The organism is Flavobacteriales bacterium (assembly GCA_016715895.1).
Lineage (GTDB): Bacteria > Bacteroidota > Bacteroidia > Flavobacteriales_F > PHOS-HE28 > PHOS-HE28.
In genome coordinates, this window is the sequence record JADJXH010000004.1 from 1,950,562 (window position 1) to 2,008,232 (window position 57,671).

Here is a 57,671-nt window from a genome sequence, read left to right on the forward strand (position 1 = left end):
CCTGGCCCCGTGGGCGGGGCAGACCAACGTGCGGGTGCGATTCCGGGCCGTGACGGGCACGGGCGAGCTCAGTGATATCGCCTTGGATGACGTGGTCATGGGCAACCTCATCCCCGTGTTCGGGTGCAACGAGCCCACCGCGGCGAACTACAGCGCCGGGGTCAACATCAACAACGGAACGTGCGACTACAGCTGCCCGTCAGGTCAGCAACGGGTGCGCATCGACCTGGTGGCGGACAACTACCCGGGCGAGATCTCCTGGACCCTGAAGAACGGCGCCACCAACGTGGTCCTTGCCAGCGGGACCTTCACCGGCACCACGGTGTGTGTGCCAGCGGGCACCTGTCTGGTGTTCCGCATCAACGACACGGCCGGGGACGGCATCTATCACCCCTCCTATGGCTATGGTGGATACGCCGTGTTCCTGGACGGTGCGCTTGTCGTGGAAGGAGGGCAGTACGCCCAGTATGAGGAGACCGTGTTCAATTGCCCACCCGGGTTCAGTTGCACAGAGGCGATCCCGATCGGTCTCGGGCAGCACACGGCGCCCAGTGTGGAGTACTGGTACGACTTCACCCCGGCCCAGCCGGGATCCTACACCATCACCACCTGCGGCCTCAACACCTGTGATACCAAGCTCTGGCTCTACGACATGGCCTGCAACCTGGTGAATCCCCAGCCGGGGATCGAAGGGGCCACCTTCGGGGACGACAACGACGGTGGCTGCGGTCTGCAGGCGGTGGTGAACGCCAACATGCCCGCCGGTGTCACGCATCACCTGCGGGTGGGCACCAACGGTGGCAGCTGTTCGAGCGTCACCTTCGAGATCATCTACAACGGTCCGGTGGAAGGCTGCACGGATCCCGGTTCCTGCAACTACGAACCGCTGGCCACCGTCCCCTGCGTGGATTGTTGCATCGCGCCCGGTGACCCGTCCTGCCCCGATGGCCCGGACCTGATCATGAGCCAGAGCGCGCTGCAGAGCAGCCTGAACCTGGCCACGGTGAACATCACCGATGCCTGTGCCCCCGTGGAGGGATGCACCAAGGGCCTCGGCCAGCGCTATGTGCTGCGCTTCACCACCCGCATCGAGAACATCGGCACCACGGACTACTACATCGGCAGCCCGAGCGCCCAGCCGCAGATGTTCGACTTCAACAACTGCCACGGCCATGCCCACTACGCCGGCTACGCGGATTACATCCTCTTCGATACCCTGGGCAACAAGATCCCCGTGGGCTTCAAGAACGGCTTCTGCGTCATCGACGTGGGGTGCTATCCGGGTAACACGGGCCAGTTCGGATGCAGCAACATGGGCATCAGCAAGGGCTGCTACGACATCTATGGCAGTGGCACCACCTGCAACTGGATCGACATCACGGACGTGCCGGCGGGCAAGTACACCCTGGTGTTGCGTACGAACTGGCAGCAGGCCCCCGATGCGCTGGGCCGCCATGAACAGAACTACGCGAACAACTACGCACAGGTGTGCATCCAGATCACGCGCAACGGGCAGAACGTGCCTTCCTTCAGCGTGGTGGGCAACTGCCCGACGTATACGGATTGCCTCGGTCAACCCTATGGGGATGCGGTGCTTGACTGCACAGGACAATGCGCGGGCACCACGAGGACCGGGGACCTGAACAGCGACGGCTTCCAGACCCAGCCCGATGCACAGGCCTATGTGCAGGGCATACATGGCAACGATGTGTCCACCACCGCGTGCACGGACCTGAACGGCGATGGTGAGGTGACGGTCACGGATGCCGCGCTGATGGTGAACTGTTACAGCACCCAGGACGCCCACGACCAGTTGCCCCACCAGATCCATTATCATCCGTGGTGCGACTTCCCGCGGGGCTGGCTGAGCACGCTGGACACGGTAAGTCTCGCGATCGGCGCGTTCGACCAGGTCAACGGGACGGTGGACATCCACATCAAGAACCCGGATTGCCGCGTGCTGGGCTATGAGTTCGAGGTCTCGGGGCTGACCATCCAGAGCGTGCAGAACCTCGCGCCTTCGCTCCAGGGCGATATCAGCGTATCCTCCTCGCTGGGTGGCACCAAGGTGATCGGCCTGAGCTACCTGGACAGCACCCTGGCCAAGAACACCAGCTACGTGCCGCTCGTCCGGATCAACTACCTGTCCCTCACCGGATCGCAGATCTGCATCGCCCACGTCACCGATATCGTGAACGACCAGGCCAACAATGTGATCACCCGCGTGGAGAACGGATGTGTGGCGGTGAACAACGTGCTGACCCTGGCCCCGAAGGTCTTCCTGGAGGGCTCCTACGACACGGGCACGGGTCTGATGCGCGACGACCTGCGGACCTCGGCGCTGATCCCGGCCTCCGAGCCGTACACGGCGCTGGGGTACGTGCAGGCAGGGGGCGGTGGTGGCGAACAGCTTGTGGGCGGCGTGCTCGACGTCACGGGTCCCGACGCCATCGTGGACTGGGTGCTCGTGGAGCTGCGAAGCGCGGTGACCCCGTCCACCATCGTGGCCACGCGATGTGCGTTGCTGCAACGCGACGGTGACATCGTGGGTGTGGACGGCGTGAGCAACGTTGTCCTGAACGCGCCGCCGGGGAATTACCATGTGGCCGTGCGCCACCGCAACCACCTGGGTGCGATGACGGCCTCCGCGTCATCCTTGTCAGGTATCCCGGTGACGGTTGACCTTCGTTCACCGGGCACGGCCACATGGGGCACGCAGGCGCGCAAGACCGCCGGTGCCGTGCAGCTGCTCTGGGCCGGTAATGTGGTGCGCGACGGCAGCCTGAAGTATGCCGGCTCCAGCAACGATCGCGACCCCATCCTGAACGTGGTGGGCGGAAACACCCCCACATCGGTGGCGTTCGGCTACTACCGCGAGGATGTGAACATGAGCGGGGTGGTGAAATACGCCGGCAGCGCGAACGATCGCGATCCGATCCTGGTGAACATCGGCGGCACGGTGCCCACCGCGGTGCGGTCGGAACAATTGCCCTGAGCGGCGAACCACGGCCCTCCTGGATCCGTTCATGGAGGGAACCCAACGTTCGGTCGATGGAGGTCCGGCGTCGGACCGGTACTGCCCTAGCTTCGTCCGCCATGAACAACGCCCTCTTGCGCGGCTTTGCCGCCACCGTCCTCATCCCGATCGCAGGCGCCGCCTTGCCCCAGTGCCCCGTGGGCCAGGTGGAGGTCGTGATCGAGGTGAGCACCGACGCCTACGCCTATGAAACGTACTGGGAGTTGCTGCCCGGTGGCTCCCCGTGCGGTAACGGGACCATCTTCAGCGGGGGCAACCCGTTGGTGGGCTGTGGCGGGGCAGGAGCTCAGCAGCAGCAGCCCGGCGGCTATGGGAACAACCTCACCATCGCTGAAGGCCCGTTCTGCCTGACCCAGGGTGCCAGCTACGATATTATCTGGGCGGACGATTGGGGTGACGCCGGGTTGAACTTCGCCGTCCTGGTGCAGGGCGTGAACGTCGCCAACTTCGTCGGCACGGGCGCAGGGCAGACCTTCAGCTTCGTGGCCGATCTCCCGGTCGCGCGTGACATGAGCGTCAATGGGCTGACCACCGCGCTCTTTGCGTTCCGCGATGAACCGGTCCGCATCATCGGTACCGTGGCCAGTCTTGGCTCCGACCCGGTGACCACCTTCGACCTGAACTACCGGATCAACGGTGGCGCGCCTGTGGTCCAGAACGTGGGACCTGTGAACCTGCAGGCCGGTGATGTGCTCGAGTTCGAGCACGCCACGCCCTGGGTGCCCGCCTCCACAGGCACCTTCACGCTGGAGGTCTGGGCCAGCAACATCAATGGCGGCACCGACATGGCTCCTGCCAATGACCTGGCGACCTCATCCACGTTGGTGAACGAACCGATCCCCAACATCCTCGACCAGTACCTGATCGGTTCTCCCGTGGTGGAGACGATCGCCGATTCCGACCAGGACCTGCTGGTGCCGCGCGACCTCGATTTCCATCCCGACCTGTCGCGCAACGAGCTCTGGGTGATCAACAAGGACACCGAGCAGAGCGGTGGCAGCACGGTGAAGTTCACCAACGTGGGGCAGCCCGGAATGACCTGGCTGATGCAGGAGGACCCCAACAACTGGCACTTCATGAGCCTGCCCACCGGGATCGCCTTCGCCGATAACGACAACTTCGCCACCAGTCCGGGCATTTTCGACGCCAACCAGAACGGGGGGGATCCCTTCACGGGCCCAAGTCTCTGGAGCAGCGACCCGGCCATCTACGCGCAAGGCATCTTCGGTCCGCTCGGGAGCCACCTGGACATGCTGCATGTGAACCCCAACAGCCAGGGCATCGCGCATGAGCAATGGAACCGCTTCTGGGTGGTGGACGGCTACAATGGCGACATCGTTATGAATGATTTCCGGGAGGACCATGGTCCCGGGAACAGCTACCACGGCGATGCCATCATCCGCCGGTACGCTGACTTCACCATCACCCGTGATCCGAACGATCATGTGGTGAGCCACTGCGTGCTGGACAAGACCAGTGGATGGCTTTATGTGGTGGACAACGGCGGCCAGCGGGTCCTCCGGATGGACATCCGTTCCGGCTCGGTCACCGGTCCGGCCACCTTTGGCCCTTGGGAGAGCTACGTGGAATACACCACCGTGAGCGGATACACCTGGGAGGTGATCGTGAGCACCGGGCTGGTACAACCCGCAGGCATCGATGTGGTGGGCGACCGCATGGTGCTGAGCGACCACGCGACCGGTGAGCTCATCATCTACGACATCTCCGGTTCGCCTGCGGTCGAACTGGGCCGGGTGGCCACTGCGGCTCCGGGCCTGATGGGTGTGAAGATCGGTCCCGATGGCCGGATCTGGGTCGTGAACGCCACCACCCATGCCCTCCTGCGCGTGTCACCCGCGGCCACGGTCGGATCCTTGGATCGTTCGATCCCGGAGCTGAGCCTTGCACCCGTGCCGGCGGACGACCTGATGCAGGTCACCGGCCTGGGCGAAGCCGGTCGACGCGTACCTGTGGAGGTGCTCGATGCCTCGGGCCGTGTGGTCCTTGCCGACCTGCTCGATGGTGGAACGGACGTGATCGACCTCACTTCGCTGCTCAGTGGGACCTACGTCATCCGGGGCAACGGCCGGGTGGCGCGTTTCAGTCGGAAATGACCCGGGACCGTTGGGATCCCGATCGGCGGTGATCTGGTGGTGGACCCGGGGTGGTCGATCCGGTATCTTGCAGACCCTCAAGTTGCGCCTTTTCTGATGAAGAAACTCCTACTTAACACGGTCCTCGTGGCCGCCTTGCTGTCACCCGTCGCGGATGCCTTCGCCCAGGTCCCCCTTCGCGAACCCGCGACCATCGCTCGGGGCGAACTGCTTCGGAAAGGATACGCCGCCGACGATATCGAAGGACTGACGATCACGGATGCGTATACGGACCGGCGCACCGGCGTGCTTCATGCCTACCTGCGTCAGACGGTCCAGGGGATCGAGGTCTACGGCACGGAGGTGGCCTTGCACATCAAGCCGGACGGGACCATCGTTTCGATGCACGAGCGGCTCGTCAAGGGCGCAGCGGCGCGCGCGGCGAAAGGCGGTGTGTCCTTGACGCCGGAGCAGGCGCTGGAACGTGTGATGCTGATGGAAGGGCTTCGTCCTGTCACGCTCGTCCGCAAACGTGTCGATGACCGCCGCAGGCAGGTCGTGTTCGCTGGTGAGGGGCTTGCCAGCGAGGATCCCGAGGTGCGGCTGTTCATGCTGGAGCACCTGGGTCAACTGGTCCCGGTGTGGAACGTCACCCTCTACATGCCCGACGGATCGCACTGGTGGAACATCCGCTTGGACGCCGCGACCGGCAAGGAACTGGAGCGCAACGACTGGGTGAGCCAGTGCCGGTTCGACGAACCTGCTGCCGCTCATGCGGAACACGACCATGGCGTGGCACCTCCAGCACCGGCGCCGGCCGCCGCCAACGACCTCAACGTCTTCCCCATGCCGCTGGAGAGCCCCAGCCATGGCGCCCGAGCGATCCGCAACGCCTCCTGGACCGCCGCTCCGAACGCATCCCCCTTCGGATGGAACGATACCGATGGCACCCCGGGGGCAGAGTTCACCATCACGCGGGGGAACAATGTGTACGCCTCCGAGGACCGCGACAACAACAACGTGCCGGGTTTCAGCCCCGATGGTGGACCCACGCTCGATTTCGACTTTCCGCTCGATCTGGCGCTCGAACCGGTCGATTACGAATCGGCCGCCATCGCCAACCTGTACTACTGGAACAACATCATCCACGATGTGATGTATCAGTACGGCTTCGATGAGACGAGCGGCAACTTCCAGGTGAACAACTACGGGAACGGCGGTGCCGGCAACGATGCGGTGAACGCGGACGCGCAGGATGGTAGCGGCACGAACAACGCCAACTTCGGGACCCCGCCTGACGGCAGCGCGCCGCGGATGCAGATGTTCCGCTGGACCAGCACCTCCCCCGCGCGGGACAGCGACCTGGACAATGGGGTCATCGTGCACGAGTACGGCCATGGGATCAGCAACCGCCTTGTGGGCGGACCCTCCAACACCAGCTGCCTGTCCAATGCCGAGCAGATGGGCGAGGGCTGGAGCGATTATTATGCCTTGATGTTCACCATGGAACCGGGTGATCAAGGGCCCGACCCACGGGGCATCGGCACCTACGTCCTCGGGCAACCGGTGACCGGCGCGGGTATCCGACCGGCACCGTACTCCACCAACTTCGGGGTGAACGGATACACCTACGCTTCGACGAACTCGGGGCTGAGCCAGCCGCACGGCATCGGGTTCGTATGGTGCACGATGCTGTGGGAGATGACCTGGGACCTCATCGCGCAGTACGGGTTCAGCCCCGACCTGTACAACGGTACGGCGGGCAACAACATCGCCATGAACCTCGTGACGGAGGGGCTGCGCTACACGGCGTGCAACCCTGGATTCGTGGATGGCCGCGATGCCATCCTTCAGGCGGATCAGGTCCTCTATGGTGGGGCGAACCAACAGCTCATCTGGGCCGCCTTCGCCCGTCGGGGCCTCGGGTTCAGCGCCAGCCAGGGAAGTTCCTCCAGCCGCTCCGACCAGGTGGAGGCCTTTGACGTACCGCTCGATGTGAACGTCGGCGTGTCCGGCATCATCGAGCCCCTCCAGGGCATGTACCCGGACTGTGCGAACGACCCCCGACCCGTGAAGGTGACCGTCCGCAACAACGGTCTGTTGCCGCAGTCCAACATCCCGGTGAGCTACCGGCTGGACAATGGGGCTGTGGTCAGCACGGTTCTGGCCGGCCCCCTCAATTCGGGCCAGGTGGTCGAACTGAGCTTCCCCGGGACCGTCGCCATCGCGGGTCTGGGCAACCACCTCCTCAAGGCATGGACCTCGATGCCCGGCGATCTGGCCGCGGCCAACGACACCTCCACGGCGACCTATCAGCTGTATGCGGGGGGGGCCTTGGCGGCGCCCTTCCTGGAGGACTTTGAGAGCGGCTCCCTCTGCGGCACTTCGAGCAATTGTGGCGCCACCATCTGTGCCCTGCCCAATGGATGGGTGAACGTCACCAGTGGTGCGTTCGATGGTACCGATTGGCGGACGGACGAGAACGGCACGCCCAGCACGGGAACCGGTCCGGTTGCGGACCTGCAGCCCGGGACCACCACTGGGAACTACATCTACCTGGAGGCGTCCTCCTGCCTCAACAGTGAGGCCCACCTGCTGAGCCCCTGCATCGACCTTTCCGGGGTGTTGCTGCCTCGGCTCCGGTACGGCTATCACATGTTCGGGCCGGCGATGGGCTCCCTGCGGGTCGATGTGTTCGATGGGGAACAATGGCATCTGGACATCACTCCGGCGGTCCAGGGTGACCAAGGCAACGCCTGGCAGACCCGGATCGTGAACCTCGATGCCTTCGCCGGTGGCACCATCGTGCTCCGGTTCCGTGGGCGCACGGGCACGGATTTCACCTCAGACATGGCGCTGGATGCGATCGAGGTGTATGACGGCGCGATCCCGCCGGTGGTGGACCACAGCGCCACGCCGTCCAGCTATTGCGTTGGAGGCAAGGTGACGCTCAGCGACCTGTCCATCAATGATCCCACGGGGTGGAATTGGTCCTTGAGCCCATCCACCGGGTTCACCTTCACCGATGGCACCAGCGCGACCAGCCAGAACCCGGTGTTGCGCTTCGATGCACCCGGGACCTACGATGTGACCCTGCAGGCCTCCAACCCCTATGGGTCTGGTAGTTTGACGCGCACGGGTGCCATCATCATCGGTACCAGCACCGCGGCCCGGTTCGACCTTCGGTTGGACCGGTGGGGCGCGGAGACCACCTGGAACATCAAGCGATTGAACGGCACCACGGTGGCCTCGGGCGGGCCCTTCACCAATGTGGCCGGTAATGGTGTCTACCCAAGACCGCCTGAATTCCTCTGCCTCGATGCCGACAGCTGCTATGTGCTTGAGGTGAACGACAGTTACGGTGATGGCATGTGCTGCGATTGGGGCCAGGGCAATTACCTGCTGACCACCGGTGCTGGTGACACGTTGGTCTTCGGCAATGGTCAGTTCACCTTCCAGCGCAGGGACACGTTCTGTCTGGCCGTCACGCCGCGCTTGTCGGCGCGGGTGCTGCTCGAAGGCGCTTGGGATGGGGCCACGGGGCTCATGCGGGATCAGTTGCGGTCCAACCCCGCGTTCCCGCTCACAGAGCCCTACACCGCGCTCGGGTTCGCTCAGCTTCTGGGCGGTGGGGAGACCATCGACCCTTCCGTGCTCTCGGTGACCGGGAATGATGCCATCGTGGACTGGGTGCGGATCGAGCTTCGTGATCCGGCCACACCCTCCGTGCTCCGTGCCGCCCTGCACGTCCTGGTGCAACGGGATGGGGATGTGGTGGACATCAATGGGTCCACGAGCATCGCGCTGCCGGTGGCCGCGGGGAACTACCACGTCGCCATCCGCCATCGGAACCATCTGGGTGCCATGACGGGTGATCCGGTGGTGCTCGGCAGCACGCCCATCATGGTCGATCTGTCCGCTGCGGCCCAATCGACCTTTGGCACCGATGCACGGAAGGTCTCGGGAACGGTCAGGCTCCTTTGGGCGGGCAACGTCATCCGTGACGGCCAGCTCAAGTATGCGGGTGGGTCCAACGACAGGGATCCGATACTCGTCCGCATTGGAGGAACCGTCCCCACGACGACCGTTCCGGGATACTGGCCGGAGGACGTGACCATGGACGCCGTGGTCAAGTACGCTGGCGCCGCGAACGATCGCGACCCCATCCTGGTGAACATCGGGGGTACGGTACCCACGCTGATCCGGGTCGAGCAACTACCTTGACGAGCGTCATGCTCTTCGCAACGGATGTGAGCACACCTTGCAGCATGAGGCGGAGCCGAACAGGGATGGTAGCTGCGTTCGTGATCGCGACCGCCGCTCCGGATGGTCGGGTGAACGCCCAGTCATGGGAGGTGTTCGACATGAACACGGCCGGATTTCCGAGCAACACGGTCAGGGCGCTCTCACCGGACAGCAGCGGCAACATGTGGGTGGGCACCGATTGGGGCTTGTGCAGGTACGACGGGGCTGATTGGACGATCTACCAGACCGGCAATTCCGGCCTGCCGGAGAACGATATCCGCTCCCTGGCCGTGGCACCGAACGGTGATCTCTGGATCGGCACGGCGCTCTATGGGTTCGTGGTGTTCGATGGAGTGGATTGGGAGGTGTTCTCCACGCAGAACAGCCCGTTGCCCGACGATCAGGTCAACTGCATCACTTTCGACCATCGGGGCTGGGCATGGCTCGGCACCGTGGGAGGACTGGTGTGCTATACCGGCATGGAATGGCGCGTGTATAATGACCAGCCATCGAGCTACAATGGGTTGGTGCTGAACGGAAATCACATCCGCGACATCGATGTCGCCCCCGACGGTCTTGTCGCTTTCGGGACCATCAACGGTGGGTTCCACTACCTCACGGATACGGCGGTCCAGGTGCACGCCACGTACATCGACATGTTCCCCGATAACACGCAGTATGGCGTGCTGATCGATACGTTGGCGAACGAACGCTGGCTGGCGTGCCCGGCAGGCGGATTGCTACGGCAGGGTGGGGCCTGGAACGGCGGGCCGTGGTTCCAGTACACCACGTTCAACTCGCAGATCCCCTCCAATGCGCTCACGTGCATCGTGCAGGACGAGTTCTCCCGCCTGTGGATCGGCAGCCAGTTGAACGGCCTGATCCTGCGTGAGCCCAATGGGCAGTACAGCGTGTTCAACACGGGAACGAGCGGCATACCGGACAACTCCGTGGAGCGCTTGTGCTTCGCGCCGGACGGCAGCCTCTGGGTGGCGACGTTCTTCGGCGGAGCTGCCCGCTTTTCGTTCGATGTGGGGCTGGGGGACGAGGTGCCCGATGATCGCGGACTTCGCCTCTTTCCCAACCCCACGCATGGACCGGTACGGGTCGTCTCCGATGATCTTCCGGCCGGATCGGAATGGTGGATCACCGACGCCATGGGGCGCGCGCACAGGAGCGGACGAACGGGCGTGGACCCGTTGGTCCTCGATCTTGAAGGGGTCGCTCCAGGTCCTTACCTCCTGCTTGTGAACTGCGCTGAGGGCCTCCGTTCCGCGCGGTTCCACGTGTATTGACCAAGCCTGCGCTGTGATGTATCTTGCGGCTCCCCGCACAGGGACCCTCCTAGAATCCGAACGACATGATGAAGCGCTACGCCTGGGTGCTCGCCGCACCCCTGTTCTTCAGTGACCTGAATCCGGCCGAAGCCCAGTGCACGGTCACCAACGCCACGGGCTGCACCTGCGCCAATGGGACCGGGAACTGCGAATTGCTTCCGGATATCCAGATCAGTTGGTTCGCGCTGCAGAACTATGCTAATGGACCATCGGAATACAGCCAGACCTCCTCGGGCAACGCAGGCCGCCTCCGGATCAGCGGATCGACGCCGAACCAGGGCCGCGGGCCGTTGGAGGCACGAGGCGTGAACGCCCAAGGGTATCGCACCTTCATCTGCGGTACGGATACCAACACGGTATACCTGCCCACGGATAACAACGGATACACCTGCTCGAACGGCTACGCGGCCAAGCAGCGGCTGTATCAGCGGGTCTATTCCAAGAACGGCAACGCCATGACCTATACGGACCAGTTGGCGGGCACCATGACCTATCACCCCACCCACAACCACTATCATGTGGATGACTGGACCACCATGACCCTGAGGTTGGAGCAGCCCGGCGAGCCGGATCCGCGGAACTGGCCGGTGGTGGCCAGCGGGGGGAAGCTGGGCTTCTGCCTCATGGACCTCAGCACCTGCTCGAACAGCACCGGGCATTGCCGCACCTCGCACCTGTACAATCAGGGCACCAGCCTCACCACCTCCCAGTTCCCGAACAGCGGTCTGGGTGTCGGTTACGGCTGCGGTGAGAACTTCCAGGGGATCTCGGTCGGCAAGAACGACATCTACAGTGAGGGATTGGACGGGATGTGGATCAACCTGCTGCCGGGATTGTGCAACGGCAATTATTGGATCGTGGCCGAAGTGGATCCGCAGAACAGCTGGCGCGAGGAGAACGAGGAGAACAACTGGACGGCGATCCCGTTCAACCTAGCCCAGCAGTCCGCGGCGAACAGCGGTGGCGGTGCGTTCATGAACGCCTCGGGTCGTCTGGTGCTCGCCCCGGGAGGGAGCGTCACGCTCTCCGCCACCCCGGGATACAGCTACCTGTGGAGCACGGGGGCCACGACGCGGAGCATCACGGTGACCACACCGGGGACCTATTCCTGCACCGTGACCGCCCCTTGCGGTGCGCTGGCCACGCCGAGCATGACGGTGACCCAGTTGGCCGCTCCAGCCGCCCCGACCGGTACGGGTGCCACGGTCCCTGCCGGGAATACCGCCCAGCTGGCGGCCACCGGCGGTGATCTTCGGTGGTACGACGCGCCCACCGGCGGCACCCTGATGGGCACGGGTGCGAACTTCACCACCCCCGTTCTGAACCAGACCACGTCGTATTGGGTGGGTGACCGGAACGTGTCCGCCGGCGTGGATCTGAACGTCGGCAAGCCGAACAACTCCGGTAGCGGTGCATACAGCAACTCCAAGCAGTACCTGCTCTTCGATGCGTACGAGCCTTTCGTGCTGGAATCGTTCAAGGTGTACTCCAATTCAGTGGGCAAGCGTCACTTCGTGCTCTTCGACCGCGTGGGCAATCTCATCGAGGAGAAGTATGTGGAGATCCCCAACGGCATGAGCACGGTGACCGTGAACTGGTCGGTCCCCGCCGGCACGCAGCATCGGATCACGGCCTACGATGACAACGTGGATGTGTATCGTGACCTGTGGAGGAACGATGGCGGGGTCTCCTACCCCTACCCGATCGGTAGCCTGGGGGCCATCACGGGCAGCACCGGTGGCAGCCAGTACTACTACTACCTCTATGATTGGAAGGTCCGCACCGCTGACGTGGTCGCTGAAGGTCCGCGCACCGAAGTGGTGGCCAACGTGACGAATGCCGTGCAACTTGACGTGCGTGTTTTCCTGGAGGGGCCCTATGACGGTGGGACGGGCCTGATGCGGGACGATCTGCGCTCGAGCGGGCTGATCCCGGGTACGGAACCCTTCACCGCCTTGGGCTTCACCCATGTGGGAGGGGGGGCGGAGTCGATCGCTCCGGGCCTGCTGGCCACCACGGGTGCCAACGCGGTGGTGGATTGGGTGCTTCTGGAACTACGGTCCTCGACGGATCCTGCCCAGGTGCTGGCCACCCGGAGCGCCTTGGTGCGCCGCAACGGGCAGGTGATCGGGGTGGACGGCGGTGTGCCGCAGTTCGGTGTCCCAGCAGGCAACTATCACGTTTCGGTGCGTCATAGGAATCACTTGGGAGCGATGACCGCCGTGCCGGTGACCTTGGGTGGAAGCCCGACCTTCGTGGACCTGACCGCCGCGGCCACGGGTACGTGGGGCGCCGACGCCCGCAAGAGCGTGAGCGGGGTGATGGTGCTTTGGACGGGTAACGCCCGCCGCGATAACGTGCTGAAGTACACGGGCACCAGCAATGACCGGGACGAGATCCTCCAGGCCATCGGGGGGACCCTCCCAACGGGGGTGCTTCCTGGCTATCACACCATGGATGTGACCCTGGACGGTCTGGTGAAGTATGCCGGCACCGCCAACGACCGCGATCCGATCCTGGTGAACATCGGAGGCTCGGTGCCCACCGCAACCCGAGCGGAACAACTGCCTTGACCGATCGGGGATCCGTATTACCTTCCGCCCCGGTTGTTGACCCTACCCTGTGACCAAAACCAAACCCTGATGATGTTCTCTCAAACCAGAACCAGGAGCCGTTCCTTGTGGGGGGCGCTCCTCGCCTTGTCCTTGGGGACCGGCGCCACAGCGCAGCCGCTCGTGGACATCGGCCTCTTCCCGAACGCCAGTCCCAACACGTTGGAGGTAAGGGTCCGTCCGGATGCCTCCTTCAACCAGGTGGTGTCCTCGATCACGTTCACCATCCGGTGGAACGATGCGTCCGGCGCAAGCCTTGACGTGAATGCGCTCGCCCAGTTCTGCCCGGGGGGCTTCTTCATCACCCCCTCGGGTGATGGGCAGATCGTGGACGGCGGGTTCCGCTATTACACGTTCAACGCGTTCGGGTTCGCGCAGTTGAGCGCAGCCTGCTCTGGTCAGACGTGGTCGGCCAACACCGAGCGGGTGATCATGACGATACCGGTGATCAACAACACCGGGTGTGCCACGTTCAACATCGTGAACGACGGCTACACTCAGGCCAACAACAAGGACTACTTCATGTCCTTGAACGGTCTGGACGCCACCGATGCCATTTACAGTTCCGACTTCAACATCGGCAACTGCACGGCCGATTGTCTGGGGGTCATCGGCGGGTCAGCCCTTCCTGGGACGGCTTGCGATGACGGCCTCGCAACCACCGGCAACGACACGTGGGATGCCAACTGCGTCTGCGTAGGGCAACTGATCGACTGCGAAGGCACCCCGGGCGGCAGCGCCCTGCCGGGCACGGCCTGCGATGACGGTCTTGCCACCACCGGCAACGACACCTGGGATGCGAACTGCAGCTGCGTGGGTCAGCTGATCGACTGCGAAGGCACTCCGGGCGGCAGCGCCCTGCCGGGCACGGCCTGCGATGACGGTCTTGCCACCACCGGCAACGACACCTGGGATGCGAACTGCACCTGCGTGGGTCAGCTGATCGACTGCGAAGGCACCCCGGGCGGCAGCGCTCTTCCGGGCACGGCCTGCGATGACGGTCTTGCCACCACCGGCAACGATACCTACGATGCCAACTGCAACTGTGTCGGTCAGCTGATCGACTGCGAAGGCACCCCGGGCGGCAGCGCCCTGCCGGGCACGGCCTGCGATGACGGTCTTGCCACCACCGGCAACGACACCTGGGATGCGAACTGCACCTGCGTGGGTCAGCTGATCGACTGCGAGGGCACCCCGGGCGGCAGCGCCCTGCCGGGCACGGCCTGCGATGACGGCCTGGCCACCACCGGCAACGATACCTACGATGCCAACTGCAACTGTGTTGGCCAACTCATCGACTGCGAAGGCACCCCGGGCGGCAGCGCCCTGCCGGGCACGGCCTGCGATGATGGCCTTGCCACCACCGGCAACGACACCTGGGATGCGAACTGTACCTGCGTGGGCCTTCTGATCGACTGCGAAGGCACTCCGGGCGGTAGCGCCCTCCCCGGCACCGCCTGCGACGATGGCAACCCCAACAGCAGCAACGACACCTGGGATGCGAACTGCAACTGCAGCGGCACCCTGCCCAATGACTGCGAGGGCACTCCGGGCGGTCCTGCCCAACCGGGTACGCCCTGCGATGACGGCCTCGCCACCACCGGCAACGACCTGTGGGATGCCAACTGCGTATGCGTGGGTCAGCTGATCGACTGCGAAGGCACCCCGGGTGGCAGCGCCCTGCCGGGCACGGCCTGCGATGACGGCCTCGCCACCACCGGCAACGACACTTGGGATGCGAACTGCACCTGCGTGGGTCAGCTGATCGACTGCGAAGGCACCCCGGGCGGCAGCGCCCTCCCCGGCACAGCTTGCGACGATGGCAACCCCAACAGCAGCAACGACACCTGGGATGCGAACTGCAACTGCAGCGGCACCCTGCCCAATGACTGCGAAGGCACTCCGGGCGGTCCTGCCCAGCCGGGTACGCCCTGTGATGACGGCCTGGCCACCACGGGCAACGACCTGTGGGATGCGAACTGCGTGTGCGTGGGTCAGCTGATCGACTGCGAAGGCACCCCTGGCGGCAGCGCCCTGCCGGGCACCGCGTGCGATGATGGCCTCGCCACCACCGGCAACGACACCTGGGATACGAACTGCACCTGCGTGGGTCAGCTGATCGACTGCGAAGGCACTCCGGGCGGCAGCGCCCTCCCCGGCACCGCTTGCGACGATGGCAACCCCAACAGCAGCAACGACACCTGGGATGCGAACTGCAACTGCAGCGGCACTCTGGCCAATGACTGCGAGGGCACCCCGGGCGGTCCTGCCCAGCCGGGTACGCCTTGCGATGACGGCCTCGCCACCACCGGCAACGACACGTGGGATGCCAATTGCGTGTGCGTGGGCCAGCTGATCGACTGCGAAGGCACCCCGGGCGGCAGCGCCCTGCCGGGCACCGCCTGCGATGACGGCCTCGCCACCACCGGCAACGACACCTGGGATGCGAACTGCACCTGCGTGGGTCAGCTGATCGACTGCGAAGGCACCCCGGGCGGCAGCGCCCTGCCGGGTACCGCTTGCGACGATGGCAACCCCAACAGCAGCAATGACACCTGGGATGCGAACTGCAACTGCAGCGGCACTCTGGCCAATGACTGCGAAGGCACCCCGGGAGGCCCTGCCCAGCCGGGTACGCCCTGCGATGATGGCCAGGTCCAGACCGGCAACGACACCTGGGATGCCAATTGCAACTGCATCGGCCAGCTGATCGACTGCGAAGGCACCCCGGGCGGTAGCGCCCTGCCTGGCACGGCCTGCGACGACGGTGATGCCTGCACCACGGGTGATGTGTATGACGCGAACTGCAACTGCGCGGGTCTCTTCGCAGATGCGGACAACGACGGTACCTGCGACGCCAACGACGTGTGCCCGGGCAGCCCTGAGCCTGGTCAGAGCTGCGACGACGGTGATGCATGCACGACGAACGATGTGGTGGATGCGAACTGCAATTGCGCCGGCACCTTTGCCGATGATGACAATGATGGAACCTGCGATGCGGATGATGTGTGCCCGGGCAGCCCGGAGCCTGGTCAGTCCTGCGACGATGGCAATCCCTTCACCATCAACGATGTGGTGGATGCCAACTGCAACTGCGCGGGCACCCCGATCGGTAACTGCACCGAGATCCTCACGCTGGACATCACCCTGGACAACAACGGGGCGGAGACCACTTGGGAGGTGCGTGACCAGACCGGAACCACGGTGATCCTGTCCGGTGGTCCCTACCAGAACGGTCAGGCAGGCAGCATCGTCACCGAGACCCTCTGCCTCAACCAGCTCTGCTACCGTTTGGTGGTGAACGACGCCGGTGGCGATGGCATCAACGGTGGTGGTTATGTGCTGCGCGACGCCAACGGCCGCCGCATCGTGGACGCCAACGGTTCCTTCACGAGCACCAGCAGCGTGATCAACGAGTTCTGCCTGCCGCTGAGCGTGGCGCGCCTGATCAATGCCAGCTGCGACCGTACGAACCTGCTCTACAAGACGAGCACGCAGATCTACGCCAGCTTCTACCCGGGCGCCAGCGGCTACCAGTTCTGGATCTTCGATCCGCACGGCTCCTACAGCCGCCGCGTGTTCAGCTCCATCCAGAATCTGGTGCCGGCCAATCTGGTGACCAATCCGGTGCCTGCGGACCTCGACCTGAACGTGCGTGTGCGCGCTCTCGTGGGTGGCAACTACACTGAGTTCGGTCCGGCCTGCCGCTTCCGTCTCAACACCCCGGGTGGTGGCGGTCGTGAGGCCATCCTCTTCGACGAGGCCAGCAATGTGACCATGAGCCTGTACCCGAACCCGAACCGGGGTGAGGTGGTGAACGTGGCCTTCGACGGCATCGCCGCCGCCGAGCGGATGGACATCGACGTGATGGACATCTTCGGCAAGCGCGTGATGGCCGAGCAGATCGCTGCTCCGGGTGGTGCCTTCGTGCACACGATGGACATGGGACAGCTGGCTCCGGGTGTGTACATGGTGAACGTCCGCGTGGGCGATCGCTTCTACACCCAGCGCCTGGTCCGCCAGTAAGCTGAACGAACTTCATGGCGAAGGGCCGCTCCTCACGGGGCGGCCCTTCGTGCGTTCGGAGGTTCGTGCGGAGCGCGATGCGGTGCGCCCCGCTTACGTGATGAACGAAGTTCGATCGGCATTCGACCTACCGATGGCGCCGCTGCCGTGCAAGGCATCGGCCGTCCCCGGCCTGGGGTGCACAGGATCCGCGGGGACCGTGCTCAACAGGGCGAGCTGCACAGGTCGCTCCAAGGGCCGAACGGGCGGGCATGGAGCGCGGATCGCATGCGTGTGCCCGTATGCGGCCGCCTCAGCCCGGGCCCGGGCTCGCTGGAGGGGAAATAAAAAGCCCCGCGCACGGCGCGGGGCTTTTTCCTCGCGGGGAGGGTTCAGTAATAGATCAGTCTGCGCACCTTGGCCACATGCTTGGCCAGGCGGATCACCTGCTTGGTGTAACCGAATTCGTTGTCGTACCACGCGTAGAGCACGGCCGTGCGCCCGTCGGGACCGACGATCGTGGCATTGCTGTCGAACACACTGCAGCAGGTGTCTCCGATGATGTCACTGCTCACCAGTTCGGGGTCGATCTGGTAGTGGATCTGGTTCACCAGTTCTCCGTTCAGGGCGGCATGGCGCACCATCTCGTTCACCTCGTCCCGGGTCACCGCCTTCTTCAGGCTCAGGCTCATGATGGCCAGTGATCCATTGGGCGTCGGCACACGCACCGCGTTGGCGGTGAGCTTGTCCTTCAGGCTGGGAATGGCCTTCGTGACCGCACTGCCGGCACCGGTGCTGGTGATCACCATGTTGATGGCCGCACTGCGACCGCGGCGCGGCTTCTTATGGTAGTTGTCCAGGAGGTTCTGGTCGTTCGTGTAGGCATGCACCGTCTCGATGTGGCCCTTTTCGATGCCGATCCCGTCCTCGATCACCTTCAGCACCGGGCAGATGGCATTGGTGGTGCAGCTTGCCGCGCTGAACAGTTGTTCATTCTCGATGTCCAGCTCCTTGTGATTGATGCCGTACACGATGTTCGGCATCTCCTTGCCGGGTGCGGTAAGGATCACCTTGTTCACGCCCTTGGCCTTCAAATGCCGGGCGAGATCGGCGCGCTTCGTAAAGGCGCCCGTATTGTCAATGATCAGGGCGTTGTTGATCCCGTGGGCCGTGTAGTCCACATCCTCCGGGCTGTTGGCCGCGATGAGCTGCACGCGCTGGCCATTGATGATCAGGCACTTGTTCTCCAGGTCCTCCACAACACTACCCTTGAAGGCGCCATGAACGCTGTCATTGCGCAGGAGTGCCGCACGTTTCACGATCTCCTCGTCGGTGAGGGAGCGGGTGACGATGGCCCGTAGGCGCAGTTGCTGGCCTTTCCCTGCCTGCTTCACCAGCTCCCGGGCGGCGATGCGCCCGATGCGGCCGAATCCATACAGCACCACATCCCGGGGTTCGAACTTGTGCTTGTCGGCACCGATGAAGCCGCTGAGCGTGGTCTTGAGGAAGGCATAGAGGTCCTTGCCGCCGCTCTGGCCGTACTCCCAGGTGAGCTTGCCGATGTCGATCTTGCTGGGCGCGAGGTCCATGGTGAGCAGGGCCCTTGCGACCTCCGAGGTGGTGAAGACATCGATCGGCTTCTGCACCACGTCCTTGGCGTAGTTGAAGAGATTCAGCACCTCGCTGATGTTGGTGTCGAGCAGGTGATTGCGGAAGAACACGAGCTCCACACCGCGGCCGTACATGAGCTGGCCAACGGAATTCTCCAGGTCGACGGCCGCCTTCTCGCGGTCCACAAAATCCTTCAGGCCGGTCTCGTATCCGGTCCTGGCTTCCAGGGTCTGCATGGATGGGTGATGAGGGTTGGTCCGATGGTGTGAAAGGACGCGCCCCGCCAAGGGCGGGGCGCGAAGGTTCAGCCGAGGTAGGCCTTGAGCAGTTTGCTCCTGCTGGTATGCCGCAATCGCCGGATCGCTTTCTCCTTGATCTGACGCACGCGCTCACGGGTGAGGTCGAACTTGGCGCCGATCTCCTCCAGTGTGAGACCGTGGTTGATGCCGATCCCGAAGAAAAGCTTCACCACATCACGCTCCCGCTCGGTGAGGGTGCTCAAGGCCCGCTCGATCTCCTTGCTGAGGGATTCGTTCAGGAGCAGCCTGTCGGCCGGGGCGCTGTCATTGTTGGGGAGCACATCCAGCAGGCTGTTGCTCTCGCCTTCCACAAAGGGGGCGTCCATGCTGATGTGGCGGCCGCTCACTTTCATGGTGTCGGCCACCTTCTCGGGGGGAAGGTCCAACAGAGCGGCCAGCTCGTCCGCGCTGGGCGGGCGCTCATACTCCTGCTCCAGCTTGGCGAAGGCCTTGTTGATCTTGTTCAGGGAACCCACCTGATTGAGCGGCAGGCGCACGATGCGGCTCTGTTCGGCCAGCGCCTGCAGAATGCTCTGGCGGATCCACCACACGGCGTAGCTGATGAACTTGAAGCCCCGTGTCTCGTCGAAACGCTGGGCCGCCTTGATCAGGCCGAGGTTGCCCTCGTTGATCAGGTCGGGAAGGCTGAGGCCCTGGTTCTGGTACTGCTTGGCCACGGATACCACGAAGCGCAGATTGGCCTTCACCAGCTTCTCCAATGCACGGGTGTCCCCTTCCTTGATCCGGCGGGCCAGCTCCACCTCCTGGTCCGCGGTGATCAACCCTTCCTTGCCGATCTCCTGCAGGTACTTGTCAAGCGATTGGCTTTCCCGGTTGGTGATCGACTTGGTGATCTTGAGCTGACGCATCCTGCTGGTCACGGTGCGGAGGGTGTTAGAGGTTGGTGGTCAGGGACTTCAGAAGTGGTCGGTCCACTGGACCCCACCACGGGTGTGGCGCGAAGGTAAGGCCCCACCTCCCTACGGGACAAGCTGCCCGTTCCATGGGTCGTCGGCAGGGTCCCTACAACCTTCTGGGCCCCAACTCCTTCAAACCCCCAGGCCATAGTAGGCACGCGTGCCGTTGGGGTACACGCCCTCGATCAGGACCCCGCCGCGTTTGTTGGAGAGCGCGCGTTCGATGTCATCCGGCTTGCTGATCGGCTGGTCGTCCACGCGTGTGATGATGAACCCCTCCCGGATGCCGCTGCTGCGCAGGCGACCGGTGTCCACCGAGACCACCTTCACCCCGTTCTTCAGTTTGAGGGCGCGCAGTTCCTCGGGCGTTGCCGCGGACAACTGCGCCCCAAGGACCTCGCTCAGTTCGCGTTTGGCGGGTGTTGCCGCAAGCGTGCCTGAACCATCGCGGCCGCGCAGCGTAAGGTCGACCACACGCTCCCGGTTGTCGCGCAGCACGGTCACCGTCACCTGGTCACCCGGGCGGAATTTGCCCACCTGCTCCTGGAGCTGCGGCACATTGTTCACCTCGATGTTGCCCACCTTGAGGATCACATCGCCCTCCTTGAGGCCTGCCGACTGGGCGGCACCACCCTCGGTGAGCCCGTTCACGTAAACGCCTCGGATCCGGTCCATGCGGGCCTCTTCCGCGAGCGACTGATCCATGTTCCGGATGCTTACCCCCAAATAGGCGCGCTGGACACTGCCATACTCCAGCAGGTCGCTGGTGACCTTGCGCACGATGTTGGCCGGTACGGCGAAGGAATACCCGGCATACTGGCCGGTGGTGCTGGCGATCGCCGTGTTGATGCCGATCAGCTGGCCCTGGGTGTTCACCAAAGCGCCACCGCTGTTCCCGGGGTTCACCGCAGCGTCGGTCTGGATGAAGCTTTCGATCGGGAAGATGTCGCGGCCCGGATCGTACTGAAGCAGGTTGATGTTCCTGGCCTTGGCGCTCACGATGCCGGCCGTCACGGTGCTCGTCAGGTTCATCGGGTTGCCAACGGCGAGGACCCATTCCCCCACCTTCACCTCGTCGGAGTTCCCGAAGGCCAGTGTGGGCAGGTCGGTGGCGTCGACCTTCAGGAGGGCGATGTCCGTGCTCGGGTCGCGCCCGATCACGCGTGCCGGGAGCGATCGGTTGTCGTTCAGGTGTACGGAGATCTTGTCCGCACCTTCCACCACGTGGTTGTTCGTCACGATGTACCCGTCGTCGGCGATGATGACCCCGCTGCCGACGCCCTCTCGGGGCTGCGGCTGGCTGGGCCTGTAGCCCCAGAAGAAATCCTGGAACGGGTCCCGGTAGCGCACCATCGTCTCGGTGGTGACGTGCACCACCGCGTTCACGGAGACCTCGGCGGCAGGCACCAGGTCCACCGGGGCGGCGCCCGGGTTCAGAGTGGGCATGCTCACCGGCAGAGCGGCCGTGTTCACGCTCCTCATCGGTGGGCCATCGGACTTGAGCGTCGGACGGAGCAACAGGTCATACCCGCTCATCGCCAGGATCCCACCGGCGAGGGCGGCCAGGAAGTAGGAGAAGGTGCGTTTCATGGTGTTCGGTGGCATATCAAGTGGCATGCCGCGCTGTACGAAACAACGTTGCTGTCAGGCCCGTGCGCGGCGCTCCAGCGTTAAAAAGTGTTGATCGTGGAAGGGCATGAGCGCTGCGGCGCCGGCGGACGGGCCGCATCTTTGCGCCATGGCCGGTGGATGGAGCTTCAGCAAGTGGGAGGGTACGGGCAACGATTTCATCGTGGTCGATGACCGCAGGAAGGAATTCCCGGACCATGACGTGGCCATGGTCAGGCGCTGGTGTGACCGCCATTTCGGCATCGGCTCCGATGGGTTGATCCTGATCAGACCGGCGACCGCTGATGGCATGGCGTTCCACATGGAGTTCCTGAACCCGGACGGCAGCCGGAGTTTCTGCGGGAACGGAAGCCGCGCCGCGTTCGGGTCCTGGTCGGAACTCACCGGGGATCGTTCCTCCGTCCGCTTCACGGCCATCGACGGTCCACATCATGCCGGCTGGTCCGGCCATGGTGTTCGCGTGGGCATGTGCGACGTTGGCAGGGTGGACCGGCTCGACGAACGCATGGACCGGGTCCATACCGGATCGCCGCACCTGATCGTCTGGGTGGATGATCCCGAAGCGGTGGATCTGATCCCCGAGGCGCGGGCCATCCGGTACGCCCCGGAACATGCCCGAGCAGGGATCAACGTGAACTTCGTGAGGTGGGCCGGGGGCGGATTGGAGATGCGGACCTATGAACGTGGCGTGGAGGCCGAGACCTTGAGCTGCGGCACCGGGGTGACGGCGGCCGCGCTATCGGCCATGTCGCGTGGACTGGTGGACGGCCGCTGCGAGGTGGTCACGCGGGGCGGGCGGCTGATCGTCGAGGCGGCGCCGGCCGGTCCAGGGTTCAAGGATGTGCATCTCAGCGGCCCGGTCGGCCATGTGTTCTCTGGGACCATGAGGCGATGAAGCGTTGGCGCATCGTAGTGGTCGTGGTGACCGTCCTGCTTGTGCTCGCCGGGGCGCTGGGCTACCGCACCTGGCGAACGGTCTTCGGTCCCGGTCCCGCGTTCGCTCCCGCGGAGCGGGTGCTGCTCATCCCCACGGGCGCCACGTTCGATCAGGTGGTGGACAGCCTCAAGGGCGCGGGCATGGTGGCCGATGAGGCGGCGCTGCGCTGGCTGGCCAGGCGGAAGAACTATGTCTCCCGTGTGAAGCCCGGGCGCTACGTGATCCCGAGCGGGACCAGCCTGAACGCCTTGTTGAACAGGCTGCGCAGTGGTGAGCAGGACCCCGTTCGGGTGACGTTCACGAACATCCGCACCTTGCCCCAGTTGGCCGGGCAGGTGGCGAGGTATGTGGAGGCGGATTCGATGGCCATGCTCGACGCCATGACCGATCCCGGGCTGATCGCGCGTGCCGGCCTGCGGCCCGAGACCATGATCGGGCTGTTCCTGCCGAACACGTACGAGGTGTGGTGGACGGAGCTGCCGGAGGCGTTCATCACGCGGATGGAACGGGAGCACCGACGGTTCTGGAACGAGGACCGCAGGTCGAAGGCCGCGCTCATCGGGCTGAGCCCGATGGAGGTGAGCACGTTGGCGAGCATCGTGCAGGCCGAGACCGCAAGACGGGATGAGGCGCCGATGATCGCCGGTGTATACCTGAACCGGCTGCGGATCGGCATGCCTCTGCAGGCGGACCCCACGTTGAAGTTCGCGCTGGGACTGGACAGCGTGAACAGGGTGCTCGATGCCGACAAACGTGTTGATTCCCCCTACAACACGTACACGCACACGGGCCTGCCTCCCGGGCCAATCAACATGCCCGAGCCGGGCTACATCGACGCGGTGCTGAACGCCAGCAAACACGACCACCTGTACTTCTGTGCACGGGAAACGCTGGACGGATACAGCAACTTCGCACGCACCTATGAACAACACCTGGTGAACGCACGTCGCTACCAGCGGGCCCTGAACGCCCGGGGGATCTACCGTTGATCTGTTGATACACGCCTCCCGCCCGGGGCAGCGGACCGTCGGCGCCTCCTACTTTCGCCCCTTCAAGAACAAGTCGATGACGAAGATCAAGTTCGGGACCGATGGCTGGCGTGCCATCATCGCCGAGGAGTTCACCGTGGACAATGTGGCCCGTGTGAGCCTGGCCACCGGGAACTGGGTGAAGCAGCGGTTCCCGGACGCGCCATCGATCGTGGTGGGGCACGATTGCCGGTTCGCCGGCGAGCTCTTCGCCGAGACGGCCGCGAAGGTCTTCGTGTCGATGGGCATCAAGGTGCATCTGGCGCGTGGCTTTGTAAGCACGCCGATGGTCTCGTTGGGCGCCTTCCGGCTCAAGGCCAGCATGGGGGTGATCCTCACCGCCAGCCACAACCCGCCGAGCTACAATGGCTACAAGCTCAAGGGGCACTACGGAGGGCCGCTGATCCCCGAGCACGTGCAGGAGATCGAGGACATCATCCCGACCACACACGGTATCGACCTCGCCGCGATCGACCTGAAGAAGGCCGAGGCGGAGGGCCTGCTGGCCATCGTGGACCTGGAGACGATGTACGTGGAGCATGTGGAGCGGAACTTCGACCTTGACGCCATCCGGAACAGTGGGCTGCGCCTGGGCTACGATGCCATGTACGGCGCCGGTCAGAACGTGATCCGGAGGATCCTGCCCGGGACCACCCTGCTGCACTGCGAACACGACCCGTCGTTCAAGGGTCAGGCACCGGAGCCCATCCACAAGAACCTGAAGGAGTTCAGCGACCTGATCGGGAAGGGTGGCATCGATTGTGGTCTGGCCACCGACGGTGATGCCGACCGCATCGGGCTGTACAACAGCAGGGGTGAATTCGTGGACAGCCACCACATCATCCTGCTGCTGATCCACTACCTGGTGAAGTACAAGCAGTTCCAAGGGAAGGTGGTGGTGGCCGTGAGCACCACCCCGAAGGTGGAGAAGATGTGCCGCCACTACGGCCTGGAGTACCAGGTGGTCAAGATCGGCTTCAAGTGGATCTGCGGCATCATGATCGAGGGGGACGTGTTGCTGGGGGGGGAGGAGAGCGGTGGCATCGCCATCAAGGGTCACATCCCCGAGCGCGACGGGATCTGGATGGGGCTCACCATCTGGGAGTTCATGGCCAGGAGCGGCAAGACGCTGGAGGAACTGATCCAGGAGGTGTACGCCATCGTGGGGCCCTTCAGCTACGACCGCAACGACCTTCACATCAGCGAGGCGCTCAAGCAGGAGGTGCTGCGGAAGTGCGCCAGCGGGGCCTTCACGAAGTTCGGTGACCTTGAGGTGCGGCGGCTGGAGACGATCGATGGGTGGAAGTACCACTTCGATCGCGACCAGTGGCTCATGATCCGGGCCAGCGGCACCGAACCGGTGCTGCGCACATACGCCGAGAGCGATTCCCTCGGGAACGCACGCGCGATCCTGGAGGCCTGCAGGACCACGATCGGCGCCTGAGCTTATTCCTTGACGATGGTGGTGCGGTCGATGACCGCGCCGGAGGCATCGTGCAGCGTGAGCACGTATACACCCGGAGGAAGCGACCCGATGTGGAGGTCCTCGGTCCGCTCCTCGGCAGGGACCCTGCTTTTCAGGAGGGGTCTGCCGGCCGGATCGAGCAGTTCAAGCCAGGCGGCAGGTGTGGTCCAGACCACATGCAGGAGATCGGTCGCGGGCTTGGGCGCCACCACCATCGTCTGGGCGATGCGGTGCCGGTCGATCGTGATGACGGGCCCCGTGCTGAGGCTGCCATCCAGGTCCTCGACGACCAGTCGGTAATAGCTCAATCCCGCAGGAGGCTCGTTGTCTGTGAACGCGTACTCCACCAGATCCTGACTTTCCCCCACGGCCGCCACGCTGCCTATGGGTGCGAGCGCGTCCGGATCGGATCCGCGCTCGATGAGGAACCGTGCCGTGCCATGCTCGGTGGCGGTGTTCCACACCAGCTGGTTGCTGCGTTCCTCGGGCCAGCCGCTGAAATGCACGAGCTCCACGGGCAGGACGCCAATGTCTCCCATCCCTGATGCATAGCCATAGAACCAGCGGCTGAACCGCTGGCCATCGAAAAGCTTGGCCTGTTCGTATTCCACCCGCACCCTCCACTTGTAGCGCAGGTACCCCGCTGTCTTGTAGATCAGCTCCTTGATCTCCGTTCCGCCCACGCCCATGTCCGTCCATCCGGCGCTCTGACCGGTGCTGCCCAGGCTGTTGGTGATCGGGGCGCCACTGAAGGGCTGCCCCTCGAAAACGACCTCCCAGTGCAGGCGTCCATCGGTCCGGTGCATCGGACTGCGCGCGCGATGCCCGATCCCGAAGAAATCCGGCACCCCGAAATCCATGCAATTGGTGGCCAGGGGGGAGACCAGGTCGGCCATGTACTGGCGCGAATACCGGTCGAGCGAATAACCCCGGTTGCCGCGGTGCCATTGCCAGCGTCCTTCATTGGCGAACGTGGGCGAAGCGAAGGGAGCCCCGGCGATGATCTCGGAGTATCCATCGCCATCCGCATCCCCTCCACCGCTGACCGCGCTGCCGAACTGCTCACCGGCCACGTTGGACTCGATGATGTCGATCAGGGCCGGGTTGATGCCGGCGGGCGTGCCTTGATAGACGTACACGGCACCTTCATCGGCCTGCGCCACGGCGCTCTCGTACCCAGGGCTGCCCACGACGATGTCGGCATATCCGTTGCCATTGATGTCCCCCGCTTCCGCGACGCTGGCGCCCATGAAGCCGTTGGCGATGTTGCGCTGAAGGGTGGTGTTGGGCACTGCTCCGATGCCCCCGGCCGAGCCGTGGAACACGAACGCGGCCCCCTCGTCGGTCTGGCCCGATTCCCAGCGGTCCGCGCCGACGACGACATCGAAGAAGCCATCACCGTTGATGTCGCCGCCACCGGCGACGCTGACGCCGAAACGGGCCCCGGCCTGGTCCACTTCGAGGCGGCGCGCGAACGGGAGCACCACACCGGTGGCCGATCCGTGGTAGACGAACGCAGCCCCTTCTCCGGCTTGGCCGTTGCCGAGGTCACGGGCTCCGATGATGATGTCCGAGAACCCGTCCCCGTTCACATCGCCGGCCGTGCACACCGAATGGCCGAACCGGTTCGCGGCCGGAGGTTCGCTGAGCACGACGTGCGGAGCGGTCGGAATGCCGGTCGGAGCCCCCAGGTACACGTAGGTCTGCGACGTGCCGGGTGCACCGACCAGGACATCGGCATAGCCGTCGGTGTTGATGTCGCCCGCCGCGCTGACGCTGAACCCGAACTCCGATCCCGCTGTGCCGATGAGGGTGGTGGCGGGTGCCGTACCGAGCCCACCGGGGCCACCATGGTGGATGTACGCGCGACCTGCCCCGCTGGAGAGCGGTGCGCCGATGATGACGTCTGCGTAACCGTCACCGTTCACATCACCCGCGGTGCATACGCTGGCGCCGAACCGCGCACCGCCGACGTTGGCCTCCAGGGTGGCCGTGGGGGCTCCGGGAAGGCCCGCGGGCCCGCCGGTCCGGAACTCCACCAGCCCTTCGCCCGCCTGACCGTTGCTGGCATCGGGGATCCCGACAAGGGCGTCGGCGTAACCGTCCCCATTGACATCGCCCGCGTTGCCCACGGCGGCGCCCATCGAAGCCCCGGCCGCTCCTCCGGTGCCCGTGGTCGTAGGGGCCAGGCGCATGGAGTAGGGGCCGCCCATGTACACTGCCGCCCCGCCCCCGAACCCGTACTTGAACGCGCCGACGACGAAGTCCGAGAATCCATCACCATTCAGATCACCTGCCGTCGACACGCACTCGCCCATGAACGCGCCGGGCGTGTTCAACTCGTAGTTGAAGATCGCCGGGGTGGTGATCCCCGCTGAGGATCCGAAGTACAGCCGTACCTGGCCTTCCTGGCTTTGGGGATTCGCGAAGTAGGGGATGCCGACCAGCAGGTCGCCGTAGCCGTCGCCGTTCACATCGCCTGCCGTGCTCACCCAGCGCCCCATCCAGGCGTTGTTCTGATTGCTTTTGAGGGCGATGGCGGCCGTGCTGCTCAGGCCCGAAGCACTGCCATGGAAGACGCGGACCACCCCTTCGCCGGTCTGCACGCCGATCTGGTCGCGGTAGGCACCGATGGCCACGTCGCTGTAGCCATCGCCGTTCACGTCACCGGCACAGGCCACGCTCCAGCCGAAGTTGTTGTCGTTCACCGTGGGTGTGCCGAACAGGGTGAGGACAGGAGCGGGGTTGAACGCGGCGCCCAGCGCATTGGGGCCGCCATGGTAGATGAACGCTGCACCCTGGTCGAATCCGGGCGCGACGCTCCACTGTGAGGCGCCAATGATCACATCGCTGTAGCCATCGCCATTGATGTCGCCGGCGGAGGCGAGGCTGCGTCCGAAGTGTGCGCCGCCCTGGTTGCGCTCCAGCCGGTGCGTGGGAGCGGTGTTCAGCCCGGCGGCGCTACCGAGGAAGACGAACACACTGCCCTCCTGGAACGAGGGGTAGGCGCTGAGATAGGCGCCGACGCCGACATCGCTGTACCCGTCATTGTTGATGTCGCCGAGGCAGGCCACGTTCGCGCCGAAGTTGTCGCTGGCATGATTCGTCTGGAGGGTCACATCCGGCACGGTGGAGACCCCGCCTGCGGAACCGTAGAACACGAAGGCCGCTCCCTCGGTGAGCTCGTTGACCACATCGTCCTCCCAGGACCTTGCGCCCACGATCAGGTCGCTGAACCCGTCGCCGTTGACATCACCGGCCGTGCTTGCGGAGCAGCCGAACTGGGCCCCCTGCTGGTCCACCTCCAACACCACGCTCGGTGCGGCCACGATCCCGGTATTGGACCCGTAGTGCACGTAGACCACCCCTTCGTTCGTCTGGCCGTTGTTGGCCAACGGAGCGCCGATGACAAGGTCGCTGTATCCATCGCCGTTCAGATCGCCCGCCGTGGCCACGGCGGTCCCGTAGTCGGCCCCGGTGACCGGCGAGGACAGCACCAGGGCCGGGCTGGAGCTTACCGGATCGATGGTGATCGGATATTCGGCGAGGGCATCCTCCACCGTGATGGTGATCCGGGCACCGGCCGCATGATCTACGGCAAGTCTGGCGGGGAGTTCGACGCCACGCGCATCCCAACAACGAAGGTCCCTGTAGCTGAGGCGGTGGACGCCACGATGGTCAAGGAACTGGACCTCGCCACGATCCACCGCCACCGGGATCAGATCGCCACTGGTTCCCAGATCTACGACCAGTGGCCCATTCCCGGCGGGACGCGCTGCCAGGAGGAAATTCTGACGAAGCCCTTCCTGCGAGCCGATGTACTGGACGGTGAGGGTGCCCTGTTGCCAACGGAGATCGCCATCGTGATCGCGCACGGCGGAAGGACGCCAAGGCCGGGTCCGGTCCGTTCGTCCGATGGAGCGGACCTGCAGCGATTGCTGCCAGGAGCCGTCCGCGGCTGCCAAGGAGAAGCCGGCCGCCTCCACCCGTCCGGACATACCGTGGTCCGCCAATTCGCTTGCCCAAATGGAGTGCAGGCCTTTGCGGGTCAGTCCATGCGCGTGCTGAAGGTCCGCTGCGGGCCCTGTGAGGCCCACGGCCGAAAGAACGGCGGCCATGATGGAGCGGGAGAGCCTCACGCAAAGAGGGGGGTGTAACTGGCAAAGTTACTGGAAATGAGGCCCGTTGGCAAGGTGTGCGGCACGCGCTGGATACCTTTGGGTCCCATGTTCCGGAGGGGGTCAGGCCGCGCGGCAGGCGAGCGACACGGTATCCGTTCAACGGGGCTTCTGGCCGTGTTGTTCGTGTTCGGCCACGCTTCGGCCCAGACCGCGGCATCCGATCCGGGTGTGCACCGGGGCCGGCTCGCCGCCGTGTCCGGCGCCGGTGTTGCGGTGATGGCCGGAAGCCTGATCGGCTTGAACGAGGCTTGGTACGCGCAGTACGAACGCAGCAGGTTCCATGGGTTCAACGATGGCGCCGAATGGTTGCAGATGGACAAGGCCGGCCATGTGTTCAGCAGCTACTGGATCGGGCGGTGGGGGCAGGGGCTGATGCGTGCGTCGGGTGTTCCGCAGCGGCAGGCGGCGTGGGTGGGTGCCGGCACGTCGCTGGTCTTCCTCACCGGGGTCGAGGTGCTGGACGGGTTCAGCGCGGGCTGGGGGTTCAGCGGTTGGGACATGCTGGCGAATGCGGCGGGAGCCGGCCTGTTCCTCGGTCAGGAGCTGGCCTGGGGACAGCAGCGCATCAAGGTCAAGTACAGCGTGTGGCCGGGTCCGTACGCGGCGCAACGACCGGACCTGCTGGGCACGTCCTTCGCCGAGCAGGTACTGAAGGACTACAACGCGCAGACCATCTGGCTCACGCTGTCCGCCGGAGCCGTGCGCGGAAGGGCGAGCGCATGGGACTGGCTCGGACTGGCGCTGGGCCATGGAGGCGACGGCATGCTCACCGCCGAAGCGGAACCCGGGGATGGGCGGTTCAGGCAGGTGCTTCTGGCCGTGGACGTGGACCTGGAACGGATCCCCGTGCGCGGGAAGGCGTGGCGGACGGTCCTGTTCATGCTGAACTGCATCAAGCTGCCGTCGCCGGCCATCGAGTGGCGGAGCGATGGCCGGGTGATGCTGCACGGCCTCTATTTCTGAGCGAGGGCGCCGGCGCCGCCTTGGAGCAGCATCACCTGCACCTTCAGCACGGCGGCCACTGTGAGGCTGTCGGTCACCTCGCCGTCCATCACCATGCGGAAGAGCTCGGCGAACGGCACCTTGCGCAGGGCGAGCTCCTCGTCGTGGTCGGGCTGCGGGGGGTGGAAGCTCAGGTCCCGGGCCAGGTAGATGATCGCATGCTCGTCGCTGGCCGAGTTGCTCAGGTCCATGCGGAGCAGTTCGGTCCATCGTTCGGCCACGATGCCGGCCTCTTCGCGGAGCTCGCGTTGGGCGCTGACCAGTGGAGGGATGTCGCGCCGGCCACCACCCTCGGGGATCTCCCAACTGTACGCCTGCACCGGGTAGCGGTACTGCCCCACGATCCAGGTGTTGAGCTCCTCATCGAGCGGTATGATACCGATCGCCAGGTTCTTGAAGTGGACCACGCCATAGATGCCTTCACGGCCTCCAGGGTCGATCACGTCGTGGTGACTGACCGCGATCCAAGGGGTCTCGTAGCGCAGTTCCTCGTGCAGGGTGGTCCAGGGTCCTCGTTGCTTCATGGCCGCAGGGCGTGACGGCCAAGATACCCGCCCCGGTGCTCCATGTACCTTTGCCGCATGAGCGTGGTGCTGCGGGCCGGTGACCGGGTGTCCTTCCTCGATGAGGCGGGCGGTGGCACCGTGCTGCGCGTGCTGCCTCGTGAGCGGGTGGTGGTGCGCACCCACGACGGGTTCGAGCTGGAGTACCCTGTGCGGGCATTGGTCCCCCGGGTGATCGACGAGCACGAGCACCGGGTGACGGACCACCAGGCCGGGATGATCGCGGCCAATGACGTGATGGAGGAGCGCCGTCGCCGGAGGACCGCAGGCCGTGACCTGAGGCCGGGCAAGACCCCGAAGCGGCCGGAGGACAGCAGCGTGGCCGAGGTGGACCTGCACCTGCACGAGCTGGTGGAGGATGAGACGCGGCTGAGCGATGAGGAGAAGCTGAGCTTTCAACTGGCTTACTTCGAACGTGCCCTTGAAGGGGCCATTCGCGATGGCAAGCGGAAGCTCATCGTGATCCACGGAGTGGGTGAAGGGGTGCTGCGCGAAGAGGTGCGCCGCATCCTGCAGTACTACGACACGGTGCAGTTCTACGACGCCGATCCACGGCGTTATGGATCGGGGGCCACCGAAGTGGTGATCCACCGTCGTCGGTGAACGTGTTCGTTGACATCCTGTGCATCGCTTCGTCGCTGCCCGCCGCAAGGCGGGGAGAGGAAAGTCCGGGCAGCGCAGGGCACCGTGCTTCCTAACGGGAAGGGGGCGTGGCGGGAACGCCACGTTCACGGAAAGTGCCACAGAAAGGGAGACCGCCGAACCGCAGCGATGCGGTGGCAAGGATGAAAAGGTGGGGTAAGAGCCCACCAGTTCCGGTGGTGACATCGGAAGCTTGGTAAACCCCACGGGCTGAAAGACCAAATAGGCCGGGGTCCGGCCGGGCCACCCTGCAAGGGGCCCCGGTCGGTAAGGGCGGCCCGTCCGATCCCGGCGGGTAGGTCGATGGAGGTCCATCGCGAGGTGGACCCTGGATAGATGACGAGGGCCCCGCTCCGGTGGGGAACAGAACCCGGCTTACAGATGCACAGGCCTTCTTCCGAAGGGCCTTCACGCCATGCCGTTGCGGTGTGTGCGTGGGGCCCTTCGTCGTGTCCGGATGCGGCACGGCGCTTGCCATCACCGGTCTACCTTTGACCCATGTGGCGAACGACCCGTGCCTGCGCCCTGCTGTTCGTGAGCGCATTCGCGGCCATCGTCGCCCAGGTGTCCGCCCAGGAGGAGGTCACCGTGCGCGGCCGCGTCGTGGCCCAGGGTCATCAAGGCAGCTATTACGACCTGATGGTGGTGAACAAGCGCACCCGGACGGGCAGTTTCGGCAATGCGGACGGCACCTTCATCACCCGGATGCTGCGCACGGACACCCTGCTGGTGGGGCTGGGGGGATATGTCACCAAACCGTTCACCGTGCGCGACAGCGTACCCAAGGCGGCGTATGATGTGGTGATCGCGCTGTCGCCATGGACCATCGTGCTGCCCGAGGCCAGCGTGCTGAGCGAGAGGACGCTCAAGCAGATCCAGCAGGACATCGCCAGGCTGGGCTACAAGGAATCGGACTATCGGGTGAGCTCCGTGGACGCGCTGCAGAGCCCCATCACCTTCCTGTATCAGGAGTTCAGCCGGCGTGAACGCAGCAAACGCGAGGTGGCGCGCCTTCAGAACGAGGACCGCAAGCGCGAGCTCCTGAAGGAACTGCTGCACAAGTACGTCGAGTACGACATCATCAACCTGAGCAACGACAGCTTCGATGACTTCATCGACTTCTGCGCGGTGCCCGATGAGGTGATGCAGGGGCTCAGTCAGTACGAGTTCCTGGTCTATGTGAGGAAGAAGTACGAGCTGTACACCAGCCTGGGGCCCACCCGGAGGTATTGACCGAGCCCATGACCGCGCGATGGATGGTCCGCACGATCGCGACGGTCCTCGCTCCGCTGCTTCCCGCTGCACCTGACCTGAAGGCCCAGCCTGACAGCCTGCCATCCGGGATCCTGTTGGACGAGGCGGTCGTGGTGGCGCAACGGGAGGGTTTCGATGTGACGGCCTTCATCGCCCGGGTACGTTCGGACACCACGTACCAGGACGCGTTCCTCAACCTGCGCCGGCATCCGCACCGAACGGAAGGGGAGCTGCGTGTGTACGATCCGCATGCCGGTGAACGGGCCGGGTTCTTCCGCGTGGCCCACCTGGTGCGTGAAGGGGGGATGGCCACCCAGGTGATCGACAGTGTGCGCGAGCAAGGTCGTTTGCGAAAAGCGGACGGGGACCATCGCTACCTCACGGCCCGCATGTTCCAGAACTTGTTCTTTCCCGATGGACCCCGCCCCGTGCCCGAGACCGTTGCGGAGGTGGACGAGGCCCGAGCGGACGGTTCACGCTTCGAGCGGTATCGCGCGGACCTCAAGGCCTTCATGTTCAACCCGGGGGAAGGGTTGGACGTGCCGGTCGTGGGGGACAAGCTGGCGCTGTTCGATCCGGGGATGGCTCGGCACTACACCATGAGCATCTGGAGCGGGGAGCGCAACGGGCACGATTGCTGGGTGTTCAGTGCGGACGCGCTGGCGGACATCCCCCGGAACGCGGTGGTGATCCGCACGATGGACACCTGGTTCGACAAGGGCACCGGGCAGGTGATCGCCCGCGAATACCACCTGGCGCACACGGGCTTGCTGCTGAGCTTCGACATCACGATGGTGGTGGACCTTGCCGTGACCCATGGGCTGCTGGTGCCCACGCATGTGAAGTACGACGGGGACTGGGACCTGCCTCTGAAGCGGCGGGAGCGGGTGCGCTTTTTTCTGCGCGCCTCGGAGTGGCGGGCGTGGTGGTAGCCCGGGCGACCCTTGGGTCAATGACGGCCCTGTGCCGCCAGCCAGCGCTCGGCGTCCAATGCAGCCATGCACCCGGTGCCCGCACTGGTGACGGCCTGGCGGTACACCTTGTCCGCCGCATCCCCGGCCACGAACACGCCCGGGACCTTGGTGCTGGTGCGGTCGGGGTCGTGCTTCAGGTAGCCCGCCTCGTCCATGTCCAGCCAGCCCTTGAAGATCTCCGTGGCCGGCTTGTGGCCGATCGCCACGAAGAGGCCCGTGACATCCAGCCGGCGCTCGTCGCCGGTCTTGTTGTTGACCGCCAGGATGCCATCGACGGCGTGTTCACCGAGCACGTCCTTGACCTCGGTGTTGAAGAGCACCTCGATGTTGGGGGTGTTCTCCACCCGATGCACCATGGCCTTGGAGGCGCGGAACTTGTCGCTTCGCACCAGCATGTACACCTTGGGGCAGAGCTTGGCGAGGTAGGTGGCCTCCTCCGCTGCGGTGTCCCCGGCACCCACCAGGGCCACGGTCTGACCACGGTAGAAGAAGCCGTCGCACACCGCGCAGGCGGTGACCCCTCCACCCATGTCGCGCAGCCGAAGCTCGTTGGGCAGCCCGAGCCATTTGGCGCTTGCTCCCGTGCTGATGATCACCGTGTCGGCGTGCACCTCCTCCTTGTCATCCACCCACACCTTGTGCACCGGGCCGGAAAAGTCCACCTTGGTGACCCATCCGTTCCGGATGCGGGTGTCGAACCGGAGCGCCTGCTGTTTGAGGTCCTCCATCATATCGGGTCCGGTGCGTCCCTTGGGATAGCCCGGATAGTTGTCCACCTCGGTGGTCTGGGTGAGCTGGCCTCCGGGCAGGGGGCCTTCGATCACCAGCGGCTTGAGGTCGGCGCGGGCGGCGTAGATGGCGGCACTGTAACCGGCGGGGCCCGATCCGATGATCAGGCACTTGACGTGTTCGGGGGTGGACATGGGGAGGAAAGGGGCGCAAAGCTATGCGCCCGGATCGGGCGGCCGGGTGATGCGCATCACGGGGCTCAGGGAATGCAGACCAGCGTATCGAGGTTGGCGTGCAGGCCTGCCCAGACGCCGAGACCGCCCTCGATGTTGCTGCGCACGTTGGCCGGCTGGTTGAAGAGGTCGCCCTGCGTGGCCACATTGCTCTCATAGCTCCGATAGAAGTCGTAGCTCGCTTGGTCCAAAGAGATGAGCTTCACGGCCACGGTGTCGCCCCGTTTGAAGGTGCTGCCACGGTCCTCGGGATCGGAGAAGCTGCTGCTGCCGCGTGAGATGATGAATTCGATGGCCTGACCGTTGAAGTACTGATCGTTGCTGGTGCTGCCCAGGGGGGCGGCGAAGGTGGCGTCCAACGCGGCTCCGTCATCGCCGGTATTGAGCCGGCGCGTCATGACCCGATAGAAGTTGTTCGGGGAAGGCGGGTCGATGCTTCGGGCCCACAGGAAGCCGGTGCTGTCGTCGCCATCGCTGCCATCCTGGTCGACGAGGCGGAACCAGAGGGAGTCCAGCGGCACTGCGGGCACGATGGTGGTGGTGCTGGTGAGGGTCTTGCCCTCCGCCTCGACGCGGAGATCGTACACCCCGCCCTCCTCACCGTAGATGGCCGTGTTGGCGGTGGAATACAGGCAGATGTCGATGTTGGCCAGCAGTTGGGGGTCCAGGCCGGTGGCCTCGGCCGCCAGCAGGATCTGATCCTCGGTGAGGATGGACGAACAGATCATGTCGAGCGTATCCGCGACCAGCCCGTTGCTGACGATCACCGTGGCGTTCTTCACGAAGATCGAGGCGAACGAGCTCAGGTCCGTCGGGTCGAAAAAGCTCTGGGTGCGGGTGAGGATGATGATGGGCGGTTCGCCGGGTTCGATGGTGCCCTCCACCACCAGGCGGGGCTCCGTCTCGGGCACGTCCACGGTGATCTCCTTCTCGCAGGCGCTGAGCAGGAGCACAAGGGCTGCGGGCAGCAGGAAGGGCAGGGTGCGGTTCTTCATCAGAACTTGAAGTTCCAGGTGATGGAAGGAAGGATGCTGAACAGGCTCACCTGCTTGGCCACCACCTGCAGGCTGCCGTCCGCCACGTTGCCCTCGTTGTCGAAATAGATGAAGTAGGGATTGGCGCGGTTGTACACGTTGTACACGGCCAGGGTCCAGCTGCTGCGCCAGCGGCGTGTGCGGTAGGTGACCTCCCCGGTGGACCGGTCCTTCACCTTCCGCTGTTCCTTGTTGTTGAGGGTGATGGCCAGGTCCAGGCGGTGGTAGGGGGCCATGCGGAACCCGTTGCGCTCGGTGTATTCGCTCACCAGGTTGCCTTCCACGAAATAGCGGTTCACCGGCAGTGTGGCGGCCTGGCCGGTGGCGTACACGAAGGTGCCTGCGAAGTTCCAACGCTTGTTCAGCTCGTACACGGCCACCACGCTCAGGTCATGCCGGCGGTCCCACCGACTGGGGAACTCGCGCCCTTCGTTGATGTCGGGGAAGATCCGCATGGTCTTGCTCCAGGTGTAGCCCACCCAGCCGTTGAGCTTTCCGGTGGACTTCTTGACGAAGAGCTCCGCGCCATAGCTGTAGCCATCCCCGAAGACGAGCTGGGTGTAGTAGTTGGTGTTGCCGTTGGCCTGGGGTTCGGCACCTTCGGCGTACTCGACCAGGTTGCGCATGTCCTTGTAGTACACCTCCACGCTCGTCTCGATCATGTTGTCGAGGAAGTTGCGGAAGTAGCCGGCGGCGTACTGCGTGCCGATCAGGGGCTTCACCTCCCGGCTGGCGGGGATCCACACATCGGTGGGCAGGGCGATGCTGCTGAAGCTGGCCAGGTGCACATACTGCTGGCCGCGATTGAAGCTGGCCTTCACGCTGCTGCGCTCGTTGATGCGGTAACGGGCGCTGAGCCTCGGTTCCAGGGCGAAGTAGCTGCCCACGGTCTCCCCACCGGAAAAGGAACGGGTGCCCGTGCGCTCGCCCTGCTCGTCCAGCACGAACTCATCGAAGGGGCCCACATGGGCGAAGCCCGTGAACCGCAGTCCGGCATTGATGCGGATCTCGTCCGTGAGGTCGAACTCGTCCTGCACGTAGACCGCACCCTCGTGGGCGATGAGCAGGCTGGGCGCCAGGATGTCGAAATCGGTGCTGCCGCTGCGGGCCTCCACCGTGCTGGGGGTGTAGGTGTGGTGGATGTACTGCCCGCCGTACTTGAGGGTGTGGCGCACACTGGCGTAGTGGCTCAGGTCCATCTTGAGCCCCACGTCCTTGATGCCACTGAAGAGCGAGAAGGCGAAGAACTCCTGGTCGGCCTTGAACTCGAAGCGGTAATCGCTGAAGGTGGCGGTGGTGTTCAGGAAGAGCTTCGGCCCGAAGACGTGGTTCCACCGTGCGCTCACCGTGGCGTTGCCCCAGGGGATGCGGAAGGTGGGCGCGTCCGGGTCGCTGTTGGCGAAGGTGAACACGTCGCGGCCGAAGTAGCCGCTGAGGTACAACCGGTCCTTGTCGCTCAACCGGTAGTTCACCTTGGCGTTCACGTCATAGAAGTAGTATCCCGACCCACCGAAGGCCGAGCTGTCCGGGATGAAGGGCTTGGTGATGACGTCGATGTAGGTGCGGCGGCCGCTCAGCAGGAAGCTCGCGCGCTCCTTCACGATGGGGCCTTCCACGGTGAGGCGCGAACTGATGAGGCCGATGCCGCCCTGGGCGTGGAAGGACTTGTCGTTGCCCTCCTTCATGCTGATGTCGAGCACCGAGCTGATGCGCCCGCCGTACATGGCCGGGATGCCACCCTTGATGAGCTCGATGTTCTTCACGGCATCGGCGTTGAACACGCTGAAGAACCCGAACAGGTGACTGGCGTTGTACACCGTGGCCTCGTCCAGGAGGATCAGGTTCTGGTCCGGTCCGCCGCCGCGCACATAGAACCCCGCGTTGCCCTCGCCGTTGCTTTTCACGCCCGGCAGGTATTGCAAGGTCTTCAGCAGGTCCACCTCGCCGAGCAGCGCCGGGAGCAGTTTAACCTGCTGCACGTCCAGTTCGGCGCGGCCCATGTCGGTGCTTTCCGTGTTCTTGCGGGCATCCTTGCCGGTGATGGTCACCTCCTGGGCGATGATGGCGTCCGGCTGCAGCTCGATGTTGAGGACCTGGTCGGCCTTCAGTTCCACCGTGATGGACCGTTCGCCGTAGCCCAGATAGCTGGTGTTCACCGTGTAGGTCCCGGGTTCCAGGGTCAGCGAATAGTACCCGTACGCGTTGGTGGCGGTCCCTTTCTTGATCGCCGGCAGGTAGACACCGGCGCCGATCAGGGCCTCACCGCTGGCCGCGTCCTTCACGTAGCCGCTCAGGGTATGCCGTTCCTGGGCGGACAGGAGACAGGTGCAGAGGAATGCCGGGAGGAGAGCGGAAAGGCGCATGCGAAGGCCGGCAAAAGTAGCCGTGCACGGGGAGGACAACGCTCGGGATCCATGAATGTTTGACATGATCCATGAATGGTGGAAAGGGGAGTGTGGACAACGCTGTGCAAAACCTCACGGAAGCTTCACATCCGCGAAGCACGATCCCGCCAGGTCGATCGGACCTTTGTCCGCACATCGGAACCGCGATGAACACCTTCCTCCGCAAGTACCATACGAGCCTGCTGACCTTCGGGATCTACCTGGCCTTGACGGCCTTCGCCCTGATGGTGTCGCTGGGGCTGTTGTGAGGGGCAGCGCAAGGCCGGCCCCTGGTACAGGTATCCGGTTGCCCGGTCACCGGGTAGCTCGGCCCTAGGATTACCGGTTTTCAGGTATTACTTTCCCGGGCCTGTCAACGGATCTTCGCTGCCATGTCCGCCGGTCGTATCCTGCTCGTGGACGACCAGTCCCTCGTTCTGGACGGTCTCGAGGCGCTCATCGGTACGCAGCGTGACCTGGTGATGGTGGGCAGGGCCCTGGACGGCAGGGAGGCGCTGACGCGTGCCGCTGAGCTGCAGCCCGATGTGGTGCTCATGGACATCAGCATGCCGCAGATGGACGGCATCGAGTCCACCCGGGCCATGCGGAAGGTGAGCCCGGGGAGCCGGGTGCTTGTGCTCAGCATGTACAACAACCGGGAATTCGTCCATGAGCTGCTGGACGCAGGAGCGGCGGGGTACCTGTTGAAGAACACGGGCAAGGAGGAGCTGCTTCACGCGCTGCGCGTGGTGGCCTCCGGTGGCGAATATCTGGGCGAGGCGGTGCGGGCGGTGATGCGGCAACCCGATCGCTTCCGACAGCGGATCGGCGACAAAGGGTACATCCCGCTGACCAAGCGCGAGAAGGAGATCGTCCAGCTCATCTGTGCCGAGCTGAGCACGACCGACATCGCCGGACGCCTGTTCATCAGTCCGCAGACCGTGGAGACCCATCGCAAGAACATCCTGCAGAAGCTCGACCTTCACAACACCGCCGGCCTGGTCAAGTATGCCATGGAGCGGGGCTGGGTGCCGGGCATCGCCTGATCGATCGCTGACCGACCAACACCATCACCATCATGTGGGATATCGAGATCGTCCTTCTGAAGAAGCGGGGGGCCTATGTGGCCATCTGCACGCACCCACCGGGGTATGCAAGGAATGCCGAAGTGGCGAAAGGCTCGGCCAGGGATGGCTATGTTCTCGAGTACGAACGCACGCCCGGGGCTGAGGCCGGTGAGGATGTCTGGCGGTTGCGCCTTGCCCACAGCCCTGACGAACGGCTGGACATCCAGGTGCGCGCCCTCGTGGGGGGCAAGGAAACGCACGAGGAGACCGCGACGGTGGAGGCCAGCAAGAAGGGCTGAGCCCCTGGATCCGAAAGGACTGGTCATGGGTGCGCGACAGGGGCGGATCCTAGCACTGGGAGCGCTGCTTATCCTGTGCATGTGCGTCAAAGCCCAAGCCCAGCACCGGGGCTCCTCCTCTCCGCTTGCGCCGTACTACCGTTCCGAACAGAAGCTGCGCGAACGTCGTGATCTGGCGGGGGCTGCACGTCTTGCGGACAGCCTGGAGGCCTTGGGAGCTCACGCACCCCAGCTGGCCCGCTTCGGGCGCGTGGTCCGTGCCGACCTCCTGAACATGAGCGGGCATCCGGACCAGGCCATCCGGCTGCTGGAGGTCGACCTGCCTCGGATGGAGGATCCGTTCGAGCTCCGCTACCTGCACGCCAGGGAGCATGGCCGTGCGCTGGTCAACCTCCACATCGACTCGCTCGCTTCGCTGTCCCTGCGGCAAGCGCTCGCACTGGCCGGGAGCGGTTCCCATGACCGCGAGCGCGCGGACTGTCTTCTTCTCCTGGCCGAGGTGGATCGGCAGCACGGCCGGTATGAGGAGGCCCTGGCCGGATTCATCGAGGCCGAGCGGATCGCCATGCGCGCGGGGTATTCCAGGGGGGTCTGCATGGCCCTCAATGATCAAGGGAACATCAACTATTACCAGGGGCGCTGGCCCGAGGCCTTGGACAAGTACAGGGTCTTCCTCGGGTGCGCGCGCGCGGCCGGTGAGGCCGCACTGGTCCGCAAGGCCCTCAACAACATCGGTAGCGCGATCGCCAAGCAGGACGGCCCCCTGCAGGCGATCGCCCATTATGAAGAGGCGCTGCGGGAGAACGGCCCGCTCGGCGACACGGCCTTCGCGGCCAGGGTGGAAGCCAACATCGGCACCATGTACAAGCGGCTGAAGGACCTTGACAAGGCGGAGGCGCACCTCCGGAGGTCCCTCGCCCTGCACAGCGCGATCGGGGACACGGTGGCGCAGGCCTCCGGGCTGTTCTTTTTGAGCGCGGTGCTTTGGGAACAGGGGCGTACCGACAGTGCGCTGGCCACGGTCCGGCGCTCCATCGAAAGGGCCCGCCTGCGCCAGGATGCCGAGCGCATCGCCGAGGCGGAGGAGCGCTATGCCCGCTGGCTGCGGGAATTGGGGCGGTATGAGGAGGCCTTCAGGCACCACGACCATGCGCAGGCGTTGCGCGACTCGTTGAGCACCGTGAAGGAGAGCGAGGTCGTCCACCGGCTCGAGATCCAGCATGCCACGGAAAAGAACCGTCAACGGTTGGCGCTCACGGAGGCCGAGCTCGACCGCGCGCGCTCGGAGGCCGGACGCCGCAGGGAGCAGCGGAACCTGCTCCTGGCGCTGGCCGCGCTGTTGGTGGTCATCGCCGGATTGCTGGTGCGGTCCATCCGCCAGCAACGCCACCTGCGCCGGAACGAGCAAGCACTGCACGACCAGCAGGTGGATGAGCTGATGCGCGGGCAGGAGCTCCGTGTCCTGCAGGCCACGGTGCGCACCCAGCATGAGGAGCGGGAGCGCATCGCCAAGGACCTGCATGACCGGCTGGGCAGCCTCCTGAGCGCGGTGAAGCTTCAGTTCGGTGCCTTGGAGTCGCGCATCAGCACGGTACGGGAGGAACAAGAGGAGCAGTACGTGAAGGTGTACCGCCTGCTGGACGAGGCCGTGTCGGAGGTCCGCCGGATCTCCCACGACATGCTGCGCGGATCGCTGGCCCGGAACGGATTGGTGAACGCCTTGGAGGACCTCCGCGACAGCATCGTGCTGAAGGGCCGGTTGGAGGTCGAACTGGACGTGTTCGGGCTGGAGGATCGCCTGGACAGGTCGTTGGAGGTGACGGTATATCGGATCGTGCAGGAACTTGTGACCAACGCCTTGAAGCATGCCCGGCCTTCAGAGCTGTCCATTTCAGTGACCCGCGGACGAGGGCGCCTCAGCATCATCGTGGCGGATAGCGGATCGGGCTTCGACCCTTCGAAAGGAGCGGACGGGTTGGGGCTGGTCAACGTCCGACAACGTGCCGGCGAGCTGGGTGGCCACGTCCAGGTGGACACCACATTGGGCAAGGGCACCACCGTCAGCGTGGAGATCCCTTGTTCGTGAGCGGCCGTCCGGTGGATCCCAGCGCCGATCGCGCCACCCGATCGGTGGTCAACGACCACTGGTGCGATCGCTGAGGAATCCGCCCTGATCTCCCGATCCCGGCTCTGTGTGCCCCGGTCCAGGCCATGAGCGGCCCGGGGTATGGGAGCGGACCGCTCGCTCGGTGGCGGTCTTTTCCACGGGCGACGGCACGCGTCGTGGACAGGAACTGAGCTTGGTCGCAGGCATCGGATCCCCGAGCAGCAAGGGTCTTCCGGGGGTGCGTGACCTGGTGACCAGGGATGGCGATGAACACGGATCACCGCTGGGTGCTCGGAACGGAAGGAACCGCTATCTTCGCGCCCCGTTCGGGGTGTAGCGCAGCCCGGTAGCGCACTTGCATGGGGTGCAAGGGGTCGCTGGTTCGAATCCAGTCACCCCGACAGAACGGAGGCCGTCCCGATCGGGGCGGCCTTTCTGTTGATGGCATGGCGTTGTTCTACGTGCTGTATTCGGCGGAATTGGACCGCTACTACATCGGTCATACCACAGAGGCCATGGAGGGGCGGCTGCGCAAGCATCTGTCCGCCCACCGCGACACGGGCCGATCCATGGCCCTTCCGTTCTCGCGCCGATCCTGCGGATCGGAACTTCATGCATGGACCGACAGGGTGATCCGTCGAATTCGCGGGGTCCACCGTGTGGTGACCGGTCCGGGTATCGTCAAGGAAGCTGCTGCACCTTCACGCTGGTCGGAACGGAGCCGCCGATATTGGTCAGGATGATGTCGCGGTCGTTGCTGGGGCCGGCGTACTTGATCACCCCGTCCAGGTTCACGTCGGTGCCCTTGTAGCCGCTGCTGATGGCCGTGGGGACGGTCCCGCCGATCTCCGCCAGGATGGGGTCCCTGTCATTCCCCGCTCCCACGTACTTGATGAGGCCGTCGAACGTGACATCACCGGCCCAGAGCACCATGGTACCGCCCAGGTCCTTTCGGGCACCGGTCCCGTAGGTGGTCGTTGTCGGGCTGGTGAGGTCCACCATGATCGGACCGGTCGCAATATGCACGGGGTCGGCGGTCATGCAACCGAGGTGGTTGCGATGTCGCACCGCGATATGGTGGTCGCCGGTGTGGGCGCTGAGGTCCAGGGTGGAGACGCCATCAAGGTCCACCACGTCGCCGTCGCGCTGCAGCAGGGCCGGTCGGCTGTGCACCACCGTTGCGGGCAGTGCGGCATCGCGCAGTTCCACCACCACCCAGTCCACGATGGCGTCGGACCCGGACGCAGCAAAGGCGCCCGGGTCCGCACTTACGCCACCCCCGGTACCCGTGTACGAGTAGGATAATGCGGTGTACGGTTCGCCGGAAGGAAGAAGAAGGGTCGCACGCAGGTCGTCGTCCATGAGCCCGCTACCGGTAACATAGGGCCCTTCCAGCATGACCCGAAGGGCGAGTGCGGCAATGCAGTCCGGACCGGAGAACGCACAACTTCCATCATCGCAGACGGCGTCAGGGTCGTAGTTGCACGCGTAGGGGTTGGTGCATCCGGGCGAGGCACAGCCGCCATTGCTGACCGTGAGCACGCCATGGTCATGCAGCACGACCGGATCCCCTTCATTGAAGAGCGACGAGAGGAGGGTGACCGTCGTGGTGCCTGACGTGAACGCCGGGAGCACCTCGAAATGCGCGTAGCCGATCACACCACCGGGCTGGAAGGGGTCCGCACTGGCGGCCACCACCGACAGGGTTCCTGCGGAGGTCGACGTGGCCGCCAGCCAGCCGTCGCTGAGCGTGCCGATGCTCTCCCACGCAACGAAGGCGAGCCGCGTCGCATCGAAGCCCACGTCGATGGAGAAGGCCCGGACATCCTCGTTGTTCACGGAGGGCCCCAGGGTCACCGGGACCCAGACGTCGCCGCCCACCGGAGCCTGCACGTCCTCCACCTTCAGCAGCGCATCCCACACATGGATGGTGCCTGTGGAGGCGGTGTTCCCGATGGCATCGATGAGCGAGATCTGGACCGTGCCGTTGTCCAACGCCGTGAAGAGCCCCGCCGCGTCGATGGAACCGACGGTGGGGTCTGACACCGACCATGCGACCGGCGGGACCACCGCGCCGGTGGTCGCGAAGAGAAGGGTCAGGCCCGCCTGAACACTGCCGGTGCCCGGGGTGATGCCGATGGCAGGCAGGTTCTGGAAGCTGAGGGAGCCGGTGGCCGCGCGCACGTTGTGGGTCTCATCGAACAAAGCGCCACCGATGCTCAGCGTGTAATTGCCCGCACCGGGGTCCGGCTTCTCATAGCGCAACCAGCCGAGCGTATCGGTCCCCATGGGGCTTCGAGGCATGGCATCGGCGAAGCTCAGGTACACGGAGGCGCCGGAGGTGTTCGTCTGGAGGTTCATGCCATCCAGCAGATACCCGGCCACATCCAGGCCGGTGAACTGCAGCGCCGTGTGGCCATCGACCCGGATGTCACCCGCGTAGAACCCGGTGCCGGAGGGGTCCTTCATGGTGAGCGGCACGCGCAGCTCCTGCGTGGTGTAGCCGGTGGCGCTCCCGATGTCCAGGTCGAAAGTGCGCACGTCATACCAGCCCGAGTTCGTACCCGTGTTGCTGATGGCATCCTCGGCCTGTGCTTTTCCGAGACCCTGTGCCACGGCCGTCCAGCTACCTCCGCTCACCGTGCCCACTGCGGGATCCGTGGAGGAATAGAGGTAGGGGGCCGTCCCACCGGACGCGGTGAGGGTCAGCGCCTCGCCGGGGATGAGCACGGCCGAGGCCGGGTTGACCGTGATCACCGGACCGGGGGTCACGCTCACCGAGCCGTTGGTGAAGGAGAGGGTGGGGCTTCCTTCGTTGAACAGGTTGGAGCCCGCCGGGGTGAACTGGATGTTGGTGCTGCCGGTGCTGTTGGCCTGGAAACGCAGTCGAAGGAGCGTGCCGCTGCCGCTCAACGGCGCGGTGCCCGCCCAGGCGATCAGCACCGTGGTGGTGGCGTTGGCCACGGGTGTGCCCACGCCATGGAGCAGGTCCCCCGGATCCACGATCACGTTCTGGAAGGTGCAGGTGGAGGGCTTCGTCACGCTCAGTTGAAAGCTGCGCACATCAAGGCCGGTCAGGTCCGTGTTCACCACGATGGGCAGGTCGAAGACCTGGCCGGGATGCACCCCGGTGGCGGTACCGGCCTGGAGGTTCACCGATTGGGCCCACAGGTCGATGCCCATCAGGAACGTGAGCAGGATGGCGGATAGGCGCATGGCTCGGGTATTGGAGGGTGAGGGGGACCATCAACGGAGCACCACACGGCAGTGCATCGCGGCCTCGCCCTGGAGCAGGTGGAGCACGAACACGCCTTGGAGCTGCGTGCCCAGTTCGCTCCGGTCCACATGGACGGTCTGCACCGAGCCTTGGGTGGTGGGGCGTACCATGCGGGCAAGCACCAGCCGGCCGCGTTCGTCATAGAGCCGCAGCTCGACGGGCGCACCCGGTGAGAGCGGCGACCAGGCAAGGGTGAAGCCGTCGACCGCAGGCATGGGATAGGCCATCGCCTGACCGGGCCGCAGGGCTTCCGGATCGATGCCGGTGCTGATGGTCGGCTGGATGATGACCTCGCCTGCGACCGCGGTGGCCGTGACGTCCACGTCATCCACCAGGACGTTCAGCAGGGTCAATTCCGTGGTGGTGAACTGGGTCACACCGCTGTCCGCCACGAGATGGAGCCGCACCACGGCGCCGTCCTGCGTGAGCGGATAGGCGCTGGCGCCGGCCAGGATGAGCGTGCCGCTCCCCGGGGTGCCTTGGGCCAGCATCCAACCGGCGGGCAACAGGCTCTCCACGTCGATCAGTTCGATCAGTGCAGGGTCGAACGCGAGCGTGAGCTGGAACGACAGGACCGAATCCACCCCCATCAGGGAGAGGTCCAGCGCGAAGCTGTCGCCCGGTGCCACCTGCGTGGAGGAGAGGAGTACAGCGGCCGGGTCCAGCATGGGAGCATGCTGCTGGTCACCACCCTGCACACTTGTTTCCGCCGGGAAGTTGGGGATGAGCCCCACGGTGTACTGCAGGATCAGCGTGGCGTCACCGGCCGTGACCGAGGTGTTGGCGTCCACATCGGCCACCGTGGTCTGCAGGGGTGTCAGCGTGATCGCGCTCACCACGCTCTGAAGCACCAGCGAGGCGTCGTAGGCCTGCACGGCTCCGTTCAGGCTCACGTCGCCCATCAGGGGTGAGATCGGTCCGGACGCGAAGGGTTGATAGTCCACCTGGTCGGTCACACTGATGCCCGTACCACCCGGGTTGCCGCTGTGCGTGGGGCCGCTCGGGTCGCCCCAGTAGCAGTTCGTCGCGTCGATGTTGAAGGTCTGGCTCACGTTGTACACCCCGTGGCTCGTGATGCCCATCAGGTCGCAATGGTTGATCACCGGATCGCTGAGGCCTTCAGCCCGTACACCATAGTAGGCGTGCTGCAACAGGCTGTTCGTGATGGTGGGCGAAGCGCTCTGGCAACGGATGGCGCCCGGGTCGTTCACATTGCTCCGCTGGGCATAGCGCACCACGCAATGGTCCATCTGGCAGTCGGCGTCCACCGCACTGTTGGCGAAGGTGATGCCCGCCCAACTGCTGGTGCCCACTCCGCTGCCGCCATCACTGTTGCTGTCCCCGCCATAGAAGTCGTCGCGCTCGTGGGTGAACACGATGGTGTTCTCCGGACCGCTGCTGCCCAGCGCGAAGAGGCCGCGTTGCACGGTGAGCGACTTGCCGTCGGCGAACTTGCACATGATCCCCGGCGCGATGGTCAGGTCCGCATTGGTGCCCACCGTGAAGCCGTCGCGGAAGAAGTAGGGGATGTTCGTGATGCCCGCGAGATCGATCGGGTCGAGGGAGGCGTCCTGGAGCAGCGTCTCGTTCTCGATCCAGATCATGCGTTTGGTGCTGCCGGTGATGTTGCATCCGACAAGCACATCGGGGATCGACAGGATGCTCGTGCGGAAGGGGGTCTGCGCAAGGTCCGTGAACGTGCAGCCCGCCACGTGCGGCCCCTGGCTGCCCAGCGAATGGATGCCGGATTCGAGGTGGTCGAAGGTGCAGTTGCTGATCGTGGGCGCGGCGCTGGTGGTGAGCACGCCCTTGTTGCGGTAGCGGAACAGCACATGGTCCACCACGCTGGCGTCGTCCGCCGAGGATCCGAACTCCACGTAGCAGGCGTTCCGCCATGGGCTCAGGTCCACGGTGGGGCTGGTGGTGTTCCCGTCCTGGTTCATGTCGCCCGGCAGGCCGAAGGCGTCATCGTACCGGTGGGTGAAGATCACCGGGTTCATCGCGGTGCCCTGGATGTCCAGGCGGGCTCCACCGGTGACAGCGATCTCGTAGCGGCTCCCTTCTCCGCCGATCGAACTGTAGGAGTTGGGATGGAACTTGAACACGGTGCCTGCGGGGATGATCACATGCGCCCCGCTGGTCACCGCGATATCTCCGTTCACGAAATAGGTGGCGGGAAAGAACGGCCCGAGCTGATGATGGGCCAGGGTGCCACTGGTGGTCCAGTTCTCGGCCCGCAGGCCGATGGCGAAGAGCGAGACATTGCTGATGGTGTTGTTGCTGAGCGTGGGCGTGGCGAAAGCGCTCATGAACACCGGAACGTCATCGATCAGGTTGATGAAGTTGTTCTGGATGATGGGCGAGGCGGTGCCCTTGATATCGAACGCAGGAACGTTGCTGGATTGGATGACGCAATCCTCCACCGTGCCTGAGCAGTTCTCGAAGATCACCACCCCGTTGAAGTCGGAGATGTAGACCGTGGACGCATACCGGAACGACACGAATTGCAGGTGGTTCAGGAGCCCGTTGGACCCGGCGCGGAAGGCGATCCCGGCGTTGTCCCCGTTCTGCGGAACGCTGCCGTTCGCATCGTTGTTGGTGTCGCCGCCTTCGGAGTCGTCCTTGAGGGAGGTGAAGATGATGGGCTCCGTGCTGGTGCCCACGGCCACCAGCGCACCTTGGATGTCCCACCGCTGGACGCAGGTGGGGCATCCGCTCACCTGCGTGGCGGTGCGCCACTTGATCACGGTGCCCGGCAGGATGGTGAGCGTGGCGCCGGCACCCACGGTGAACCCGGCGGAGAGGTAGGGCAGTACGCCGTATCCGTCCACGTTCAGCGGACCCAGCGTGGCGTCGCTACCGAGCGAGCAGGCCAGCACCTGTGCGCCCATGAGCGCGTTCGTGGAGGCGACGGTGATGCTGCTGAAGGTCGGCGCGGCGCCGGGACCGATCGCCAACACCGCGTCCGTGCACCAGTCGATGGTGCAGTCGCTGATCGCGGGATCGCTGTTGCCCACGAAGGAGAAGCCGTATCGGCCGTACTCCACCTGCACGTTCTCCACCACCCCTCCGGCATCGGAGAAGTGGATCGCGGCCGTGTGGTCGTCGCTGGCCACACAACCCGTGCGACCCGCGTACCGCACCCGGGCATGCTCGATCCGGTTGAACCCGTCGTCGGCCGTGGCGTTGAAGCGGATGCCATACCAGTTTCCGGTGGCCGGCACGGTGCTGTTGCCGTCCTGGTTGGTGTCCATCGGGTCGCCGAACAGGTCATCACGCCATTCGGTGAAGATGATGGGCTCGGTGGGGGTGCCCACGGCGTGAAGGCCGCCGTTGACGATGATGCGACGGGCATTGGGGCCCATCTTCACCACCACACCGGGGTCGATGGTGAGCTGAGCGCCGGCCGCCACCGTCAGGTCCCCCAGGATCACCTGCGTCACGTTCGTGTGTGTGCCCAGGGACCGCTGGGCCATGGTGCCGTTCACCGTCACGGTGCCACCGATGATGCCCAGAGCATCGAGCCCCACGTTGTTCAACGTGATGTTGGAGAAGGTGGGGTTCGCAGTGGCCTGGATGGCCACGGCGGCCTGGGTGTAGTTGTTGAAGGTGACATCCGTAAGTGCGGCGGCCGACGCTTCGCCGCCTTCGTAGCCGTAGGTTCCGTCGTTGAAGGAGCAGTTCGTGAGCGACACCGCACCACCCCGGTCGAACACCGTCCAGGGGCTCACGAAGGGTGCGCCGGAGATGGTGTTCCCGAAGAGGTTGCTGACGTTGCCCATGCTGTAGCGCATGTCCACATGGGTCATCGTCAGCGTCCCGCCGATGTCCACCGCGATGCCGCCGGGCCGGTTGCCGGTGGTGGTGGGCAGGCTCGTGTTGCCGTCCTTGTTGGTGTCGTTGGGGTTGCCCACGTTGTCATCCGCCACGCTCGTGATGGTGATGGGCTCCAGCAAGGAACCGTTGAGCAGGAGCGTACCGCCCACGTGGATGTCGAACTGGCCGTAGGTCTTGATCACCAGACCCGCGTCCACGGTCAGGGTGAGCCCGGCGGGGATGATCACATCGCCGAGCAGCACGTAGGTCACGTTCGGTGTTCCGGTCACGTCGCGCTTGATCAGCGTGTTGTCCGCGGTGAGCGTGGTGGCGAAGAGGCCGATGCCATCGTACTGGTTGTCGATGAAGCTGAAGGTGTTGTTCAGGAAGTCGGGGGCGCAGTCCAGCGTCATGGCGATGGGCGTTGAGAGGCTGCTGCCGAAGGTGCACGCCCCGATGAAGGCGGCGCTGCCGTTGCGCAGGGTGATGCCCGTCCGGTCGAACTGGAAGACGCACTCGGTGAAGCTGGGCGCGCTGGCGTTGACGTCCACCCCGCCGTAGGTGACCGATCCGGAGACCTGACCCGCGTACTGCACCCGGCAACGCGTCATGGTGCTGGCGGAAGGGTTCGTCCCGGAACCGAAGCGGATGCCGTACCAGGATCCGTGGGCCGGTGCATTGGCCGAGCCGTTGCCATTGCTGTCCCCTCCGGTGTTGTCATCGCGGTAGCTGGTGAACACGATCTCCTCTCCGGGGTCCGCATCGGCGGCCAGCGTTCCATTGATGGTGATGGTCTTATTGTCCTCCACCTTCACCTTCGCCTGTGATCCCAGGGTCCAGGTGACGCCGCTGCTCACCGTCAAGCCGTTGTCCAGGTAATAAGGGATCTCCAGGCCGTCGTAGGTGCGGTCCGCGCCCATGGTGGAGTATCCGACCTGAACGGCGGGACGCGTGTTGCCGGTGAAGGAGTTCGCCCCGTAGGTGGTGTTCGTCAGGGTGGCGAAGTAGCCCAGGAAGATCGGGAAGTTGCTTCCGCTGATCGAGATGCCATCGATGGTGCAGGCACCGCCGCCCAAATGAAGCCCCGTGGTGGCGCCGTTGATCGCGGTACCCGACACGGAGCAGGTCCCGCTGTTCACGAACACGCCGTAGGTGACATCCTGGATGCTTCCTCCGGTGAGCGTGGTGCTCCCGTCGGAGTTCAGGTAATGGCCGGTGAGCGTGCAGTTGGTGAGCGTGGCCGTACCGTCGGTGAGGACGTTCACCCGGTTGCCGTCGCTCAATGTGCAGCCGTCGAGGTCGATGATGCCCCCGGACCCCGCACGCAGCTCCCAGGCGTTCGCGGCACCGTTCGGGCTGAACGTGGCCGAAGTGGCCAGCAAGCTTCCGTTCACCGTCAACGAGGTTGAGTTCAACAGCACCTGTACGCCGGCTTCCACCGTGATGGTGACCCCGGAGGCGATGGTCGTAGCCCCGGTGATCGTGTAGGGCGAGCCGGTGGTCGTCCACGTGTCATCCACGAGGAGGTTGCCGGTGATGGTGGTCTGGGCGTTCGCGTGGACGAGCCAGGCGAAGGCCAGGAGAACGAGAAGGTGTCGCAGGGTCTTCATGGGGGCCAGGTTGGAGGGACCAAAGCAACCGGGCCCCGGAAGGGGGTACAATACCGGATAACCGGTAATTCGCTCCGGATCCGGGGCACCGTGTATGGCGGACATCAGGCAGCTGCCGGAGCGGATGCGCAAGACCTTCCGGCGCGCGGATCGGGACGTGTGGCAGGACGGTCCCCCGGTCGTTGGTGGAGCGCGGGCGATCCGGTCCCGGCCAGCGCGCAGGTGCCTGCTTCAACCGTTGGTCACCGTCCGTTCGATGCGGATCCGGTGGGCCGATCCTGGGAGGGAACGGTACTTTCGCACCCTCCTTCCCACCATGTCCGATCCCCGTCATCTGGTCGTCCCCGGCCTCGTCCTTCTTCTTTCGCACTGCACCCCGCAAGCGGGGCAGGATGAAGGAAAGGGCCAACAGGTGGACGCCTCCCAACGCTCCTCCGCCACCATGGACGTCCACAGCGCCGCACGGCCCCGGAAGGCCGTCATCACACACCTGCACCTCGACATCTCCGTGGATATGCAGGCGCGGAGGATCGCCGGTGTGGCGGGCTATGCGCTGGCGCCCGGACATGGTCCCCGCATCGTGCTGGACACCGACGGGCTGCGGATCGATTCGGTCACGGACGGCGGAGGTCGCCCATTGCCCTATACCCTCGGCGAAGCAGGCCCCCTGGGTGCGGCGCTCGAGGTGGAGCTGCCCGGCCAGGTGGACAGCATCCGCATCGCGTACGCCACCGGTCCTTCGGCACGGGCGCTTCAATGGTTGAGCCCCGCACAGACCAAAGGAGGGCGGCATCCCTTCCTCTTCACCCAGGGTCAGGCCATCCTCACCCGCAGCTGGATCCCGATCCAGGACAGCCCGGGCATCCGGTTCACCTACGAGGCGGATGTGCGGGTCCCCGGTGGGCTCATGGCCGTGATGAGCGCGGCCAATCCGCAGGACCGGACGGCGGATGGCGTCTACCACTTCAGGATGGACCAGCCCATACCGGCCTATCTGATGGCCCTGGCCGTGGGGGACATCGACTTCAAGCCGATCGGCGCACGCACGGGCGTCTACGCGGAACCTGAACTGGTGGAGAAGGCGGCCTGGGAGTTCGCGGATATGGAGGAGATGGTGGAGGCCGCCGAGGCGCTTTACGGCCCGTACCGATGGGAACGGTACGACGTGCTGGTGCTCCCGCCCAGCTTCCCCTTCGGCGGCATGGAGAACCCCCGCCTCACCTTCGCCACGCCCACCATTCTGGCCGGCGACCGGTCGCTCACCGCCCTCATCGCCCATGAGCTGGCGCACAGCTGGAGCGGCAACCTCGTCACCAATGCGACGTGGAACGACTTCTGGCTGAACGAGGGCTTCACGGTGTACTTCGAGAAGCGGATCTGTGAACGGCTCTATGGCCCGGAGTACGCAGGCATGCTCGCGCTGCTCGGCTATCAGGACCTCCAGCATTCGGTGGAGCGCTTCACCGCGGATGGCGCGGTGCAGGACACCCGGCTGAAGCTGGACCTGGCGGGGCGCGATCCCGATGATGGGGTGTCCGACATCGCCTATGAGAAGGGGTACGCGTTCCTGCGCCGGTTGGAGGAGGAGGTGGGTCGCGAGCGTTTCGACGCCTTCCTCCGCGCCTACTTCGACCGCTTCGCCTTCAAGGCCATCACCACCGAGGAGTTCCTGGCGCATCTCGATGAACATCTCGTTCGACCCCTCCGCGTGCAGGTGGACGTGAAGGAGTGGGTGTATGGGACCGGAATTCCGAAGGACCTGGTGGTGCCGGTGAGCGACCGGTTCCTGAAGGTGGAGGTGGAGATCGAACGGTGGCGGACCGGCACCCCCGCGAACGAATTGCACACCACGGGCTGGAGCACCTTCGAGTGGATCCACTTCGTGCGGCATCTGCCGGACAGCCTTGATGGCGACCGCATGGCCGACCTGGATGCGGCCTTCGGCTTCACGCGCTCGGGCAATGCGGAGGTGGTGGCGGCCTGGTTGGAGCAATGCGTGCGCAACGACTATCCGCCGGCCTACGAACGCCTGGACGCCTTCCTCACCGAAGTGGGGCGCAGGAAATTCGTGCAGCCCCTGTTCGAGGCCCTGCAGACCAGTGAGAAGGGAAGGGCCATGGCCAGGAACATCTATCAGCGTGCGCGACCCAACTATCACTCGGTCACGGTGCGCACGATCGACGAACTGCTGGACTGGACGCCGATGAGCGATCCGGTCACCCTCTGATCAGCCGAAGCAACGGCGCAGCACCACCGGGTCCAGGGCGTGGCCGCCGGGGAACAGATGTCGCTCTGCGGTGATCCCGGCCGCCGCAAAGCGCTCGGCGTTCTGCTCCCACTGGACCGAGGGCACCAGCGTGTCCTGTTCGCCGTGCACCAGGTCCACCCGGCAGCTTCCGAAGGCCCGCGTCAGCTCGTCGCGCTGCAGCTCGGGTGGCAGGCTTCCGCCCCAAAGAACGACCTGTGCGGGCCGGTGTTCGCTTCGTGTGAGCCAGCGCGCCACGGTGGCCACACCCTGGGAGAATCCCAGCACGTGCAGCGGGCGGCGCCCGTCGGCGGGCTGAAGCAGGTCCACCAGCGCGTCCAGGTAGTGCACATGGTCGTCGATCTCGTGCGCGCGGTCCTCGCGGGTCATCCACGTGGCGCCCACGCGTTGATGCGCCGGATCGAGGTAGAAGCGGCTCAAGCCCTCGGGGGCCACCACCGCATCACCACCCGCCACGGGGGCGAAGGCGTTCAGGAAGTAGCGGGCCAGCTGCCCGTAGCCGTGCACCACCACCCAGAGCCGCGACGCGGTGCGTGGGTCGCCAAGCTGGTGGTAGCGGGCCGTGCGGCCCACGCGGATGAAGTGCTCCTCCACGGCTAGTAGCTGAGCAGCTCGTTGAGCGCCACCGCCACCTTGTCCGCGCTGGGGATCATCGCCGCCTCCAGCGTGCTGTTGAGGGGGATGGCGGGCATGTCCACGGCACCAAGCGTGCGAACAGGCGCATCGAGGTGTGCGAAGCACTGGTCGCCGATGCGGGCGGCCAGGGCCTGGGCGAAGCTGTTGGTGAGCTGCTCTTCCGTCACCACGAGGCAGCGACCATGTGCACGCACCTGCTCCATCACCGTGTCCTCATCCAGCGGCACCAGCGTGCGGAGGTCGATGACGGTGATCCGTCCCGCGAAGCCCCTGGCGGCGGCCTGGGCCCAGTACACGCCCATGCCGTAGGTGACCACCACCGCCGCCTGCCCGCGGGACACGGCATCGGCGTCGGCCTGCAGCACGATCCGCGCCTTGCCGAAGGGGATGATGTAGTCCGGTGCGGGCTCCACGCTCTTCGCCTCCTCGGTGCCCTTGATCTTGCTCCAGTAGAGGCCCTTGTGCTCCAGCATCACCACCGGATTGGGGTCGTGGTAGGCGGCCTTCATCAGGCCCTTGAGGTCGGCGCCGGTGCTGGGGTACGCGATCTTGATGCCCTTGATGGTGCACAACACGCTCTCCACGCTGCTGCTGTGGTAGGGTCCACCGCTGCCGTAGGCGCCGATGGGCACGCGGATGATGCACGAGACCGGCCATTTGCCCACGGTGAGGTAGGCGCTGCGGGCCACTTCGGTGAAGAGCTGGTTGAGCCCCGGCCAGATGTAATCGGCGAACTGCACCTCCACGATGGGCTTGAGACCGGCGGCGCTCATGCCCACCGTGCTGCCGATGATGAAGGCCTCTTGGATGGGGGTGTTGAACACGCGGTGGTCGCCGAAGTCGCGCGCCAGCGTGGCGGCCTCGCGGAACACGCCCCCCAGCCGGGCGCCCACGTCCTGTCCGTAGAGCAGGCAGCGCGGGTCGTCCTGCATCAGTTCGCGGATGGCGAAGAGCGCGCAGTCCACCATCACGGTCGGCTGGCGGTCCTTGGGTGCGCGTTCGCCACGTTCCTCGGTCACCGGCGTCGGTGCGAAGGCATGGGTTAACAGGTCCTCGGGGGGCGGGTCGGCCGCGGCGCAGGCCCGCTCGAAGTCGGCCTTCACCCGGGCGATGGCCTTCTGTTCGATCTGCTTGAGACCGTCGAGCTGCAGGCGCTGGTCCAGGCAGTGCTGCAGCAGGCGGGGGTGCGGGTCTCGCTTGCGGTGTTCCGCCAGGTTCTCCTCGCTGCGGTAGAACTCCATGCGCACCCCGCTGGTGTGGTGGTTCAATAGCGGCACCTTGGCATGCACCAGGAAGGGACGGCGCTCCTGGCGCACCGTGGCGATCACCTCGCTGAGCGTAGCGTGACAGATGGAGAAGTCGCTGCCATCGATGCTGCGCACCTCAAGCCCCTTGAAGCCTTTGGCGTACTCCGGTGCGTCGGCCACACGGATCTCGTCCGCACTGGCGCTGATGTCCCATTCGTTGTCCTGGACCAGGTAGATGATGGGCAGCTTCTTCAGCACGGCCATCTGGAAGGCCTCGGCAACCTCGCCCTCCGTGATGGAGGCATCGCCCAGCGAGCACACCACCACCGGGGGGGCGTCATCCGCCGAACCGTTGCGGTCGTGGGGGATGCCTGCGCGCTCCTTGTACCACAGGCCCAGGGCGATGCCCGTGGTGGGGATGGCCTGCATGCCGGTGGCGCTGCTCTGGTGCGGGATACGCGGCATGCCTTCGCGGCGCAGACTGGGGTGGCCGTAGTAGGTGCGGCCGCCGCTGAAGGGGTCGTCGCGTTTGGCCAGCAGCTGCAACATCAGCTCGTAGGGCTCCATGCCGATGCCGAGCAGGATGCTGTCGTCGCGGTAGTAGGGGGCCACGAAGTCCTGCGGCTTCAACTGCAGGCCGAGCGCGATCTGGATGGCCTCGTGGCCGCGGCTGGTGGCGTGGACGTACTTGCTGGTGAGCTTGAAGTGCTCCTCGTACAGCTCCGTCATCGCCTTGGCCGTGCACATCAGCTCCCAGGCGCGCAGCAGGGTGTCGCGGTCCGGCTGGTGGGCGCTGCGGTTGTCGGCGGCTTTCGGCTTGGCGGTCGCGGGCATGGACACGGTTCAGGACCCGCGAAGTTAGGGGTCCGGGGGGAGGTGGGAGGACGGTATCAGTGAGCCGTTCCGTCCAGCTTAAGTTCACACACGTTGAAGTGTAGCGTATCGGACCTGTCGATGATGAAGGTAATGGTGCATGAATCCGTCCAACTGGTCGTGGTCGAGATCCTGTCGCCATGAAGCACCAGATGAACGGGATAGTAGGGTGGACCGGCCCATCCCAGGCATTCCTGACGCACCAAGTGATATTCATCAACGCGCCATTCTTTGACAGTCCTACACGTTTCGCCAAAGGCATACGAGATCATGAGGAGGAAGGCGATGCTGCCCACGGTGGCAAGCGCGACCAAGCCAAAGACCGCCCAACCGAAGACCTTCCACTTCCTCCGGATGCCCAGCCATCCGAGGAACAGTAGAGCGATGATGCACCCGAGCTGGATCGCGATCATGTCAACTCGTGGATCAACAACATCCCTTGTGTCAGCCCCGCGGATCGCATGCGTCGTCCGAAGCCATCAGTATGAGGTCTTTGGATATGGCTTGTGGCAGGAAGGTTGCGAAATCCACAACGGGGGAGGTGGCGCCTTGTCGGCCCATGCAACTGCAACATGGAACCTCCTGTTGCGGTCCTGACCGTCGCATGGAAGCAAGATAGCATGGCTGGTGGCCCGTTGAAACATCGCTCTGGCCTCAGTTCATGGATCGCACCATGCCTGGTGAGAGCCGTAGCTGAAATGCTCCGGTACAGGCGGATCTCCTCCTCGGTGTCCTGAGCCGCGTCGCTTGCCTCATCGGAACGGCCCGCGGCCCGAGACCGGCTCCGCGCCGCTCCCCGCCGCCAGGCGCCGCCGGTGTGATCGCCAACACGTCACCGGACGGCCGGTCTACTTTTGGCCATCATTCAACAGTCCATGGACCGCAGAGCACACGAGATCGACCACCGCATCGTCGGCGACGACATGCAATGCGTGGAGATCACCCTTGATCCGCAGGAGACCGTCATCGCCGAGGCGGGCAGCCTGATGATGATGGACGACGGCGTTCAGATGCAGACCATCTTCGGCGATGGCAATGGACAGGAGCAAAGCTTCATGGGCAAGCTGTGGGGCGCCGGCAAGCGGGTGCTCACGGGGGAGAGCCTGTTCATGACCGCCTACACGAACCAGTCCACCGGTCGGCGGACGGCGTGGTTCGCGGCGCCGTATCCGGGCAAGATCCTGCCCATGGACCTGCGCGACCACGGGCAGCGGCTGATCTGTCAGAAGGACTCCTTCCTCTGCGCGGCCAAGGGCGTTTCGGTGGGCATCGAGTTCCAGCGGAAGCTCGGCACCGGCCTGTTCGGGGGCGAGGGCTTCATCATGCAGAAGCTCGAGGGCGATGGCCAGGTGTACATCCATGCCGGCGGTACGGTGGTGGAGCGCCAACTGGCCCCTGGCGAGGTGCTGAAGGTGGACACGGGCTGTCTGGTGGCCATGACCTACGGCATCGACTACGACATCCAGTTCGTGGGCGGCATCAAGAACACGCTGTTCGGGGGCGAGGGCCTCTTCTTCGTCACCCTGCGCGGGCCGGGTCATGTGTGGCTGCAGAGCCTGCCCTTCAGCCGCCTGGCGGACACCATCGTGGCCGCTGCACCGCGCGCCGGTGGCCGCCGCCGCGAGGAGGGCTCCATCCTCGGCGGGCTGGGCGGACTGCTGGACGGCGACAACTGAGATCGGGCGCTGCTCCATCGCATGGGCCGGTACCCCCGGCCCATGTGCATTCCAGCAGTGGGTCACTCGGCCCGATCCCGTCGCGGTCCCCGGTCCAGCGCGTTCAGGAAGCTCTCCACCACGGACAGCAGCAGGCTGAAGCCGAGGGCCCACCAGAAGTTGCGCACCACGAAGCCCGGCACGAGCTCGGCGGCGAGCAGCACCACCGCGGCATTGATCACGAGCAGGAAGAGCCCCAGCGTGAGGACCGTGGCGGGCAGCGTGAGCAGGATGAGCAGGGGCCGCACGAAGGCATTAAGCAGACCGAGCACGGCGGCGGTGAGCAATGCGGTGAGCACCCCATGGGTCTCGCCCAGATCGCCCAGGCTGACGCCACTGAGCAACAGGTCGCAGATGAGCACAGCGATGGTGGTGATGATCAACCGGATCAAGGCCTTCATGGGCACAAAATAGGCAGGGGCCTCCATGAGGCCCCCGCGTGTCGGTCGATCCGTATCAGTGCTTCACCAGCTTGCGCGGCGTGGCCTTGCCATCCAGCGCCACCACGAGGAAGTAGGTGCCATCGGCCTGGTCGCTGAGGTCCAGG

34 protein-coding genes, 1 tRNA gene and 1 other RNA gene (2 of these 36 only partly in view) are annotated in these 57,671 nt (G+C 65.0%); 21 read left to right on the plus strand and 15 right to left on the minus strand.

The features are described from left to right. The 6 genes from IPM49_17040 to IPM49_17065 form a co-directional block, all read left to right on the plus strand. Positions 1-2,995: the 3' portion of a hypothetical protein gene (locus IPM49_17040; protein ID MBK9276229.1), read on the plus strand. Its footprint begins 488 nt before the window's first position; the window shows 2,995 of its 3,483 coding nt (coding positions 489-3,483); its start codon lies beyond the left edge, outside the window; it ends in the stop codon at positions 2,993-2,995. A gap of 101 nt (positions 2,996-3,096) precedes the next feature. Further along, complete coding sequence (locus IPM49_17045; protein ID MBK9276230.1) at positions 3,097-5,151, plus strand: hypothetical protein; 2,055 nt, start codon at positions 3,097-3,099, stop codon at positions 5,149-5,151. Positions 5,152-5,247: 96 nt separating this feature from the next. Next, positions 5,248-9,354 carry a M36 family metallopeptidase gene (locus tag IPM49_17050; protein MBK9276231.1) on the plus strand — a complete coding sequence of 1,369 codons (4,107 nt, stop codon included), beginning with the start codon at positions 5,248-5,250 and terminating at the stop codon, positions 9,352-9,354. A 44-nt stretch (positions 9,355-9,398) separates the two neighbouring features. Then, positions 9,399-10,670 carry a hypothetical protein gene (locus IPM49_17055; protein MBK9276232.1) on the plus strand — a complete coding sequence of 424 codons (1,272 nt, stop codon included), beginning with the start codon at positions 9,399-9,401 and terminating at the stop codon, positions 10,668-10,670. A gap of 65 nt (positions 10,671-10,735) precedes the next feature. Beyond that, positions 10,736-13,285, plus strand: coding sequence for a hypothetical protein (locus tag IPM49_17060; GenBank protein ID MBK9276233.1), 2,550 nt, complete (start codon positions 10,736-10,738; stop codon positions 13,283-13,285). A gap of 132 nt (positions 13,286-13,417) precedes the next feature. Continuing rightward, the gene (locus IPM49_17065) at positions 13,418-17,350 is read left to right on the plus strand and encodes a T9SS type A sorting domain-containing protein (GenBank protein MBK9276234.1); all 3,933 of its coding nucleotides are present in this window, start codon (positions 13,418-13,420) and stop codon (positions 17,348-17,350) included. 371 nt (positions 17,351-17,721) lie between these two features. Here the strand turns inward: IPM49_17065 and IPM49_17070 are convergent, their stop codons facing one another. The 3 genes from IPM49_17070 to IPM49_17080 form a co-directional block, all read right to left on the minus strand. Beyond that, a complete protein-coding gene (locus tag IPM49_17070) occupies positions 17,722-19,176 on the minus strand; it encodes a glyceraldehyde-3-phosphate dehydrogenase (protein MBK9276235.1) in 1,455 nt (484 codons plus the stop codon). Between the two features lie 68 nt (positions 19,177-19,244). Then, positions 19,245-20,108: an RNA polymerase sigma factor RpoD/SigA gene (locus IPM49_17075; protein MBK9276236.1), complete on the minus strand. Its 864-nt coding sequence runs from the start codon at positions 20,106-20,108 to the stop codon at positions 19,245-19,247. Between the two features lie 180 nt (positions 20,109-20,288). Further along, complete coding sequence (locus IPM49_17080) at positions 20,289-21,761, minus strand: Do family serine endopeptidase (GenBank protein ID MBK9276237.1); 1,473 nt, start codon at positions 21,759-21,761, stop codon at positions 20,289-20,291. A gap of 91 nt (positions 21,762-21,852) precedes the next feature. On the opposite strand from IPM49_17080, the gene dapF reads away from it, so the two are divergent. From dapF to IPM49_17095, 3 genes are all read left to right on the plus strand, one after another. Then, positions 21,853-22,680: a diaminopimelate epimerase gene (dapF, locus tag IPM49_17085; protein ID MBK9276238.1), complete on the plus strand. Its 828-nt coding sequence runs from the start codon at positions 21,853-21,855 to the stop codon at positions 22,678-22,680. Continuing rightward, positions 22,677-23,711, plus strand: a complete 1,035-nt coding sequence (gene mltG, locus IPM49_17090) for an endolytic transglycosylase MltG (protein MBK9276239.1) — start codon at positions 22,677-22,679, stop codon at positions 23,709-23,711. Before dapF ends, mltG begins: the two co-directional genes overlap by 4 nt. 76 nt (positions 23,712-23,787) lie before the next feature. Continuing rightward, a complete protein-coding gene (locus IPM49_17095) occupies positions 23,788-25,194 on the plus strand; it encodes a phosphoglucomutase/phosphomannomutase family protein (protein ID MBK9276240.1) in 1,407 nt (468 codons plus the stop codon). Positions 25,195-25,196: 2 nt separating this feature from the next. Here IPM49_17095 and IPM49_17100 read toward each other — a convergent pair whose 3' ends face one another. Then, a complete protein-coding gene (locus tag IPM49_17100) occupies positions 25,197-29,354 on the minus strand; it encodes an FG-GAP repeat protein (protein MBK9276241.1) in 4,158 nt (1,385 codons plus the stop codon). A 156-nt stretch (positions 29,355-29,510) separates the two neighbouring features. Between IPM49_17100 and IPM49_17105 the strand changes: the two genes are divergently transcribed. Continuing rightward, positions 29,511-30,359, plus strand: a complete 849-nt coding sequence (locus tag IPM49_17105) for a DUF2279 domain-containing protein (protein ID MBK9276242.1) — start codon at positions 29,511-29,513, stop codon at positions 30,357-30,359. Here IPM49_17105 and IPM49_17110 read toward each other — a convergent pair. Continuing rightward, positions 30,350-30,922, minus strand: a complete 573-nt coding sequence (locus IPM49_17110) for an NUDIX hydrolase (GenBank protein ID MBK9276243.1) — start codon at positions 30,920-30,922, stop codon at positions 30,350-30,352. The two genes, IPM49_17105 and IPM49_17110, sit on opposite strands and share 10 nt — an antisense overlap. Before the next feature lie 57 nt (positions 30,923-30,979). Here IPM49_17110 and IPM49_17115 point away from each other — a divergent pair, with 57 nt between their 5' ends. From IPM49_17115 to IPM49_17130, 4 genes are all read left to right on the plus strand, one after another. After that, on the plus strand, positions 30,980-31,564 hold the full coding sequence (locus IPM49_17115) for a Smr/MutS family protein (GenBank protein ID MBK9276244.1): 585 nt from the start codon (positions 30,980-30,982) through the stop codon (positions 31,562-31,564). Between the two features lie 16 nt (positions 31,565-31,580). Beyond that, positions 31,581-31,997: RNase P RNA component class A (gene rnpB, locus IPM49_17120), an RNA gene on the plus strand. A 104-nt stretch (positions 31,998-32,101) separates the two neighbouring features. Further along, positions 32,102-32,836: a hypothetical protein gene (locus tag IPM49_17125; GenBank protein MBK9276245.1), complete on the plus strand. Its 735-nt coding sequence runs from the start codon at positions 32,102-32,104 to the stop codon at positions 32,834-32,836. 23 nt (positions 32,837-32,859) lie between these two features. Beyond that, positions 32,860-33,789 carry a hypothetical protein gene (locus IPM49_17130; GenBank protein MBK9276246.1) on the plus strand — a complete coding sequence of 310 codons (930 nt, stop codon included), beginning with the start codon at positions 32,860-32,862 and terminating at the stop codon, positions 33,787-33,789. 17 nt (positions 33,790-33,806) lie between these two features. Here the strand turns inward: IPM49_17130 and trxB are convergent, their stop codons facing one another. The 3 genes from trxB to IPM49_17145 all read right to left on the minus strand — a co-directional run bounded on the left by trxB (position 33,807) and on the right by IPM49_17145 (position 38,190). After that, on the minus strand, positions 33,807-34,754 hold the full coding sequence (trxB, locus tag IPM49_17135) for a thioredoxin-disulfide reductase (GenBank protein MBK9276247.1): 948 nt from the start codon (positions 34,752-34,754) through the stop codon (positions 33,807-33,809). Between the two features lie 65 nt (positions 34,755-34,819). Next, positions 34,820-35,788: a DUF4249 domain-containing protein gene (locus tag IPM49_17140; protein ID MBK9276248.1), complete on the minus strand. Its 969-nt coding sequence runs from the start codon at positions 35,786-35,788 to the stop codon at positions 34,820-34,822. Then, positions 35,788-38,190, minus strand: a complete 2,403-nt coding sequence (locus tag IPM49_17145) for a TonB-dependent receptor (GenBank protein ID MBK9276249.1) — start codon at positions 38,188-38,190, stop codon at positions 35,788-35,790. Before IPM49_17145 ends, IPM49_17140 begins: the two co-directional genes overlap by 1 nt. Positions 38,191-38,603: 413 nt before the next feature. Between IPM49_17145 and IPM49_17150 the strand changes: the two genes are divergently transcribed. From IPM49_17150 to IPM49_17170, 5 genes are all read left to right on the plus strand, one after another. Continuing rightward, on the plus strand, positions 38,604-39,257 hold the full coding sequence (locus tag IPM49_17150; GenBank protein MBK9276250.1) for a response regulator transcription factor: 654 nt from the start codon (positions 38,604-38,606) through the stop codon (positions 39,255-39,257). A 32-nt stretch (positions 39,258-39,289) separates the two neighbouring features. Further along, complete coding sequence (locus IPM49_17155; GenBank protein MBK9276251.1) at positions 39,290-39,577, plus strand: hypothetical protein; 288 nt, start codon at positions 39,290-39,292, stop codon at positions 39,575-39,577. A gap of 79 nt (positions 39,578-39,656) precedes the next feature. Then, a complete protein-coding gene (locus IPM49_17160) occupies positions 39,657-41,663 on the plus strand; it encodes a sensor histidine kinase (protein ID MBK9276252.1) in 2,007 nt (668 codons plus the stop codon). Positions 41,664-42,011: 348 nt separating this feature from the next. Next, positions 42,012-42,085, plus strand: a tRNA-Pro gene (locus IPM49_17165). Between the two features lie 45 nt (positions 42,086-42,130). Further along, on the plus strand, positions 42,131-42,427 hold the full coding sequence (locus IPM49_17170) for a GIY-YIG nuclease family protein (protein ID MBK9276253.1): 297 nt from the start codon (positions 42,131-42,133) through the stop codon (positions 42,425-42,427). Here IPM49_17170 and IPM49_17175 read toward each other — a convergent pair. Both IPM49_17175 and IPM49_17180 read right to left on the minus strand, forming a co-directional pair. Further along, positions 42,366-44,900, minus strand: coding sequence for an Ig-like domain-containing protein (locus IPM49_17175; protein ID MBK9276254.1), 2,535 nt, complete (start codon positions 44,898-44,900; stop codon positions 42,366-42,368). The two genes, IPM49_17170 and IPM49_17175, sit on opposite strands and share 62 nt — an antisense overlap. 30 nt (positions 44,901-44,930) lie before the next feature. Next, positions 44,931-50,387, minus strand: a complete 5,457-nt coding sequence (locus tag IPM49_17180; GenBank protein MBK9276255.1) for a hypothetical protein — start codon at positions 50,385-50,387, stop codon at positions 44,931-44,933. A 316-nt stretch (positions 50,388-50,703) separates the two neighbouring features. On the opposite strand from IPM49_17180, the gene IPM49_17185 reads away from it, so the two are divergent. Next, positions 50,704-52,614, plus strand: a complete 1,911-nt coding sequence (locus tag IPM49_17185; GenBank protein ID MBK9276256.1) for a M1 family metallopeptidase — start codon at positions 50,704-50,706, stop codon at positions 52,612-52,614. On the opposite strand, the gene IPM49_17190 is transcribed toward IPM49_17185, so the two are convergent. From IPM49_17190 to IPM49_17200, 3 genes are read right to left on the minus strand one after another with little or no spacing between them, the layout of a single operon-like run. Then, complete coding sequence (locus IPM49_17190; protein ID MBK9276257.1) at positions 52,615-53,247, minus strand: dienelactone hydrolase family protein; 633 nt, start codon at positions 53,245-53,247, stop codon at positions 52,615-52,617. A gap of 2 nt (positions 53,248-53,249) precedes the next feature. Continuing rightward, positions 53,250-55,370, minus strand: a complete 2,121-nt coding sequence (locus IPM49_17195; protein MBK9276258.1) for a tungsten formylmethanofuran dehydrogenase — start codon at positions 55,368-55,370, stop codon at positions 53,250-53,252. Between the two features lie 56 nt (positions 55,371-55,426). Next, on the minus strand, positions 55,427-55,822 hold the full coding sequence (locus tag IPM49_17200; protein MBK9276259.1) for a hypothetical protein: 396 nt from the start codon (positions 55,820-55,822) through the stop codon (positions 55,427-55,429). 462 nt (positions 55,823-56,284) lie between these two features. On the opposite strand from IPM49_17200, the gene IPM49_17205 reads away from it, so the two are divergent. After that, a complete protein-coding gene (locus IPM49_17205) occupies positions 56,285-57,085 on the plus strand; it encodes a TIGR00266 family protein (protein ID MBK9276260.1) in 801 nt (266 codons plus the stop codon). A 62-nt stretch (positions 57,086-57,147) separates the two neighbouring features. Here IPM49_17205 and IPM49_17210 read toward each other — a convergent pair whose 3' ends face one another. Together IPM49_17210 and IPM49_17215 are read right to left on the minus strand one after the other, a co-directional pair. Next, complete coding sequence (locus IPM49_17210; protein MBK9276261.1) at positions 57,148-57,525, minus strand: phage holin family protein; 378 nt, start codon at positions 57,523-57,525, stop codon at positions 57,148-57,150. A 55-nt stretch (positions 57,526-57,580) separates the two neighbouring features. Further along, positions 57,581-57,671 carry the final stretch of a PDZ domain-containing protein gene (locus tag IPM49_17215; GenBank protein ID MBK9276262.1) on the minus strand. 1,397 nt of this gene lie beyond the right edge of the window, so 91 of the gene's 1,488 nt are visible here — the last part of the coding sequence; its start codon lies off the right edge, out of view; its stop codon occupies positions 57,581-57,583.

Coding starts and splice junctions, on each gene's coding strand:
- IPM49_17045 (MBK9276230.1), top strand. CDS start 3,097: ATGAACAACGCCCTCTTGCGCGGCTTTGCCGCCACCGTCCTCATCCCG.
- IPM49_17050 (MBK9276231.1), top strand. CDS start 5,248: ATGAAGAAACTCCTACTTAACACGGTCCTCGTGGCCGCCTTGCTGTCA.
- IPM49_17055 (MBK9276232.1), top strand. CDS start 9,399: ATGAGGCGGAGCCGAACAGGGATGGTAGCTGCGTTCGTGATCGCGACC.
- IPM49_17060 (MBK9276233.1), top strand. CDS start 10,736: ATGATGAAGCGCTACGCCTGGGTGCTCGCCGCACCCCTGTTCTTCAGT.
- IPM49_17070 (MBK9276235.1), bottom strand. CDS start 19,176: ATGCAGACCCTGGAAGCCAGGACCGGATACGAGACCGGCCTGAAGGAT.
- IPM49_17075 (MBK9276236.1), bottom strand. CDS start 20,108: ATGCGTCAGCTCAAGATCACCAAGTCGATCACCAACCGGGAAAGCCAA.
- IPM49_17080 (MBK9276237.1), bottom strand. CDS start 21,761: ATGCCACCGAACACCATGAAACGCACCTTCTCCTACTTCCTGGCCGCC.
- dapF (MBK9276238.1), top strand. CDS start 21,853: ATGAGCGCTGCGGCGCCGGCGGACGGGCCGCATCTTTGCGCCATGGCC.
- mltG (MBK9276239.1), top strand. CDS start 22,677: ATGAAGCGTTGGCGCATCGTAGTGGTCGTGGTGACCGTCCTGCTTGTG.
- IPM49_17095 (MBK9276240.1), top strand. CDS start 23,788: ATGACGAAGATCAAGTTCGGGACCGATGGCTGGCGTGCCATCATCGCC.
- IPM49_17110 (MBK9276243.1), bottom strand. CDS start 30,922: ATGAAGCAACGAGGACCCTGGACCACCCTGCACGAGGAACTGCGCTAC.
- IPM49_17115 (MBK9276244.1), top strand. CDS start 30,980: ATGAGCGTGGTGCTGCGGGCCGGTGACCGGGTGTCCTTCCTCGATGAG.
- IPM49_17125 (MBK9276245.1), top strand. CDS start 32,102: ATGTGGCGAACGACCCGTGCCTGCGCCCTGCTGTTCGTGAGCGCATTC.
- IPM49_17130 (MBK9276246.1), top strand. CDS start 32,860: ATGGTCCGCACGATCGCGACGGTCCTCGCTCCGCTGCTTCCCGCTGCA.
- trxB (MBK9276247.1), bottom strand. CDS start 34,754: ATGTCCACCCCCGAACACGTCAAGTGCCTGATCATCGGATCGGGCCCC.
- IPM49_17140 (MBK9276248.1), bottom strand. CDS start 35,788: ATGAAGAACCGCACCCTGCCCTTCCTGCTGCCCGCAGCCCTTGTGCTC.
- IPM49_17145 (MBK9276249.1), bottom strand. CDS start 38,190: ATGCGCCTTTCCGCTCTCCTCCCGGCATTCCTCTGCACCTGTCTCCTG.
- IPM49_17150 (MBK9276250.1), top strand. CDS start 38,604: ATGTCCGCCGGTCGTATCCTGCTCGTGGACGACCAGTCCCTCGTTCTG.
- IPM49_17155 (MBK9276251.1), top strand. CDS start 39,290: ATGTGGGATATCGAGATCGTCCTTCTGAAGAAGCGGGGGGCCTATGTG.
- IPM49_17160 (MBK9276252.1), top strand. CDS start 39,657: ATGTGCGTCAAAGCCCAAGCCCAGCACCGGGGCTCCTCCTCTCCGCTT.
- IPM49_17170 (MBK9276253.1), top strand. CDS start 42,131: ATGGCGTTGTTCTACGTGCTGTATTCGGCGGAATTGGACCGCTACTAC.
- IPM49_17175 (MBK9276254.1), bottom strand. CDS start 44,900: ATGCGCCTATCCGCCATCCTGCTCACGTTCCTGATGGGCATCGACCTG.
- IPM49_17180 (MBK9276255.1), bottom strand. CDS start 50,387: ATGAAGACCCTGCGACACCTTCTCGTTCTCCTGGCCTTCGCCTGGCTC.
- IPM49_17185 (MBK9276256.1), top strand. CDS start 50,704: ATGTCCGATCCCCGTCATCTGGTCGTCCCCGGCCTCGTCCTTCTTCTT.
- IPM49_17195 (MBK9276258.1), bottom strand. CDS start 55,370: ATGCCCGCGACCGCCAAGCCGAAAGCCGCCGACAACCGCAGCGCCCAC.
- IPM49_17200 (MBK9276259.1), bottom strand. CDS start 55,822: ATGATCGCGATCCAGCTCGGGTGCATCATCGCTCTACTGTTCCTCGGA.
- IPM49_17205 (MBK9276260.1), top strand. CDS start 56,285: ATGGACCGCAGAGCACACGAGATCGACCACCGCATCGTCGGCGACGAC.
- IPM49_17210 (MBK9276261.1), bottom strand. CDS start 57,525: ATGAAGGCCTTGATCCGGTTGATCATCACCACCATCGCTGTGCTCATC.